The following is a 57,671-nucleotide window of genomic DNA, read 5'->3' as shown; positions in this document are numbered from 1 at the left end:
CCTGAAAGATATAAATAACGTTTACTTGTTGTTTTGTGATGTTTTTTTACTGCAATCATTTTTTGTTGTGCTACGAATCCGTGCCAGCACCCCAATGACTGTGTATAATTAGATGAATCTGCATCGTAAGCCGCCATATCTTCTCTCATAATTGCAGCGGTGTATCTAGCGATATCTAAACCTGTTTTAAAACGGTTTTGTGCTACCATTCTAGCAGCATTCTCTGGAGAAACTGAATTCCAAGTTGCTCCGAACTTTTTCTTTAATTCTTTCACTGTTTGTAAAGCAGAACTATAATTAGCGTGTGCTAAATTTTTCATAATTTTGTAATTGATAAGGTTATTAATTTTTATTGATAGCTTGCCCTCTTAAATGTTGCCGCATTTTTGAGGGCTTTTTTCTCGATAATCGAGATTTAAATATTCAAGTCTAGTTTTTAATTTAAATTGCTTTTCTCTATAAATATTTATATGCCGGTAAGGTTAAGAACTCTACAAATTCTTTGTTTAAAATCAACTTGTCAAATAATTGAATAGCTAACTCAAACTTTCCGTTATTGTATCTGTCTTCACCTACATAACTTTTTATTTTTTTTAATTCTTCTTTTTTAAATTGCTCATACATTCCCTCTGTAAACGTTCTACTATCTTCAAGCATTACGTTTTTATGTAACCATTGCCATACTTGTGTTCGAGATATTTCAGCAGTTGCTGCATCTTCCATTAAATTATACAAGGCAGCTGCTCCTTGTCCCATTAACCACGACTCTACATACAAAATACCAACATTGATATTTTCTCGTATTCCTTGCTCAGTAATAGTACCTTCTGGTAATTCTACTAAATCTTTTTCTGTAATTGTTAGATCTTCTAGCTTTTTATCTATCTGATTCGCATTGGGCATTGTTGTATTAAAAACGTCCATTGCAATTGCTACTAAACCAGGATGCGCCACCCAAGTTCCGTCATGACCATTCCTAACTTCTTGCTCCTTATCTTTCTTAACCTTTGCAAAAGCTTCTTTATTTAACGCTTCGTTATTCTTTACTGGAATTTGTGCTGCCATTCCTCCCATAGCATGTACACCTCGTTTGTGACACGACTGAATAACTCGTAACGAATACGCCTTCATAAATGGGCTACTCATGGTTACTTGTGAACGGTTTGGCACAATAAAACCAGAATGATTTCTGAACTTTTTAATGTATGAAAAGATATAATCCCAACGACCACAGTTTAAACCAGCCATATGATCTTTTAACTCATAAATAATTTCATCCAACTGAAAACTTGCCGTAATTGTTTCTATTAATACTGTTGCTTTAATGGTTTTTTGTGGTACCTCCATATACTCTTGTGCAAACACAAAAACATCATTCCACCAACGCGCTTCTTTGTAATGTTCTAGTTTAGGTAAATAAAAATAGGTTGCACTCCCCTGTTCTCGTAAGGTTTTGATATTATGGAAAAAGTACAATCCAAAATCAACCAAAGAACCTGACATTTCTACACCATCAATCAACAAATGTTTTTCATTTAAATGCAATCCTCTTGGTCTTACTAACAAGGTAGCTACTCTCTCATTTAACTTGTAGCTTTTATCTTTTGCAGTGTTGTAAAATGAAATTGTTTTATTTACTGCATCTCGTAAGTTTACCTGACCATCTAAAATATTTTGAATTGTAGGTGAATTACTATCTTCAAAATCTGCCATAAACGTTTTTGCTCCAGAATTTAATGCATTGATAATCATTTTACGCTCTACTGGCCCTGTAATTTCTACTCTCCTATCTAACAAATCTTCAGGTAACGGAGCACATACCCAATCGCTCTCTCTTATCTCTTTCGTTTCCAAAGGAAAAGAAGGATAGTTTCCTGCATCAAAATAAGCTTGTTCGATTTCTCTTTCAGCTAATAATTGAAGTCTTTGAGGATTAAATTTTTCTTGAAGTTGAATTAAAAATGCTTTGGCTTCATTGGTCAAAACACTTTTATACTCGGTTTGATCAAAACCTACACATTGAATTTCTTTTGCTAAAACATCTTGATTCATATCTATTTATTTTTTACTTATTGATTGACAGTTCAATATTAAAAAAAAGAACTCAAACAAAAAAGCGAACGTTCGCTAAAAATATATAAATTACAAATTTTTATTAATTCGCTAATTTTTATACCTTTGAATTACGAATATTTTAATAAAACACATTGGAAGAAGAATATATCAGATTAGTTTTTGGGTTAAAACTGAAACAAATACGTACAGATAAAAACCTATCACTCTTTGGATTAGCTAAACTAACAGGATTATCAAAATCGTATTTAAACGAAATTGAGAAAGGAAAAAAGTATCCAAAAACTGATAAAATTGTTATTCTTTCTGAGAAGCTAGAAGTACCTTATGATCATTTGGTATCTCTAAAATTAGATAAAAACCTAGCCCCTATTGGTGAAATTTTACAATCGAAAATTTTAAAAGAGATTCCTCTTGACCTATTTGGTATTAAAGAAAATAATCTAATTGACATCATTGCCAATGCTCCTGCAAAGGTTAATGCTTTTATAAGTACCATTATTAAGATTTCTCAAAACTACAATTTAACAAGAGAAAGCTTTTTTCTTGCTGCATTACGTTCGTACCAAGAAGCACACAACAACTATTTTGAGGATATTGAAACAAAGGTTACAGATTTTATTAAGGCTTATCAAATCAATCCAAACAAACCTATTTCTTCAAAAGACTTAGAAGAAATTTTAATTGAAGAATACGGTTATACGATTGATAGCGAAGAACTATCTAAACATCAAAAATTATCTGAATTAAGAAACATCTATATTCCAAAAAACAAAACACTTCTTATATATAACGATATAAACGAAGCACAGAGAACATTCATTTTTGCTAAAGAAATAGCTTATAATTATTTACAAATTGAAAACAGGTTATATACATTTCCATGGATTAAATTTGACAGTTTTGATGAAGTATTAAATAATTTTGTAGCTTCTTACTTTGCAGGTGCTTTAATTATTCCGAAAGATGATTTAATTCAAAAACTAACACAACTTTTTTCTTTAAAAACTTGGCAACCTATACAATTGCACAAAATTATTAGAAGTTATAATTGTTCAGACGAAACGTTTTATCAACGTTTAACGAACATTTTACCAAGACATTTTAATATTAAGAACCTCTTCTTTTTACGTTTTACTCATAAAGAAGGTTCTCTGGCACATAGACTTTCTAAAGAACTACATATTACACAACAACAGTCTCCTCACGCCAATCGTAACAATGAACATTATTGCAGAAGATGGATTGCCATTAAAACAATTCAGGATTTAGAAGTTTCAGAAGAAAAAAAATCTGCTTACGGAATTCAAATTTCTTCGTACGAAAATTCTCAAAAGGAGTATTTAGTTCTTTCTGCAGCTACTGCCGATCCTTTTAAAGAAAAAATTAATCGTAGTGTTAGCATAGGTATGTTGCTTTCTCCACACTTAAAAAGAAAACTTCATTTTTTTAATGAAGATACTTTCACTAAAAAAACAGTAGGTGTTACTTGTGAAACATGCGCAGTACAAAACTGTAATGAACGGGTGGCAGAACCTTATATTTTACTAAAACAATCTAGAAATAAAGAAATAGAAAATACTGTTGAAAACATCATTCAATCGTACACCTAAACACCTTGTTTTGTACGTTGTTTTTCTTATTTTAGCACACGCAAACAAATAACTTACCATGGATCTTAACTTCAACAAAAACGAAGACCACAATAAACTTTTAGTATCAGATTTACGTAGACGCTTAACCAAAGTTAAATTAGGCGGTGGACAAAAACGTATTGACAAACATCATGAGAAAGGAAAATTAACAGCTCGTGAACGTATTGATTATTTATTAGACGATAAGTCTAAGTCTATCGAAATTGCTGCTTTTGCAGGTGAAGACATGTATCAAGAACATGGTGGATGTCCTTCAGGCGGCGTGGTTGTAAAAATGGGATATGTTAGCGGTAAGCAATGTATTGTTGTTGCTAACGATGCTACCGTAAAAGCGGGTGCTTGGTTCCCTATTACAGGAAAGAAAAATTTAAGAGCTCAAGAAATAGCAATTGAAAATAAACTACCTATTATCTATTTGGTAGATTCTGCTGGGGTTTATTTACCAATGCAGGATGAAATTTTTCCTGATAAAGAACATTTCGGAAGAATTTTTAGAAACAATGCGGTAATGAGTAGCATGGGAATTACCCAAATTGCTGCTGTTATGGGAAGTTGTGTTGCTGGTGGTGCTTACTTACCTATTATGAGTGATGAAGCACTTATTGTAGACAAAACAGGAAGTATTTTCTTAGCGGGTAGTTATTTAGTTAAGGCCGCTATTGGTGAAACTATTGATAATGAAACATTAGGTGGAGCAACTACACATTGTGAAGTATCTGGGGTTACCGATTATAAAGCAAAAGATGATAAAGATGCTTTAGATACCATTAAAAACTTAATGGATAAAATTGGAGATTATGACAAAGCTGGATTTAATCGTAAAGAAGCTTTTCCTCCAAAAGAAAATGAAGATGATATTTTCGGAATTTTACCAAAAGCTCGTAATGAGCAATACGACATGATGGAAATCATCAAGCGTTTGGTTGATAATTCTGAATTTGAAGAATACAAGGCAGGCTATGGTCAAACCATTATTACTGGATATGCTCGTATTGATGGATGGGCAGTAGGTATCGTTGCTAACCAACGTAAAATTGTAAAATCAAAAGGAGCAAAAACCAAACCTAGCGAAATGCAATTTGGTGGGGTAATTTATAACGATTCAGCTGATAAAGCTACTCGATTTATTGCCAACTGTAACCAGAAGAAAATCCCGTTAGTTTTCTTACAAGATGTTACTGGGTTTATGGTAGGAAGTAAATCTGAACATAGCGGAATTATCAAAGACGGAGCCAAAATGGTGAACGCTGTTAGTAACTCTGTAGTTCCTAAATTTACGGTAGTTATTGGTAACTCTTACGGTGCAGGAAATTACGCTATGTGTGGTAAAGCCTATGACCCTCGTCTTATTTTTGCATGGCCAAGTGCTGAACTAGCTGTGATGAGTGGAGCCTCTGCTGCCAAAGTATTACTACAAATTGAAACAGCTGCTTTAAAGAAAAAAGGAGAAGAAATTACTCCTGAAAAAGAAGCTGAATTATTTGATAAAATTAAATCGAGATACGATAATCAAATATCTCCTTACTATGCTGCTGCAAGAATTTGGACTGATGCTGTAATTAATCCTCTAGATACCAGAACATGGATTTCTATGGGAATAGAAGCTGCTGACCACGCTCCTATTGAAAAGCCTTTTAATTTAGGAGTTTTACAAGTTTAAAACACAGAAAACAGCATGAAGAGGAAAGTGTTTTGGGGCATTATTGCCCTTGTTATAGGCTTTGTAATCTATCAAGTGTATATTTTCACCTTATCTGAAAATGATAATATCAAGTCTATTTACCTAGTTCCTGATGATGCTGTTTTCATAGTTGATACTGAAAGACCTATTGACACTTGGGATGAAATAAGCTCAAGTGAAATTTGGACGCATCTTCAAAAGAATCAACAAATCAATAAACTATCTGAAGGCCTACATAGTTTAGATGAAACTTTTAAAGCAAAAAAGGAAATTTTTGACTTTATTGGGGAACGTAATCTGGTTATTTCAGTACATGTATTTAGTCCTAGAAAATATGGGTTATTATACGTTGCGGATTTACAAAAATTCTCTAAACTTATTTTTCTAAAAAGAGCTATAAGTAATTTGGCTGGAGAAGACTATAAGGTAACAAAACGAGTATACAAAGAACACGAAATTATAGAACTGTATAATAAGAAGACTAGAGAAACTTTACACCTTTCTTTTATTAAAAACCAAGTTATAGCTTCTTATACTCACCTTTTGGTTGAACAATCAATTGACCAATACTTGAATCCTGTTATTGGACGAGATATAAATTTTATAGAAATAAAAAAAAAAACAGATACTGATGGATTTTTTAATATCTATTTACAACATAAATATCTAAAAGATTATTTAAATTGTTTTACCAGTTCTAGCAATTTAGATTTTTTAAATAAAGAAGCATTCTTCTACTCTGGTTTAGACATATCCATTGTGGAAGGAGTTATCGTTCAAGCTACTGGTTACACAAACGTTGACACTAATTCACAAACTTATTTAAAGGTATTACAAAAGTCTGGGGCTGGTAAGCGTAGCGTTGCTAAAGTAGCTCCAAAGAACACCTCTTTATATCTTAGCTTTGCTTTTGATGATTTTAAAACATTCAATAGTAATCTAGAGAAACTCCAACAAGAAAATCCTGCTGATTTTAAGGTGTATTCTGATCAACTTTCGATGATTGAGGATAAGTTAGACATTAATGTTTTTGAAAACATTTATAGTTGGATTGGTAGTGAAATAGCTTTAATTCATTTTAACACTGAGCTTTCAAAAAACAAGAAAGATATCGCTGCTATTATTAAAGCTGATGATATTGATGATGCTAAAGAAAATCTTCAGCTTGTCCTTTCAAAAATTAAAGAAAATACCCCTTTAAAATACAAGCAAATCGATTACAGAGGTTATCCTATTAACTTTTTTGATTTAAAAGGATTCTTTAAAATGTTAGCAGGAAACATGTTTTCTAAGATGGAGAAACCTTACTTTACCATTATTGATGATTTTGTAGTTTTTAGTACTAGTCCAAATACTATTAAAGAAATTATTAACAACCACTTAATAGGATACACCCTAGAAAACTCTGAAAAATTCGATGATTTTAATTATCATTTTGAGAAAAAATCTAGTGTCTTTGCTTATGTAAACACTCCAAATTCCTACAAAGATCTTTTAAGTTTAGTTGATAACAAAACTCGACGTGAACTTCAAAAAAACAAACCTTATATTACTTGCTTTTCACAAATTGGAATGCAGCTAATTGCTTCTGATGACTTATTTGAAAGTAATATTTCTCTTGTTTTTGAAGATCCTAAAAACATTGATATAAACACTAAAAAAGATAAAGAATTAAGAGAAAAACTACTATTAGAGTTAGCTCCCTACAAAGATTCTACAAGTACTCAAAATTCCACAACATTTTTTAAGCTTCCGCCAATACATCCTTCTGACCTAAGCGCTAAATCATACAAAGAGTTTTATAAAAACGGAAAACTAAAATTTGAAGTTGATTTAGAAGATGGCTTAAAAGGTGGTTCTTATAAGTCCTTTTATGAAAACGGAAACGTAAAAGTTAAAGGGCATTATAAAAATGATAAACAAAGTGGAACTTGGAAAGCTTATGATAAACAAACAGGTGATGTAATTTTCAAAAAACATTTTTAATTGCAATATTTTATAGCATTAGTTACATTTGCCAAGCAAAATTAAAACAGAATACACATGGGAAGAGCATTCGAATTTAGGAAAGCAAGAAAGATGAAACGTTGGTCAGCTATGGCTAAAACCTTTACTCGTATTGGTAAAGATATCGTTATGGCAGTTAAAGAAGGTGGTCCAAACCCCGAAACCAACTCTCGTTTACGTGTTGTAATTCAAAATGCAAAGGCTGCCAACATGCCTAAAGATAATGTTGAGCGCGCTATTAAAAAAGCATCTGATAAAAGTACTGAAAACTATAAAGAAGTATTATTTGAAGGATATGCTCCTCACGGTATTGCTGTTTTAGTAGAAACTGCTACTGATAATAATAACCGTACAGTAGCTAATGTACGTGCTGCTTTTAACAAGTGTAACGGAAATTTAGGAACTTCTGGATCAGTTGCTTTTATGTTTGACCACGTGGTTAACTTTAAAGTAAAAGAAGATTCCTTAGGAATGGATTTAGAAGAGTTTGAAATGGAAATGATCGACTTTGAAGTGGAAGAAGTTTTTGCCGACGAAGAAGATAGTTCGGTAATGCTTTATGCTCCTTTTGAACAATTTGGCGCTATTCAAAAATATTTAGAAGAAAATAATATTGAAATTCTTTCTTCGGAATTTGAACGTATTCCAACAACCACTACTGCGATTTCAGAAGAACAAAAAGAAGAGGTAAACAAGCTTTTAGAAAGACTGGAAGAAGACGATGACGTAAACAATGTCTACCACTCTATGGAAGAATAACAAACATCTTCTTATTCAAAACATATAAATCCAACGATAAAAATCGTTGGATTTTTTTATATATTTATCTCAACCAAACTTCTCACTATTACTATTTTCTACAAAACAAAAGAATCGAATCAATAGAAATAAGCATATAAAGCAAACTTTACAAAACAGATAAAGAAGAAAACTACAATGCTTAACGATTCGGAATGAGTTTAGCTGATTATAAAAAAGCTTTTGACGCTAAAGATTTTTTAGAAAAAACAGGGCATTTAACCCTGTTTTTTTATTCTTAATTATACGTTTTTACTAATCTAACGAACTCTGCTTTGTAACCATCTTTATCCTCTCCTATTTCTCCCTCTGTCAAACTAAGTACATCTTCAATTTTTGTCTTATTTTTAAATTTTGATTTACTTAATTGCATTCCAAATAAAGCTACTGCTGAAATAAAATTCATATCATTCGTTGGTGCCAATACTTCATTTTTAACCGTTTTTACCAACTCTATACTTTTAGTCCCTTTTGGTAATTTATACCTAAACTTCACCGTTAATAATTCATTATTAAAACTATTTAATTGTTTATTTTGAGTATACTTCAATTTGGGTAGTTTCTTCAAAAATTTACTTTTTACTCCTACAGGAATTACTTCATACAATGCTGTTACTGTATGACCACTACCTAACTCACCAGCATCTTTTGTATCATCTACAAAATCTTCATCATTTAACAATCTGTTTTCATATCCTATTAAACGATATGCTTTTACTTTTTCTGGATTAAATTCTACCTGAATTTTCACATCCTTTGCAATGGTATATAAAGTACCCCCAAATTCTTTACCAAATACCTTTTGCGCTTCTTGCATAGTGTCGATATACGCATGATTTCCATTTCCCTTATCTGCTAAAATTTCTAATTTATCATCTTGGTAGTTTCCGTAACCAAAACCTAACACTGATAGAAATACTCCTGATTTTCTTTTTTCTTCTATTAACTCTTCCATTTCAGCATTGGTTGAAGCTCCTACATTAAAATCACCGTCTGTAGCTAAAATAACTCGGTTATTTCCATCTTTTATATAATTTTCCTTTGCTAGTTTGTAAGCTAACTCAATTCCTTCGCCTCCTGCTGTTGAGCCTCCTGCTTCTAATTGATTCAAAGCCTCTAATATTGTTTCTTTTTCATTTCCTGATGTAGGTTTTAAAACTACCCCTGCTGCTCCTGCATATACAACAATTGCTACTTTATCTTTTTCTCTTAACTGATTTACCAATAATTTAAAAGCAGATTTTAATAAAGGTAATTTATTATGATCTGACATAGAGCCTGAAACATCTATCAAAAAAGTTAAGTTTGATGCTGGTAAATTTTCTTGTTTATACTCTTTTCCTTTTAATCCAATTCTTATCAACTGAGTGTCTTTATTCCATGGAGTCCTAACAATTTCTGTAGTGATTGAAAAAGGATGTTTTCCTTTAGGTTGCGGATAGTTATAATCAAAGTAATTAATCATTTCTTCGATCTTAACTGCTTCCTTTGGTACTTTTTGACCGCTATTAATCATTCTTCTTATATTACTGTAAGAAGCTTTATCAACATCAATAGAAAATGTAGACAAGGGAGAGTTTACAGGGCTTCTGAAAATATTTTCACTTCTTCCTGCATAAGAATCTCTATTTTCAATTTGATTATGTCCTCTAATGCTGATAGCTCCAGTAGAAAAAGCCTTTTTACCTTTTAAAGTACCATAACTTGTCACTACAACTTCATCTAATACATTGTCTCCCTTCATTACAACATTTATTACCGGACTTTTTCCTACTGTTTTCATCTCTGTTTTCATTCCTACAAAAGAAAACACTAAAACATCTCCTTGTGTAGCTGAAATAGAGTATTTACCATCAAAATCAGTTTCAATTCCAATAGTAGTTCCTTTTACCACAATAGTAACTCCTGGTAACGGACCTGATTCATCTGAAACTACACCTGTTATTGTTCTTTGTTGTGCTGCAAGTGCTATTGAACTCAACAATATCATTGCATAAAATAGTTTTTTAAACATAGTTTTTCGTTTTAAAGTTTACATAAAACTAGCTAACACTATATTTTTATAAAACTATAAATGAGTAAACAAGTTTATTAGAAAAGTGAACGATACTTTTTAGTGAGGTAAAGTTTTAGCGAGTGTTTTTTTACGTTGGATTTTTTGTGTCTCCGTTTCTATGAATTTATCCACAAAATAAACTGCTTTCGGAATTTCATACTTCGTAAGCCCCAATAGATTTCTAACTTCGTTTGAAATAGCGTCGTTTTCCTCTCCTTCTACTATCAAAACTAGCTTCTCTCCTAGTTTTTTATCGTTGATACCTGCAACAAAAAAGCGATTTGAAATAATTTTAGAGAGTTTTTCTTCTATTTTCTCTGGATGTAGCTTTACTCCTCCAGAGTTAATCACGTTGTCATAACGTCCCAACCATTCAAATTCGGTATCAGAAATCAAACGAATTACATCGTTTGTTATGATTTTTTCTTCAGCTACTTTTGGAGCATCAATCACTAGGCAATTTCGATTGTCTTGAGAGAGTTGTACTTTAGGGAGTGTCTTATAGTGAGATTTCTCACTATCGTTCGAAATAACATTGTTTAACTTTTTAACAGCAATGTGTGTAATTGTTTCTGTCATTCCGTAAGTAGCGTAAATTTCAGTTGATTTATTTTGAATAGCTTCAATTAAATCATTTGCTACAACACCACCTCCTACAATAAGCTTCTTTATTTTATCTATATCTCCTAAAGAGCTTCGTAATTGTAAAGGTACCATCGCTGAAAATTCATACTCTTTTAGAATTTCAACTTTAGATGTTGGAGCAACCACATCCATACTCCACCCTAAGGTTAATGCACGAACTAACATCATTTTCCCAGCAATATAACCAGTTGATAAGCACAATAAAGCTGTAGTATTTTCTTTTAATCCAAAAAAAGTTCCAGTGGCTTTTGCTGAGTTTATCATAAACTCTTTTTTCAACCGAATCGGTTTAGGTTTTCCCGTAGAACCTGATGTTTTTACTACTACAAAATCTTCTGCATTAAACCAATCTGATAAAAATTGATATACGGAATCGTTTATAGTCTTCGAAAAAGTCAATAATTCATCTTCATTAGAAAAAGACTTTCCGTTTAACTGAAAACTATTATGAAAGTTTAGATTGTCCACTTTATTTGGAGTACTATTTTGTTGTTATTACCGGCTTCTCTATGTTACCAAATAGTTTTTCTTTCCAATTTTTCCAGCCATATTTTTTTTGTAATATTATAATATATAGTGGATAAATTAAAAATACTGGAATTATCATTTGAAACACTAAATTAGGTTCTGAATAATCAATAAACAAAGCATCTGTTTGAAAAACAGCCCAATTTGAAGCTACTAAAATAGCCGCTGCAATATTATTTGCTGCATGAATTCCTAAAGCTAATTCTGTTCCTTCATCTAACAACGTAATAATACCAAATAAAAAACCTGTACCAATATAAAACCCCATAATTCCGTAACCTAATTTGGATACCTCAGGATTTAAAATATGCATAAAACCAAACAATACTGAAGTTACGATAAGTGGAACCCATCTAGTATTAGTTAAAATTCCAATTCCTTGCATTAAATAACCTCTAAACAACAATTCTTCTAACGATGTTTGAATTGGAATTAAAATGATACAAATCGTTAATAATAGAAAAAACGGAACTGGTTTAAAATTCCACACAAAATCTTCAGGAGCTAATAAATAACCTATCAAAAGAAAAAACACAGTTATTAAAAACCAAGTAGTAAATCCATAAAAAAAACGGTTCCAATCTACTCTTTTCCTACTCGTTATCAATGAAGTAATTGATCGTTGATGTAAAAGTTTTACAAAAATTAACAATAATATCATTAATACTGCGAATGGTATTAGACTTTCAAGTAAAAAAATATTTTTATTCCCTTGAAAATTAACAGTTTGACCCATTAACTCATTATATACTTCTGGTAATAAAAAATAAATGGAAAAATTTAATATAAATGGTGACATTACTATCAAAACTATTAGCAACCATCTCCACCAGCTATTTTCTCCTTTATATGCTTGTTGTATAAAATTCATTGTTATATATTAAAGTACCATTTTTTGTTTGTATTGTATCCCAAACTTCCATTTGAAACTTCCAACGGACTTTCAAAATTGTTGGTAAACAAACTACCTGTTCCTAAACCTTGCGGCAACGGATTATTTAAGGTATGCGTCCATTGTGCTATTGCATTTAGCCCTATATTGCTTTCCAAAGCACTGGTTATCCAATTACCTGCGTTATGGTTGGATGCTATTTGAATCCATTCGTTACTTCCTTTAAACCCTCCTACCAAACTAGGTTTTAAAATAATGTATTGAGGTTGAATTGTAGCTATACATTTTTCTTTCTCTTTTAAAGAAAATACACCTATTAATTCTTCATCAAGCACAATTGGTAATGGAGTTTTTTCACATAAACTTGCCATTTCTTGCCATTGTCCTTGTTTTATTGGTTGCTCTATAGAGTGTAATTCTAACTCAGATAGTCTTTGTAACTTTTCTAAGGCACTTTGTGGCAAAAATGCTCCATTGGCATCTACACGAAGTTCTATTTCCTTGGCTGAAAATTCTTTTCGTATTGATTGTAACAAAGCTATCTCTGTATCGAAATCAATCGCTCCTATTTTCATTTTTATGGTAGTAAAACCTTGTTGCAACTTATCTTTTATTTGTTGCTGCATAAAGACTTTATCTCCCATCCAAATTAATCCGTTTATAGAAATTTGTTGTTGTCCTTTAGTAAAGTCAGAAGGAAATAATTCAAACGGTGTTTTGCTTTCTAAGGATAAAAATGCTTGTTCTAATCCAAACTGTATCGATGGGAACTCTATGAGTTCAAATAATAATTTCTCTAAGCCAGAATTAATATTGTTACACACCCACTGTAATTTCTCTTCATAATTAGTTTTATCATCAGCACTTAAACCTCTGAACAAACCGCATTCTCCAAAACCTTTCTTTCCTTCTTTTTCTAAAATTATAAACCAAGTTTCTTTAGTTCTTAAAATTCCACGAGAAGTACCACTTGCTTGTTTAAAGTTTAGTAAGTATTTATGGTAGGTAGCTTTTATCAATTGTAAATATTTTAGTTATGAGTTTCAGAAACTTTTTTAAAGTTCTCTAAATATTGTTGACTCATTTTTTTAAGAGCTCCTTTAAAGTACGGGAATAAACAACTCATTATATACGATTCACTAATACAGGTAGTAGTTTGTAATATCTTAGTTGAGTTTCCTTCTGAAGTAAATGTATAATCATCTGTTTTTAGCATATTTTCTGCATCAAAGTGAAGAGTAAGTTTTTCATTTTCTTTATATGCTAATACTTCTTCTGTCATAGTTACCAATTTACCTTGATTTTCAACAACTACTTTATATTTACTACCTATTTTATTAGGTTGTTCTTCTAAAATTTCAATTGACTTCACCTCTGGCATCCATTTTTTCATCAATTCTTCATCTTGAAAATCCGAAAAAACTTCATTCACTGGCTTATTAATTATTACTTCATTGGTATAAACAACTTCTTGTACTACTAGTCCTGTTAAGAAAAATGCAAGAATTAAGACTGTTATTACTCCTAAAATTATTTTGATTTTTTTCATATATATAATATCCCCATAAAAGGGCTACTTAAATAGTTATTGTTTGTCCGATTTCTAAAATCACTAATTCTTTTTTAGCTTGTGAGAACTTTTCTTTAGCTTCTTCTATATCTATTTTTATAGGTGGAAAGGTATTGAAATGACACCCTATCACCTTATCACAAATTACCAAGTCACTCGCTATGATAGCATCATCTACTCCCATGGTAAAATTATCACCAATCGGAAATATTGAAGCTGTTAAGTTTGTTGACATCGGTATTAGCTTCATATCCATAGTTACTGCTGTATCACCAGAAATATACAAGGATTTTTCTCCTGCTGTTACTACAAACCCTCCTGGTTGCCCTCCATAACTTCCATCTGCAAATGAAGAAGTGTGAATAGCATTTACATACTTTGCAGAAAACACATCATTTTTATATGTACCTCCATGATTTACTGGGTGTCCCTTGAATTTTTTCGTTTCATAATACATTACTATTTCGTAATTAGATATTATTGTAGCTCCAGTTCTTTCTGCTATGCGTTCCACATCCAATACATGATCTTGATGCGCATGTGTAAGTAAAATATAATCTGCTTTTACTTTATCTACATCTATATTTGAAGCTAGAGGGTTTCCTGTTATAAAAGGGTCAACTAATACGTGTGTTCCGTTAATTTCAATACCAAAACATGCGTGACCGTAAAAAGTAATTTTCATGTATTTATTCTTTTCGTTTAATTCGTTTCTTTATGAGTATTATTAATAAAACTATTAAAAGTATAAATGGCCAAATGTTTACCAAACCGATAAAAAACCATTTTATATTGTCTATTCCGTTGGCAAAAGCATCTGCTATACGTCTTCCAAAAGTTTTTGAATAAGCTTTACTTACTTCTTCTTTATAAAATCGAATTGTTAGGGTTGAGAAAGACACTTGATTTTGTAAGTATTTCAAACGTCCTTCCATCGATTCAATATCAGACCTTACATTTGTTAATTCTCGCTCAACTTCTAAAATTTCTTTTACTGAACTAGCCTTTTTTAGTATTTCGCTATATCGTTGTTCTAATTCTTTTTTTACCTTCAAACGTGCTTGTACATCCAAAAATTGCTCTGTTACATCGTTAACAGAGATATTCTTATTATCAAACCTTGCTACTTTTGATGAAATCTCATTTAAAAAAGTATCAAAACTTTCTGAAGGAATTCGAACCGTTAAATTTGAAGTAATATTTTGAGAAGATTTGTACTCGTTATCAGCAGAAATGTATCCGTTATATTTTTTTACTGCTTGCTCTATATAATTTCTTGTTTCTAATAAATTATCTGTTTCAAAAGAAATATCTCCTGTTTTAATAAGTTTTCTTTCAATTGTTACTTCTTTGTTCTCTGATGCAACTTCTGATGCTTCTACAATTTCTTTGGTAATGTCAAAATTTCCTGAAGTTTTAAGCTCTCCATAAGAGGTTGGATTCGCTCCTTTACTATTACAGCTAATAAATAATAGAAACGTTCCGAAAAAAACTAAAATAGTTCTCATAGTGTTAAATTTTCTTGGGAAGTTACAAAATTTGACCTAATCCGAATAAAATTGAAAATAAAAAGGTACTAAGAGCTACTTTTTTTAACTCTCCATCTAACAAGGTTTCTTCTTTGTTTTTATAGACAAAAACTAAATGTTTTAGTAGAGGAATATAAGCTATAATAAATAAGAATTGATATGGTGATTTAAACGTAATTACCGTGTACAGTAATGCAACTATAAAAGACGCTACAATTAAAAAGTAATGATACATTTTTGCAGATTCTGCTCCCATTTTTACCACAAGCGTATTTTTTCCTGATACCGCATCATTCTCTCTATCTCGCATATTGTTTAAGTTCAATACCGCTGTACTCAACAATCCAACTGTAATTGCTGGTAAAAAAATGATAAAGTTCAATTGTTTTGTATATAAAAAATAGGTTCCAACGACTGCTAACAATCCGAAAAAGACAAAAACAAAAACATCTCCAAATCCGCTATAACCATAAGCTGATTTCCCAACGGTATATTTTATAGCTGCTACTATTGAGGCGATTCCTAACCCAAAGAAAATTATAGAATATAAAAAATTATCCTTTCCAAAGGAAACATAAATTAGTAGTAGCGCAATAATGGTTGTAATGACTCCCGTAACAATCATTGCATTTTTCATTTGTTTTGGAGTAATCGCTCCTGAAGCGACCATACGTGCTTCTCCTTCTCTTTCATTATCCGTCCCTTTTACACCATCTCCATAATCATTAGCAAAATTAGATAGTACTTGAAAACCAATAGTGGTTAGTATAGCAAGTAAAAATATATATATTGAAGGAAAAACCTCGATATGTTTAACTTTAAAATATGTTTTATCAACAACATCAAGCTCAGCTAATGAAGTTTGTATAGGTTGCCAAACCCCTAAAAAACTTCCTAAAATAATTCCTGAAACCGATAAGGGTAATGTACGTAAACGTGCTGCTTTTATATAGTTTTTCATTGAGATAATATGATTTTCAAAGATAAGTTTTTTAGACATAAAAAAAGGAAAGCTAAGCTTTCCTTTTATCTTCAACTATATGAATCGTTTATTTATTTACTACAGCATCAAAACCTACTTTTGTTCCTGGTTTATCTATAAAATATTCTCTTTTGTCTACCAAAACATTATCTCTAAGAATTTCCATTGTTATTGTATAAACACTAAAATTATCTGTGGCTTTATCTTCATATTCAAAAGCTAAATTAGCTGCAAAATTAATTTCATCTGTATACGATTTCTTATAAGGAAAAACATTAGTTGTTATAGTGTTATCATACTTAAAGAAACCTGATTCTAGAAAAACAGTTTTAATTCTTCCATTGTTGTCATTACTTGTACTTGTAATATTAAATGTTATTGTTGCCAAGTTTCCATTTCCGTCAAGAGATAAATCGGTGTCATCACACGATATTAATAACACTAAGCATAAAAAGGTAAAAAGGTGTCTCATTCTTTTTTGTTTTCGAATTATTTTTCAACAAACTTACTACAAAGAAAAAAGTGTGCTACTCTCGTAACACACTTTTAAGAAAACTTTATATTTCTTTACTAAAGGTTATTTGCTTCTGCAATTAACTCTGCAATGTCTTTTACTTGTATTTGCGATTCTTTTTCTTTGAATTTTACACCGTCAGTCATCATGGTATTACAGTAAGGACAACCGGTAGCAATAATTTGTGGATTTGTTTCTAAAGCATCTTCTGTTCTTAACACGTTAATATCTTTATCTCCTCTTTCAGGTTCTTTAAACATTTGTGCTCCTCCAGCTCCACAACATAATGCTGTTGACTTATGACGTTTCATCTCAGTCATTTTTACTCCTAAACGACGAATTAATTCACGTGGACTTTCATATACATCATTTGCACGTCCTAAATAACATGGATCGTGATACGTTAAACGCTTACCGTTTAAATTTTCATCTTCAATAGTTAAACGTCCTTCTTTGATTAACTTGCTAATATATTGAGTATGATGATATACTTTATACTTTCCTCCTAATTCAGGATATTCATTTTTTAATGTATTAAATGAATGCGGATCGCAAGTTACAATTGTTTTTATTTCGTAAGCGTTTAAAATTTCAATATTAGTAACAGCTTGCATTTGAAATAAAAACTCATTCCCTGCTCGTTTTGCTGCATCTCCTGTTGAACTTTCTTCGGTGCCTAATACTGCAAAGTCAACTCCTGCTTGTTGTAATATTTTTACGAAGGCTCTTGTTATTTTTTTTGCTCTATCATCGTAACTTCCTGCGGCTCCTACCCAAAATAACACTTCAGGTTGTTTTCCTTGAGCCATCATTTCTGCCATTGTTGGTACTACCATAAATTGTGAGTTTTTAAATTATGACTTACGCTTTATTTCTTACTCGTAATTCATAATTAATTATTAAAAAATTATTCTTCGTCTTTCCAGTTTAATCTATCCATTTGACTATACTGCCATGGTGCTCCGTTATTTTCAATATTGGTCATCATCATATTTAACTCTTGCGGAGCTGCAGATTCTTCCATTACTAAATAACGACGCATATCCATAATAATAGATAATGGATCAATACCAATAGGACACTCTTGTACACAGGCATTACAACTTGTACAAGCCCATAATTCTTCTGGTGTTATATAATCATTTAATAATTGTTTTCCATCGTCTTTAAATGTACCTCCATTTGCATCAATATTTTTTCCTACTTCTTCTAAACGGTCACGTGTTTTCATCATAATTGCACGTGGTGATAATTCTTTTCCTGTTAAGTTTGCTGGACAAGATGAAGTACAACGTCCACATTCAGTACATGTGTAAGCATTCATTAACTGTACCCAATTTAGATCAGTCACATCAGAAGCACCAAATTTCTCAGGTTCTCCTTCTTCTTCTCCATCTTCAGGCATAGCATACGGATCAGCATCTGGATCCATCATCATCTTTACCTCTTTTGTTACAGCTTCTAAATTATTAAACTGTCCTTTGGGTTTTAAATTTGCATAGAATGTATTTGGGAAAGCTAGTAATATATGTAAATGCTTAGAATAATATAAATAGTTTAAGAATATTAGAATTCCTATAATGTGTAGCCACCAAGCTGTTTTCTCAATAGTGTGTAAAGATTCATTAGAAAAACCATCAAACCAAGGAGCTATAAATTGAGAAACTACATTTCCTACTCCAGCCTCCTGAAAAGTAACATCTGTAGCATTCATTACTAAGAATAAACTCATTAACACCATTTCAAAATATAGAATAATATTTCCATCATTCTTAGGCCAACCTTCCATTTCTTTATTCCAAAAACGTTTCACTTTTTCTATATTTCTTCGGAACCAAAAAATCGTTACAGATATTAAAACAAGTACTGACAATACTTCAAAGTTTCCTATTAAGAAACCATATAATGTATTTCCTATTATTGGTTGAAAAACACGATGTGTTCCTAATAATCCATCAATAACAATCTCTAACATTTCGATATTGATTAGAATAAACCCAACATATACAACAACATGTAAAATACCTGAAACAGGACGACGTACCATTTTATATTGTCCTAAAGCTATTTTAGCCATATTTTTCCATCGTTCTGGCTTTCTATCAGTTCTATCTACATCTTTTCCTAATTTAATGTTTCGTATTAGCTTACGAACATTCATTACAAAATACCCTATAGCTGCAATTAAAATAATTGCAAAAAAGAGGTTTGGCAAGTAATTCTCCATTGTCTTTAATTAATTTTTTTACTCTATTTATAACTATTTACTTCTTCAGTTTTTAAGAGGTTATAGAATATTTTTTAGTTGTTGTTTTATTTAGTTGTTACTTGTATTGCTTTGATTGTTTTCTTCGTTATATGGTTTTGGCTTTTTTCCGAATAATGAGAAATGTACAAAACGTTTTGGGTTTAATTTCATTTCTCTTAATAGTTCTTCTAATTCTTTTGAGGCATTTGTTAAATTAGTATACATTTTATCATCAGTCATTAACTTTCCTAAAGTTCCTTTTCCTGATTTCATGTTGGCTAACAAGCCATTAACATTTGCAAGAGTTGCTTCAAGCTTTTTTACCGATTCTCCTAAATTAGCTTTCGCTAAATCATCAGATACTTTTGAAAAGTTATCTGTAATTTTTTTAGTATTCTCAAAGGTTTTATTTAAATTTTCTTTATTATTTGCCAGTAATGTATTAACCGAAGCTAAAGTTTTACGTACATCATATATGGTACCTTCTAAGCCTAATATACTTCTATTTAAGCTTTTTCTTGATTTTTCATCTAATACTTGATTAAACCCAATAAGTAAGGAATCTGCTCCTACTAATACGTTTTCTAATTTAGCTTGAATGGGGTTTAATTTCTCTCCAACAGATGAGAATATGTCCGATTCAACTTCTCCGTTTAAGTAATCTCCTGATTTTGCTACTTCTCCGTCATACTTAGGCACAATTGCTAAGTTTTGCCCTCCCATTAAGCTTGCCGAATATATTTTAGCGATACTGTTTTTAGAAAAATTAAAGTCAGTGTCTAATGAAATTTTCACTATTAAATTTCCTTTTTTATCTGGGTTTTGATTGAAACGAATTTCATCAACTTTTCCAACTTTCAATCCATTAATAGTAACTGAACTTGCTTCATTTAGACCATTGATATTATTGTACTCTACAAAAAAGTGCCTTGTGTTTGCACTGAACAAATCTTGTCCTTTTAAGAAATTATAACCCCAAATAAATAGTGCAATAACAACGACAGCAACAATTCCTGTTTTTAGTTCTTTAGACATAGAATATATTTATACGAGCGAAAATAATAATAATTTTGCGAGTATATATATAGAATACCTCTAAATTAACGGTTTTTCAATGCTTCTTTTATTGAAATTCGTTTTCCGTTTTTAAAAGCTACAATCCAAGCATCTTTATAACCTTTACTTCTTACTTTGGGTAAAACTTTTTTTATTTCAGACAAACTTGGTAAGTTTCCATAATAATATTTATAATAATTATCTATAAATAAATACTCTACATTTTCTAATCCTTTAAAACTACTTGTTGAAAGTTTTTTTCTTGATGCTGCTACTTGTATTCTAAACATCACTTTAGCAGATACAGGTTTTGATAGAGATGCTTTTTTTTCTAAAATGTTATCTTTTTTTACAACTTGTATATCTTTTTCTGCAACCTTATTTACTACTTCATTTTCAACTAGCGGTGCGTTTACCGTTATAGTTTCACTAATTGTATTTAATTTTAAACGTTCAAAGTATTTTCTAATTGCCTGCGCTATTGATTTTGCCATCTTTAGCTGCCCTTTTCTAGAGTTTAAAAACTTTCCTTCATTTTTATTTGTTAAAAACCCTAGTTCTATTAAAACACTGGGCATTACTGTTTCTCTTAAAACTAAAAAATTTGCTTGCTTTACTTTTCGATTATTTCTTTTTATTGCTACAAAGTTATTTTGTACCAAACCTGCAATACCTAAACTATTTTCTAAATTTTCTTCTTGAAGTACAGATAATCCAATAACTGATTCTGGTGAATTCGGATCATAATCGTAATTTTGTTTATAATTGTCTTCTAATAATATTACCGAGTTCTCTTTTTTAGCAATCTCTAAGTTTTCTTTGTTTCCACTCAATCCTAAAACAAACGTACTTGCTCCATGCGGATCAGATCTTCTAAAAGCATCACAATGTATAGATACAAATAAATCTGCTTTTTTATCATTTGCAATTTTAGCTCGATTATGTAATTCTACAAAAACATCTTTTTTTCGAGTATAAACTACTTGTATATCTTTTGATGTTGATAGCTCTTTTCCTACATCTAATGCTACTCTTAAAGCTATGTTTTTTTCTCTGTAACCATTCCCTAAGTTTCCAGGATCTTTACCTCCATGACCAGCATCTAAAACAACAGTATACTTTTTTTGAGCTGAAACCGACGCTATACTCCCTAACAAAACTGTTAAAGAAGTAAGAATAATTAAGCATGATTTTGATATATTATATTTACGGAAATTTAAGAATTGCATCAATAAAATTTAACTATTTTTGGTTTTTAAAATATAGGCATTCAAATAACACGCCAAAGTTTTTAAATATAACACAAAAATAGTATTAATAATATTGCGAGCAAATCCAACTTACATACTTTTAGCCCTATCTCTTTTTTGTTTTCAATTAAGTATTGCCCAAGAACCTATTAAGGAGGCTATAAATATTCAAAAAACTAATAAAGATTCTACATATAATACTGCTAAAGATACTTTAATAGGGTTAAAAAATAACGACCTTGTTTATAAGAAAAGAGACACAATTGTTAATGACTCTATTAAGCCTAAAGAAGTTATTGATGGTATTATTACCCACGATGCTGAAGATTACACCATACAAAGTACTAAAAATAAAACAATTACTTTATACAACAAAGCTCATGTAACATACACCGATATTGATTTAAAAGCTGGAATTATTATTTTAGACTATAAGAATAATATGGTATATGCTAAAGGTATAAAAGATAGTACAGGATACCATCAAAGACCTCAGTTTAAACAAGGTGGACAAGAATCGGAACAAGATTCTATTTTATTTAACTTTAAAACTAAAAAAGCTTTAGTTTACGGTGTTAAAACAAATCAAGGTGGAATTATTACTTATGGTGAAAAAACAAAACGAGTAAATGACTCCACTATATACATGAGAAGGTTACGATTTACCACTTCAAAAAAGAAAATACCAGATTATTATATTCAAACAAATAAAGCAAAACTAGTACCTGGTAAGAAAATTATAGTTGGTGGTAGTAATTTAGTATTAGCAGATGTTCCTACTCCTGTATATTTACCCTTTGCTTATTTTCCTTTAACAGACAAAAGAACTTCTGGTTTTATTATTCCTTCTTGGGGGGAAAGTAATAACCAAGGTTTTTTTATGCAAAATGGAGGTTATTACTTTGCACTAAGTGATTACTTTGATTTAACTGTATTAGGAGATTTATACACCAATGGCAGTTGGGGGTTAAATGCTTCCTCTAACTATTATGTGCGCTATAAATTTAGTGGAAGTTTTAGTGCTCGTTTTGAAAACATTATTCAAGGAATACGTGGTCTCAGCGATTATCAAAAATCCACCAATTTTAACCTTAGATGGAGTCATAGTCAAGATTCTAAGGCGAGTCCAAACTCTCGTTTTTCTGCCTCTGTTAACTTAGGTAGCAGTAAGTACTACCGTCAATCTTTAAATGAATTTAATAGTTCTCAGTTCTTAAACAACACATTAAATTCGTCTATTTCTTATTATAAAAATTTTGTAGGCACTCCTTTTAACCTTAGCGTAACTGCTACTCATTCACAAAACACCAATACAGAATCAATTACTATGACGCTTCCTTCTTTACAACTTAATATGGATCGTATTTATCCATTTGCAGGTAAAGGAGGAATTAAAAAGAATCCTATTCAAAAAATGGGATTAAATTATAGTATGCAGGGGCAATATCAAATTAACACCACAGATGACGAGTTTTTCACTTCTAAAATGTTTCAAACGGCAAAAAAAGGGATTCAACATAATTTAAGCACCAATACCAGTTTAAAAGCTTTTAAATATTTTACATTATCACCTAGTGTAAATTATAAAGATGTTTGGTATTTTGACCAAATTAAAAAGAGATATGATCCTACCGCAGTAAACAAAGACGGTAATTTAGGAGCGGCAGTTAACGACACTATTAGTGGTTTTACACGTTATAATGAATATAATTTTGGTGTTTCTTTATCTACCAATATTTATGGTACATTTAACTTTAAAAAAGGACGTTTAAAGGCTATTCGACATACAATTAGACCCTCTATTTCATACGGATATCGTCCAAATTTTGCTGATGATTACGATTTAACAGTACGCCAAAGTTCTGATCCAAGTGACTTACTAACCTACTCTCCCTTTGAAGGCGGTATTTATGGAACACCTGGAAGTGGAGTTTCAAACTCTATTGGTATTTCTGTAAACAATGTTTTAGAAGCTAAAGTAGCCCCAAAAGACCCCGATAGTGATGAAGAAGATAAAAAAATCACCATTCTTAACAACTTAAATTTTAGCACAAGCTATAACATAGCTGCTGACAGTTTACGTTGGTCTCCTGTAAGAGCCAACGCTGGTACACGTCTTTTTAAAGACAAACTAGCTTTAAATATGAATGCTACCTTCGACCCGTATCAAGTAAACAGTAAAGGCCAAAGAATAAATAAAATTAATGGCAATATCTTTAGAATGACTAACTTGGGAGTAACAGCTAATTACTCTATTTCTAGTAAAGATTTTGAAAAAAACAAAGATGGTGGAGATAATGATGATGATAAAAACGGTAATGGAGCACAAGACACTCCTGATGTTTTTGGGGAAGGTATAGGACCTACTAATGGATTTCCTAACAACACTAATAACAAAAATGAAGAAAGCGAAACAAAAGAAACAGAACTATACAAAGCCAAAATACCTTGGACTCTTAATTTAGCTTACAGTATGAGTTATACAAATAACGGGTTAACAAGTCAAATAGGTAATAATACATTAATGTTTAGCGGCGATGTTGAACTTTCGCCTAAATGGAAAGTTGGTTTTTCTTCTGGTTACGATATTAAAGACAACGCTTTCACCTACACTAGATTAAACTTTTCTAGAGATTTAGATAGTTGGCGATTTAATTTTAATTGGACTCCTTTTGGTGTTAATTCTTCATACAATTTCTTTATTGGAGTGAAATCTTCAGTATTGAGCGATTTAAAGTGGGATAAAAATAAACCACCAGATAGAGTTTTATTTTAGAAGTTAGAAAAATCTAACTTTTCCCTTTTAACAAAGCAAACAACTTTATAAACTCAAACTAAAATGAAAAAAATAATCACAACAGACAAAGCTCCAACTCCAATTGGTCCATATAACCAAGCTGTACTTAGTGGAAATACTTTATACACTTCTGGACAAATAGCTATTAACCCTGAAACTGGTGAATTAGTTTTAGATTCTATTGAAGCAGAAACGAAACAGGTAATGCAAAACATGAAAGAAGTATTAGCTGCTGCTGAAATGACTTTTGAAAACGTTATTAAGACTTCTATTTTCATTTCTGATATGCATAACTTTTCAAAAATTAATGCTGTTTATGGTGAATATTTTGATGATGCCACTGCTCCTGCTCGTGAAACTGTAGAAGTTGCTAACTTACCTAAGTTTGTAAATGTAGAAATTAGTATGATTGCTGTTAAATAGCTAAAAAAACTAACCTCATTACGCGGACGGTATCAGCTCATTAAAACAACAGATATTTTAACTATTATAACACATTTGACTAAAATAACGAGATGAAGAAAAACCAATTGAACATTCTTACTTTTTTACTTTTGTTGCCAGTTTTTGCAATTGGACAAATTCCAAAAGGTCATTTTTTAGATGCAGACGATTCTACTAAAAAAGGATATAAAGTCAAGCCCTTTAAACAGAAAAAAGAAGGAATTTATCATTACGCAATTCTAACTGAATTGCCATTCGAAAATGATTGTGAAAAAGACTTATCGAAAAAAGAGCAAATTGACTGTTCCGAAAACAGACTAAACGAATTGATAAATGAAAAACTGACTTCAGAAATTGAATTCAAAGGGAGCGTTTATATCTATTTGACTGTAACTGAAAACGCGGAAATTCAAAACATCAAAGTAAAGTCATATCCACAGACAAATGAAATAGATAAATTATTTACGGAAGCAATTAAAAAAATTGATGTTAGACCTGGGAAATACAAGAAGAAAACTGTCAAATCGAGACTTTGGACGAGTTTCAAATATGAGTAAAACGTGTAACTAAACCGATAACTAATGGTTACACGAACATATAGCCAAACATTTTAATCAATCAAAAAAGAGAAACAATTATATGTTTCTCTTTTTTATTTATAATCTTTTATATCGCTTTTATTAATAATTCCGCTGTCGATGGATTTGTAGCTAACGGTACATCATGTACATCACACAAACGCATTAACATTGAAATATCTGGTTCGTGTGGATGTTTTGCTAATGGATCTCTAAAAAACAACACCATTTGACATTTCCCTTCTGCTACTCTACCTGCAATTTGTGCATCACCCCCAATAGGTCCTGATAAATATTTTGTTACTTCAAAACCTGCTTTTTCTGCTTTCTCCCCTGTTGTTCCCGTTGAAATTAACTGAACACTTTTTTGGCGTAAAACTTCTTTGTGTTCATTTAAAAACTGAACCATTTCAGCTTTCATTCCATCATGTGCTATAATTGCTATTTCCATAAATAGTGTTTAAAAAAGTATTCCCGCAAAAAGCGGGAATACAATATTACAAAATTTTTTATGCTTTTATAAAGAAGCTGAATACTCTAGTAAATCTACAATTTTTGTAGCATATCCAAACTCATTATCGTACCAAGAAATTACCTTGAAAAAGTTTTCGTTTAACTCTAAACAAGCATCAGCATCAATTACTGATGTTCTTGTTTCTGAAACAAAATCTTGTGACACTACCTCATCTTCAGTATACCCTATAATTCCTTTAAATTCACCTTCTGAAGCTTCTTTTAATGTTGCTAAAATTTCTTTTAACGAAGTTGCCTTATCTGTTCTAAATGTTAAATCAACCAAAGAAACATCCGCTACAGGAACTCTAACAGCCATCCCTGTTAATTTACCTTCTAGTTCTGGAATAACCTTTGTTACAGCTTTTGCTGCTCCTGTTGATGTAGGTATAATATTGTTAACTACTGAACGTCCTCTTCTCCATTTTTTGTTAGGTCCGTCAACTGTGTTTTGTGTTGATGTTGCTGCATGAACCGTAGTCATCAAACCTTCTTTTAACCCAAAGTTATCGTGAATTACTTTTGTTAATGGGCCTAAACAATTTGTTGTACATGAAGCATTTGAAAAGATATTTTCATCAGCTGTTAATTCTTTATGGTTTACCCCCATAACATACATATTAGCATCTTTAGAAGGCGCTGAAATAATTACTTTCTTTGCTCCTCCTGTAATATGCATTGCTGCCTTATCTTTATCTGTAAAAAAACCTGTAGATTCAATTACATATTCTGCTCCGGCTTCATTCCATTTTAAATTTTCAGGATTTCTTTCAGCAGTGATTCTTATTGTTTGTCCATTTACAACTAAGTTTCCATTTTTTACTTCAACATCTCCTTCAAAACGTCCATGAACAGAATCATACTTCAATAAATAGGCTAAATAATCTACATCTAACAAATCGTTAATAGCCACAACTTGAATGTTGTCTCTTTTCATTGCAGAACGGAATGCTAATCGACCAATTCTTCCAAATCCGTTAATTCCTATTTTTATCATTATTTAAAATTTTATATTCTTGTTTAAGTGGTCATAATATCTGATACGCGTAATAATTCGGTATCAATATTATGTTGACCTTTGATTGCTTTTTCTAAATCGGTAGAAATTACTTTATTATCTTTTAACCCTACCATCAAGTTTGTCTTTCCATCAAGTAAAAGTTCTACAGCACTTACTCCTAATCTACTTGCTAAAACTCTATCAAAACATGATGGAGAACCTCCTCGCTGCATATGTCCTAACACAGAAACCCTTACTTCATATTCAGGTAAGTTTTCTTCCACATAATCAGCTAATTCAAATACATTTTTACCAGTTTTATCTCCTTCCGAAACTACTACGATACTTGACGATTTCCCTGACCTTCTACTCTTCTTCAAAGATTCCAACATTCTTTCTAACCCTAAGTCTTCTTCAGGAATTAAAATCTCTTCTGCTCCTGCTCCAACACCAGCGTTTAATGCTATAAATCCTGCATCACGCCCCATAACCTCAACAAAGAAAAGTCGATTATGAGAAGATGCAGTATCTCTAATTTTATCAATTGCTTCTACAGCTGTATTCAAAGCTGTATCGTAACCAAGTGTATGACTTGTTCCTGAAATATCATTATCTATGGTTCCAGGAATTCCTATTATAGGAAAATTGAACTCTTGATTAAAAATCACTCCTCCTGTGAAAGAACCATCTCCACCAATCACCACTAAGGCATCTACATTGTTCTTTTTTAGACTTTCGTAGGCTTTTTGACGTCCTTCTTTAGTTCTAAAATCTTTTGAACGAGCCGATTTTAAAATGGTACCTCCCTTGTGAATAATATTATTAACACTTCTAGCGGTCAACGGAATTAAATCTCCTTCAATCAACCCTTGATATCCTCTGTAAATTCCCATACAATCCGTTCGGTAATAAGCACAAGTCCTTACAACAGATCGTATCGCGGCATTCATTCCTGGAGCATCCCCTCCAGAAGTCATCACTGCTATTTTTTTAATTTTTCTCATAAAAACGAATATCAAATTTACTCAATTTTAGTCATTTTTTAATAAAAAACAATAAATTCATTTTGCTTTTTAATTGAAGTTTAACGTTTAATATTATTTGGTTACTTTTAGCCAACAAATAAAACAAACTATGTTATTAACCTCTCTTGATTATATTATTATTTTCGGTTTTTTTATTCTTTCATTACTTATTGGTCTTTGGAGTTCAAAATCAGCAGGAAAGAACAGTTCCGAATTCTTTTTATCAGGAAGAAATATGCCATGGTGGTTGTTAGGGGTTTCTATGGTTGCAACTACATTTGCTGCTGATACTCCTGGATTGGTTACTGAACTAGTTAGAGAAAATGGTGTTTCTGGTAACTGGGTTTGGTGGGCAATGCTTCTTACAGGAATGCTTACCGTATTTTTTTATGCTAAACTATGGAGAAAATCAGGAATAACTACCGATTTAGAGTTTTATGAGCTACGTTACTCTGGTAAGATGGCTAGCTTTTTAAGAGGTTTTAGAGCTATTTATTTAGGTGTTATTTTTAACGTAATTACAATGGCAGGTGTTTGTTTAGCCGGAGCTAAAATTGCTAATATTTTATTAGGCATATCACAAGAAGAAACACTTTTTTATTCTTCAATAGTTATTGTTATTTACTCTTCTTTAGGTGGATTAAAAGGTGTTTTACTTACTGATTTTGTACAGTTTTTAATTGCTATGGTTGGTTCTATTTGGGCTACTATATATATTGTTGGTTTACCAGAAATTGACGGACTTTCAAATTTATTGACACATCCTAACGTAAGTGACAAACTAGCAATGTTTCCTGATTTCTCAGATAAAGAAGCATTAATTACTTTATTTATAATTCCTTTTGCTGTACAATGGTGGAGTACTTGGTATCCTGGAGCTGAACCTGGTGGTGGTGGTTATATTGCGCAACGTATGTTAGCTGCTAAAGATGAAAAAAATGCTACTTGGGCTACTTTATTTTTCAATTTTGCCCATTATGCATTACGACCTTGGCCATGGATTATTGTTGGACTTGCTTCATTAATTATTTTTCCAAGTTTGGATAGTATGAATCAAGCATTTCCTAGTTTAACAACTGAAATGCAAGGACACGATGTGGCTTATGCTGCAATGATGACCTACTTACCTGCTGGATTATTAGGAATCGTATTAACCTCTTTAATAGCTGCTTTTATGAGTACAATTTCTACTCAATTAAATTGGGGAAGTTCATACATTGTAAATGATTTTTACAGTAGGTTTATAAATAAAAATGCTTCTGAAAAGCAAAAGGTAGTAGTTGGAAGAATATCAACTATAGTTTTAATGTTGTGTGCTGCTCTTTTTTCTTTCTATTTACAATCAGCTAAAGGAGTTTTCGATTTGCTGCTACAAATTGGTGCAGGAACTGGACTGTTATTTATTTTACGTTGGTTTTGGAGTAGAATTAACCCATATAGTGAAATTGCTGCAATGGCCATATCTTTTATAATTGCTGTTTTCTTTTTTATCAATGGAAAAATGGAGATTCCATTTACTCAAATTGCGGGATATTGGCAATTAATTATTGGCGTTTTGGTTACTACTGTAGGTTGGGTTATTGTAACTCTTTTAACAAACCCCACCAATACTAAAACCTTAGAAAAATTTGATAGTCTTATTTTTGAGAACGAAAATAAATTTAAAAATGTTGGATATAAAATTTTAGGGTTTATAACTGGAACTATAGGTATTTACAGCTTCTTATTCGCCTCTGGAAATTGGATTTATGGTGAAACAACTCTAGCTGCAACACTTTCAATAATCTCCTTAATTTGTATTTTAATTTTAAGAAAAATATGGAAGTTTGTTTCTTAACACAATTAATACTTACTAGTGTTAAACATGAAAGCCTTTATTGAACAGCTTTATCGTAATTAGATATAATTTTTTTTATTCTTTTATTTTCAAAAACAGAAGGAAATAAGTCCTTAACAATTGTATGATATTCAAAATCGATGGCTAAAGCATTATTCAAATGAGCCACTCCATACTCTTCTTTTCCTAGAATCATAAACAATCCGCAAAGTCTATACTCAATTTCTGCAAATTCTTTATACGTTTTTTTTGCTTGAATTAATATCTTAAGTGCTTGATTAAATTCTCCTAAAAACAATAAAACATCTACTAAAGCAATGTAAATTTCAATCTCTTTATCTCCTAAAGATAAGCAGGTTTTAAAAGCCTTAACTGATTCTTCGTAAAAATTAAGTTTTAAATTAATATCTCCATAACGCCTCCAATATAAAACATTTGATTCATCTATATGAATTGCTTTATTTATATAGTACAATGCTTTTTCATAATTTCCTTGATTATAACAAGCATTTGTTAATAAAACCCAGCCTCTATCTAAAAGAGGGTCTTCATGTACTGCCTTTTTATAAAAGTGTATTGCTGTTTGTGTGTTTTCAAGTTTATCATAACACTCCCCAATCCTTATATAAGCATAAGCCGTTGGGTCATCTAATTCCAGTGTAACCAAATAATTATCTATTGCTTCTTCATAGCGCTTTAATTCTTCTAAGGATTTTGCCTTTTCTAAATACCCCCCTATAAAACTATCATCAATCAATACTGCATAATCAAAAGCTGTTAATGCTTCTTTAAACATTCCTAGTTCAAAATATTGCCTTCCTAATTGATGCCATGCGACTTCACAATATGGATTTTTATCTAAATACGAATTTAAAAATTTTATTGCGTCTTCATGACTACCCTCCATATCAAAACAATAAACTATATTGTACAACGATGAATAATCTTCATAATCTACCTCAATACACTTTGCAAAATTCAAACGTGCATTTTCAAAATCATCAAGATACAAGTACTCCATACCTATCATAGACCAAACATCAGATGGATCTTCTATATACTGTAAAGATTCTTTTAAAATAGCAATTGCTTCTGTGTGCTGTTTCTTTTTAGATAAGATAATTGCTTTTTGGATAAATACTTCATCATTATGAGGTTCTACAGCTTCGATATTAGATAACATCTTAATTGCTTCATGCAATTCATCTTCAAAAATTAAAATTTCTACTTTCATTAATTTTAATTGAATTGAAGACGGATGCTGCTCTAAACCTAACTGTACGGCTTTTTTTGCCAACGACTGCTTACCTATATTTAAATAATGCTCTATAATTGTCTCAAACTCTACAGCATCGAAAAAATATACCTCGTTGGTTTTCAACATAGATTCAAATTTTGATATTGACATGGGCTACAGATTTGAATTTATATAAAGTTACTGCAAGAATAATACCTATTTACTGGTATGTTTATTTCTTTTCAACAATTTAATTAACAATATAAAACATTCGTTTTTATTAAAAATAAGTTATTTGAAAGAGTTAATTATTTTTCTATCTTTGAAAGAACATAAAAATTAATATCTAATTTTAAACAAAAAATCATGAGTAAATTTGACGAAAAAGTGGCGCTTTATAAAAAGTTTATGGACGATAGAGATATTCGTTCTAACACTGATTTATTAACTGCTGTAACAAAAGGACTAGGCCCTTCTATTTATAAAAAAGATGCTGAAACCGTATCAGGAAGTGACCCTAAAGAACTAGAAACTGTTAAGAAAAACTTCTTAATGAAAAAATTAGGTTTAGCTGATGGACCTGAATTAGATAAAGCTATTGGAGAAGTAATGGAAAGAATTGGAAAGTCGGAAAGAAATAAGTATCGTGCAGTTGTATACTACATGTTGGTTAAGAAATTTGATAAAGAGTCTGTTTACGGAATGTAATAACCTCTCTTTCTAAAAAATATAAATCCTGTATTTAAGTTTTAAATACAGGATTTTTTTATTTTAGCCGCCAACAAACAACTTATATTTATGTCGCAATTTATTAGTGTTTTTGACATGCTTAAAATTGGGGTGGGACCATCTAGTTCTCATACTCTAGGCCCTTGGAGATCGGCTCAACAATGGATTCAAAAATTAAAAGATACAAATGAATTTCTTTTAATTGAAGAGATAAAAGTGGACTTATATGGTTCTCTTTCATTAACAGGCAAAGGGCACGCAACAGATTTAGCTGTTTTATTAGGTTTAAGTGGAGCTGATCCTGAATATATTCCAATTGAAACAATTGATGTTATTATCAATGATATTAAAACTAAAGAACTTTTATTTTTTAATAATGAAAGAAATATTGCTTTTGCCAACGGCTCAGTAACATTCAATAAAGAGTTTTTACCTTTTCATGCTAATGGAATGACTTTTAGAGGATATGCTAACGGTGTAGAAATTTCTACAGAAACATACTATTCTATTGGTGGAGGGTTCATTGTGCAAGAAGACGATAATCTTGCTGAAGATATTGAGATAAATAAGCAAAACTTTCCGTTCCCTATCAACAGAGCTACTGAGCTTGAAGCCTATTGCGAAAAGGAAGAATTAAATATTTCTGACATTGTTTACCAAAATGAACTTGTAATTAATTCTGCTGAAGACATCGACAAAGAATTGCATCGCATATGGAACACTATGTTAGAATGTATGTACATAGGTTGTCACACTCAAGGAATTTTACCTGGCGGATTAAATGTAAAACGACGTGCATTTGAAACACACCAAAGACTTATTAAAGAAGCTGAATATACGAACCAACAAGAATGGATTACTGCTATTAGAAGTACAGAAGTAAAATTCCGTGAAATTTTAAAATGGGTAAGCTGCTTAGCTTTATCTGTTAACGAAGTGAATGCTTCTTTGGGTAGAGTTGTTACTGCTCCAACCAACGGAAGTGCTGGAGTTATTCCTGCTGTAATAATGTATTATTTAGTAATAGAAAACCACGATGCTACTTTTGAACATGTTAAAAAATTCTTGCTAGTTGCTGGAGAAATAGGAAGTATTTTTAAGAAAAATGCAACAATTTCTGCTGCTATGGGTGGTTGTCAAGCTGAAATTGGTGTATCCTCTGCCATGGCCGCTGCTGCATTAACAGAATTGTTAGGCGGAACTCCGTCACAATGCTTAGTTGCTGCTGAAATTGCCATGGAACATCATTTAGGACTTACTTGTGATCCTATTGGCGGATTGGTACAAGTACCTTGTATTGAACGTAACGCTATGGGGGCAATTAAAGCTATTAATGCTGCTGAATTAGCCTTAGAAACCAATCCAAAAGAATCTAAAGTTCCTTTAGACAAAGTAGTAGATACTATGTGGGAAACGGCTAAAGACATGAATAGAAACTACAAAGAGACTTCAGAAGGTGGTTTAGCTGTTACTGTTCGTTTAGCTGATTGTTAAGAGTTATTTTATTTCAACAGGTTCTCCTAAAAACTTGGGTTTAACATTTAAGAGAATATCTACAAATACTTTTACCCTTGCTAAATATTCTCTTAATTGAACTTTCATAGCTTTTTTTCCTGAAACTCCTCTGGCGTTATATCCTATTGCTTCAATATCAAAATGGTTTGCCAAATACAATGCTCTTTCATTATGAAATTGTTGAGATATTATTGTTACTGAGGTTTGACCAAAAACTTCTTTTACCCTTACTACTGAATCTAAGGTTCTAAAACCAGCATAATCTAAATAAATTTTACTCTCAGGAATTCCTGATTCAATCAAATCATTTTTAAAATCGGTTGGTTCATCATATCCTTCGGAGCCATTATCGCCACTTACTAAAATAAAATCAATTTTTTCAGCTTTGTATAACTCCACAGCAGCATTCAAACGAAATTGATAATACAGATTTATTCTCCCATCAGACAAATACTTTACCGTACCTAATAACAGCCCTACTTTATTTTTAGATATATTTTCTGTAGAATTAAATAATTTTCCTTCTGCATTATTAATTATTACTTTGTTTGAAACATAAATAGAAGTAACAACTAGTAGACAACCTAAAAGAAAAATAATAGCAACTTTTTTTCGTTTCATCTATCTTGTAAATACTAATTCAGTTTCGGTAGACATTTCTTCAGAAAAACCATATCCTTCCACATCAAAACCTTTTAACTCTTCTAAAATCTCCACGTTATTATCTATAATGTAACGCACCATTAATCCACGAGCTTTTTTAGCAAAGGTCATAATAGTTTTATACTGTCCATTTTTAAAATCTTTAAAAACGGGAGTTATCATAGGTACTTTTAATGCTTTTTTAGGAAGCGCCTTAAAATATTCTGTACTTGCTAAATTAATTAACAACTCTCCATCTCCTAATTCTTCATTTAGCGACTCAGCCAATGTAGTATCCCAAAACTTATATAAGTTTTCTCTTCTACCTACTTTTAACTTAGTTCCCATTTCTAAACGATAAGGTTGAATTAAATCCAACGGTTTTAACAAACCGTATAACCCTGATAAAATTCTTAATTTCTCTTGTAAAATAGAAATCTTATCTTCTGATATAGAACTGGCATCAATACCTCTATACACTTCACCTGTAAATGCAAATACTGCTTGTTTTGCATTATCTAAAGAAAAAGGAGGTTGCCAATCTTGATTTCTATCATAATTTAAACTTGCTAAATCATCAGAAATCTTCATTAACTCGCTTAATTTTTTTCTTGACAATGTTCTTAACTTCTTATTCAGTTTTTCAGATTGCTCTAAAAACCTAGGTTGCGTATATACATCAGTAGTAGCTTTGCTTTCAAAGTCTAACGATTTTGCTGGTGATATTATAATTTTCATGCTATAAAATTTAGAGTAAAAATAAGAAGCTATTTTAAAATCATCAATTACTTCAGGTAATTTAAATTGATTGTAGTATTAATTTTTTTAATACTAAACTTGTAATCCGTCATAAGCTAAAAACACATTCTCTGGTAATTCTTTTTCAACCTCATCATGTAATCCTAAAAGCTCACTAATATGTGTTAAATATGCTTTTTTAGGTTTAATTTCCTCTATAAAACTTAACGATTCTTCTAAGTTAAAATGTGTTTTATGAGGTTCTCTTCGTAAACCTGTCACAATCAAAACATCAAGGTTTTTTAGTTTTTCTTTCTCTCCTTCTGAAATAGTTTTAATATCGGTTATATATGCTACGTTATTAAAACGATATCCGAGAATCGGTAAATTACCGTGCATTACTTCAATTGGAGTAACCTCTACTCCCTCTAACTCAAAACTTTCTTTATGTGAAATAATCGTTGGAGCTACACTTGGTGCACTTGGGTATCGATTTTCTGTTGCAAATATATAATCATATCGCTTTTGTAAAACTCCTAGCACTCTTTTTGTTAAATATATAGGTACTGGTCCTATTTGAAAGCAGTACGGACGAATTTCATCTAAACCAGCTATATGATCTGCATGTTCATGGGTAAATAAAATCCCTTTAATCGAAGCCACCTCTTCACGCATCATTTGCTGACGAAAATCTGGACCACAATCAATCACATAGTTAATATCACCCCATGAAACTAACACCGAAGATCGTAATCTTTTGTCTTTCGGATTTTTAGATAATGCCACAGGATGTTTACTGGTAATCATTGGAACTCCAGTAGAAGTTCCCGTTCCTAAAAAAGTTATTTTTACTTGATTTTTTTTCTTCATTTTCATCACAAAAATACAACAAAAATTGTCTGTTCGTTTGTAATTTCAGTACATTTGTACTACGTAACAAAAAATAACAAAATGGCAATTACGTTAAAAGGAGATCAAAAAATAAACACTGTACCAACTACCAAAATGAAAGCGTTAAAGATTAACTTAAACGCACACATATATGGAACTTTTGCAGAGATTGGAGCTGGTCAAGAAACTGTTCGTAATTTTTTTAGGGCTGGTGGAGCCTCTGGTACAATAGCGAAAGCTATGAGTGCTTATGATAAAGACTTCTCTGATGCCATTTATGGAATTGAAAAAGACAATCGTTATGTTACAGAGCCTCGATTAAAAAAGATGCTAAAGCACGAAATGGATTTAATTGAAGAGCGACTTGATCGTCAAAAACATCCTGATAAATTGTTCTTTAGCTATGCTAATACAGTGGCAACGATTAACTTTACTAAAAAGTTTAAAGGTCATGGATGGGTTGGAATTCGTTTTCAATTAGATCCACTAGAAGATTATAACGAAATTGTTTTACACCTACGTTTTAAAGAAACAGATGCACGTCAACAACAAGAAACATTAGGCGTTTTAGGTGTAAACTTAATTTATGGTGCTTATTATTTAAATGATAATCCGAAAGATTTATTAAAATCTTTTTACGATAATATTGACAAAGATCGTTTAGAAATTGATATGATTAATTTCTCTGGACCTCGTTTTATGTATGTTGACAACCGTTTAATGAGCTTACAACTTGTTAAAAACGGAATGACAAATGCTGTAATGTTTGGTCCTGATGGAAACAACTTATTGCCTGCACAAGTACTTTATAAAAAAAATATATTAGCCCTTAGAGGAAGTTATAGACCTGTAACAAAGGTTAATATGGACATGTTTGAAAGTGCTAAGCAATTGTTTTTTGACGAGAATAAGGTAGACCCTAAAAAAACTAAAATTATTTTTGAAATTACGTTAAGTAATCTTCGTGCTGAAGGAGAAATTAATGAACGTGACTTTTTAGACAGAGCAGAACTATTATGCTCTCTTGGTTTGAATGTTATGATCACCAACTACCAAGAGTACTTTAAGCTTGTAGAGTATTTTAGTGAATATACTAAGGAACGTATGGGGCTTGCAATGGGGGTTTATAATCTTATTCAAATTTTTAACGAGAAATATTACCGTGATTTAAGTGGAGGTATTTTAGAAGCATTTGGAAAACTTTTTTACAGAGATTTAAAAGTTTATATGTATCCTTATAAAAATGAAGAAACTGGTGAATATATTACTAGTGAAAACCTTAAAGTGCACCCTAGAATGAAAGAACTTTATAAGTTCTTCAAAAATAACGGTAGATTAATTGATATTAAAGACTTTAATCCCGATATTTTACATATTTTCTCTAGAAAAGTTTTAAAAATGATTAAAAACGGAGAAGATGGATGGGAAGAAATGCTTCCTAAAGGAGTTTCTGAAACTATCAAAGAAAAACGTTTATTTGGTTGCACAAAAAGAATTAAATAGTATTTTTTTATTACTCTTTTTAAACCTTTAACTATCTTTATAGTCTAACAGCTAAATAGTTTTTAGTTGATTGACGAAATTACACTTATAGATCAATTGCAGCAACCTACCACAAAACAGGTTGCTTTTAAAAACCTAGTATCGCAATATAAAGAGCGATTGTATTGGCATATACGAAAGATTGTAATTTCTCATGAAGATGCTGACGATGTTTTACAAAACACCTTTATAAAGGTTTACAAAAATATTAATCAATTTAAAAGAGATAGCAAACTATTTTCTTGGATGTACCGAATAGCAACCAATGAAGCTATTACCTTCATCAATAAAAAAGCTAAAGAGAAAAACATTCATATTTCTGATTATCAACTACAAATTACTTCCACTCTAGATAGCGATTATTGGTTTTCAGGTGATGAAATTCAACTTATTTTACAAAAAGCAATTGCTACATTACCTCAAAAACAACAATTAGTTTTTAATATGAAGTATTTCGATGAAATGAAATATGAGGAAATCTCTGAAATTCTTAACACATCTATTGGAGCTTTAAAAGCTTCTTATCACATAGCAACAAAAAAAATAGAACATTTTATAAAGAACTATAATTAAACCTTTTACTATAAGAATAGTCTTACTAAAGTATAATGAATAAAAAAAATAAACATACTATAAATTTCTCAAGCCTAAAAGCTGGTAAGAATTGTGGTTTTTCAATTCCTCAAAACTACTTTGAAGAAATTGAAGAAAAAATTAATACTTCCATTTTTATAGATAGTTTACCAAAAAAGAAAACGTTCAATACTCCTGATGATTATTTTGACACAATCGAAACTCAAATTCTATCAAAATTAGTTACAGAACAAACTACAGAAACGAAAGTAATTTCATTACGTAAAAGAATTTTACAGTACATCCCTTTAGCCGCTGCAGCTTCAGTTTTACTTTTCATCGGTTTTAATTATTTTAATACTCAAAAAATTACTTTCGAAGATATAACCATTACCGATATTGAATCTTGGTATGAAAATGGATACGGTGATATTGACAATAATGAGCTTGCAGCAACATTAAACACGTCTGAACTAGATGAAGATATATTAGCCTCTATTAGTGATGAAACACTAGAAGACTACTTAAATTCTGTTGATACAACAACACTCATAAATGAAATAGAACAATAATGAAAAAAAAATTATTTATATTATTCGTAATTTTCACTTCCTTTTTTTCTGTTCAAGCGCAAACAAGAAAAGGAAATTATGAAAAGGTTAAAGCTTTTAAGGTTGCTTTTCTTTCTGAAAAGTTAAACTTAACAGAAGAAGAAGCCAATAAGTTTTGGCCACTATATAATGTATATGACAAAAAAATGATTGAACTTCATAAAGCAGAACGCTACAGTATTAAAAAGAAAATACTTAGTTGTGGAGGAATTGATAGCTTAACTGATAAAGAATCAAAAGAAATTGTTAATAAAATTAAGTCCGTTTCAAAAGAACAATATGAAACTAAAACTAATTTTTATGATAAACTTTCTACCTTTTTATCAGATAAAAAAATCCTCACCTTGGAGGTGGCTGAACATGAATTTCACCGAAAGCTCATAAAAAAGCTAAAGGGTGAAAAAAAGAAACATCGATAAGTAAAAAAAGGAAGCTTTAAAAGCTTCCTTTTTTTACTTATCGACTAAGGCTAAACAAACATTTAAATCTGGTTTATTAGCCGTAAATTGTTTTAGCCAAATAGTTAGTTCATCTATTTCATAAGGTAGTAATCTACCTAAAGCTTTTTCAAGCTCTTTACAAAATAAATCAGCGTTAAAACTAACCTTTTGAAGCACAGTTTTCGTGTACTCATACATAGCTCTTGCCATTTTTATTGGGGTTATCTGTTATTAAATACTGAACGTAATTTACAAATTTTTATTCCAAGTAGAGTGTTAAAGTTTATCCAAAAAAAATGCGAGACTTATTCAAGTCTCGCATTTTTAGTCGTATAATTTACAATACTATAAACTATTCACTTTTTCTATTAAAGCATTTGCTCTAGTCTCTAACTCTGTATTAATTGATTTATAGTAAGCTTTCTTATTTTCAACGTTTTTTGCGTTAACTTTAGCTATTAAATCATCAAAAGTTACAATAACCTCATCTACAATAGCATCTGCCTTTGCTTTATCTGCTTCAGGGTTTAACTCTTTTGTTATTTGACAAATACTAATAATATCTCCTAACGTATAGTTAATATCTTTCTTTAAATTTTTTATGCTTGCCATAATTATAAATTTTGATGCAAAATTAATCGATTTTATTCAATTCTTCTTGAAATTTTTCAAAAAACTGCCCTACATGATATCCATCTACCAAAGCATGATTTACATTAACAGCCACAGGCATTAACATTTTTTTATTTTGCTCCTTTATTTTACCAAAAGCTAATTGAGGCACGCTATCATTTTTATTTCCTGAAAAAGGTTCTTTATGCCCTGTAAAGCTTACCCAAGGAATGGCCGAACAATGTATACATCCTAAAGAGTACTTAGACGGAAACAAATCATTAGAATTTAAAATTCGTTCTTTTTCCTTTTGAAAGTTACAATTGAATTCCTCAAACTTTTCAGAATAATCTATATATGAGAATCCAAAAGTGTTATCAGGCCTTGCAATAGTTGCTGAAGCGTTGATTACTTCGTAAACAGCTATTTTATCACCTTCTAATCTATATTTTAAATTCTCAACTGCATTTATAGCTTTCATGCAAGCATGTAAGTATCGGACAAAAAAGGACTGATTCTTTTCTTTTGCTAATTGATAGATTATAGACACATCTACATCTACAACTAATCCAAAAGTTGGATCTTCTAAAGTTCTAAAATGTTTAAAAAGCTCTTTCCTATTCCAACTTTCAATATCTAGGTATTTCATTTATAAAAATTTTAATACATCTGTAATACTAGATACTGTTTTGTAAGCATCTGATTTTTGCTCTTCTTTAACCTCTTCGTGTGCCCATGTTGTATGAAACGGAACATGAATCGCTGTTGCTCCTATTTCAATTAACGGTAACACATCTGATTTTAATGAGTTTCCTATCATTAAAAACTCTGAAGGATTAATATCTAAGCGTTTTACTAATTTTTTATAATCAGTTTTTTTCTTCTCACTCATCACTTCTGTATGATGAAAATATTTTAAAATTCCTGATTTTGCCAACTTACGTTCTTGATCTAACAAATCTCCTTTGGTTGCTACAATTAACTTATATTTTCCATGTAATTCTTGCAACACCTCTTCTACCCCATCTAGGAGTTCTATTGGTTTTTCTAACATATCTTTTCCTATTTCAAGAATTTCTTCCATTTTTTTAGGACTAATTTTATAGTTAGAAATTTCTAGCGCACATTCAACCATTGACAGCATAAAACCTTTTACTCCGTACCCGTATATTTTAAGATTTTCTATTTCTTTTTTAAATAACTCTTGATGGATTTTATTCTCTGTTTCATAATCGGACAATAATCGAGCAAAATCATCTTCAGCATCACGAAAGTAAGTCTCGTTTACCCAAAGTGTATCATCTGCATCAAAAGATATTATTTTAATATTATTCATTTTCTAGTTGTTTTATAGCTTTCTCTAAATCTTCAGGAGTATCAATACCAATACTCTCCACTGAAGTTTCTATCATCTTTATTTTTTTTCCTACTTCTAAATAACGAATACATTCAATTTTTTCAGCAGCCTCTATTGGTGTCATAGGGGTATGATAAAAATCAATTAACGCTTCTTTTCTGAACGCATAAACTCCTTTGTGCTTATAATAGTTTACAGGAACTTCTTTATCTCGATGATATGGAATTATACTTCTTGAAAAATAAATAGCAAAATCATTTGTATCAGTAATTACCTTAACGTTATTTGGATTTTGAATATCTTCTTTATTCGTCATTTTTACTTTTAGTGATGCTAAATCTATTTCTTTTTGAATATCAGATTTAAAAACACTAATTAGTTTTGATAAGGAAACTGTATCAATAAAAGGTTCGTCTCCTTGTACATTTACCACAATGTCTACATCTAAATTTTCAACTGCTTCTGCAATTCTATCAGAGCCACATTCATGTTCTTTTTGACTCATTAAAACCTTACCTCCTACTTTTTCTATAGAGTTGTAAATTACTTCGGAATCGGTTACCACATATACCTCATCAAAAAGGTTTGCTTTTACAGCTGCTTCATAGGTTCTTACAATTACAGGTTTTCCTCCTAAATCTTTCATCAATTTCCCTGGAAAACGTGATGCACTATAACGTGCAGGTATCATTGCTATTATCTTCATAAATAATCATAAGTATTTACGTATCAAAGATACGTATTTAAACTGCCATCATAAAAACTGATAATACTCACATTGATAAAACTTTAACATTAAATACTTTTTAGTTTTGTTCAATTATTAAAAACTTTTACTACTTTTGAGTCATTATGAAGACGCTTTTAGGTACATACACGTTTATTTTTAACACAATCAATTCGATTATGTGTACTGCCCGCATGCATAAACAATATGTATATGTAACTAAAAGCACCCAAAGAAACAGATTTAAACATCGATTTTAAACAATCAATTTTAATATAAATTTAACCAAAGGTGCTTTTTTAAAAAAGCACCTTTTTTATTTACTAATATTTTAAATTTTAAACATTATGAACACTTTTAAGTATCGAAACTCAATTAGAAAACATGTAGCCTCAACTGTAATGTACTCAGTACAAAATCCATTTTACAGAGATCCGGAATTACTAATACTTAATCCTTAAAATTATCATGAAAACATTAAATATCACATCAAACAGTCAGCCAAATCAATTTATAGTTAACAAAAAGCAGGTTAGCAAAAACAAAGTGTTAAAAACTTCAGTTTTATACGATAAAATTGAATCTAGCGCGAATACTTCTTTAGGCTTTTATCCAGACTCTTCTAATTTTAGTTTTAACAGTATTGAGTTTGATCTGTTAGGCAACGCATACCTTAATGATAAACTTGTTATCAAAAACAATATTAAAAAATTGAGTGATACTGAGATTATTTTCAATATAACAGTATCTAAAAAAGAAGAAAAGAAACGAAATATTATATGTACAGCTACTTTTGGCTATACAATTAAAAAAGCGTCTTAATTATTCCTAAAAATTGATTTTACAATCAATTAAGCAATCGTTAAGTTAGTTTGGTTTGTTTATAAGCTTAGGAGATTCTTTTCTCTTAAGCTTATTTTATATACGTTTCTAATAGTTCTGAAGAGTTTTCTGATAAAATTTCCACTTTATCAATACATGCTGGTACCAAGATTGTTTCTCCTTTTCTTACAACTTCTTGTTGACTTTCATAAAAGAATGTTACCTCCCCTTCTACGCACATATAAATTACGAAGCAATCTTTTTTAGATAAATCTATTTCTTTTTTCCCCTCCACTGGTAATATATTTGTTGTAAAATAAGGGCATGCAACAACTTTATTCGCTATATTTTTTTGTTTCTTATAAGTTGTTTTATAGGAACTTTTAGCTGAGAAATCAATAGCTTCTAATGCTTTTTCAGTATGGAGTTCTCGGTAATTACCGTCTATATCTTTTCTATCCCAATCGTAAATACGGTAAGTTATGTCTGAGGTTTGTTGAATTTCAGCAATCAGTAAACCAGCACCAATAGCGTGTACTCTTCCTGGTGGCACAAAATAAACATCTCCTTTGGACACTTTATCTACATTTAAAATACTTAAGAGCGTCTTGTTATTTAGGTGATATACGTATTCTTCTTTATTAGAGTTTTCTTTAAAACCTATAATAATATTAGCTTCATTATCGGCTTGCATTACATACCACATCTCTGTCTTCCCAAAAGACTCTTGAAGTTCTGCTAATTTATCATCAGGATGTACTTGAATACTTAAAACCTCTTTTGCATCAATAAATTTTATTAATAATGGAAACTGCTCTCCAAAAGTTTCATATACATATTCACCTACTAAATCGTTCTTATACTCTTTTAAAAGACTTCTTAATGTTCTTCCTTTAAGGTTACCATTACTAACAACCGATTCATCTCCATCAACATCTGAAATTTCCCAACTCTCTCCAATATTGGATCCGTCTGAGTTTTTATGAAGTAGTAGGTTTAGTTTTTTTCCTCCCCAAACCTTTTGCTTTAAAATTGGAGTAAATCTTAGTAATTGGTTTATCATAAATTATGTACCTCTATAAGTTACGTAGTTTCTTGGAGTTTCATATAATGTAATTGCTAAGTCTAATTTTTCTGGAATACTTACACGTAACTTATTATAAATTACTACTGATATGTTTTCTACTGTAGGATTAACATTTTTAAACTCCTTTACTTCAATATTTAAGTTTTTATGATCCAATAGATCTTCAACCTTCGACTTAATTAAATCTTTCAGCTTACCTAAATCATATACATATCCTGTTTCTTGATCTATCTCACCAGTTAATGAAACAATTAGCTCATAATTATGACCGTGGTAGTTAGGGTTACTACACTTACCAAAAACCTCGTAATTTTTCTCATCAGACCATTTAGGGTTAAATAACCTATGTGCTGCATTAAAATGTGCTTTTCTGTGAACTGTTACTTTAGGCATAATTAAATATACTTAGATATTTTATCGTACGATTCTTTAAAAATTATTTTAAACCAAGCTGTATACTTTTCTGGATGATTATCTATATCATTTTTCACCTCCTTTAAAGGCATCCATTTATATGACGCCACTTCTTCAGGGTTTACAATAGGTTCGTCGTTAAATCGACCAATCATTACATGATCGTATTCATGCTCTGTTAAGCCATTATCAAACGGAGCTTTATAAATAAAAGAGAATACTTCTTCTAACTCACATGAAAACCCCATTTCTTCTTGTAATCTACGTTTTCCAGCTTCAATGTTCGATTCTCCATCTCTTTGGTGTGAACAACAAGTATTTGTCCATAACAAAGGGGAGTGATATTTTTCAGCAGCACGTTGTTGTAACATCAATTCATTTTTATCATTAAAAACAAATACCGAAAATGCCCTGTGTAGTAAAGCTTTTTCATGTGCTTCAATTTTTTCCATTAATCCTATCGGATTATCTTGCTGATCAACTAAAATTACTTGCTCTTTCATCTAGAAAATTTACGAAAAGCAAACTTACAAAATTGCGACCAGTTCAACAATTAAAACCTTTTGAACAGTTCGCTTTAAAATGTATCTTTGCAACCTTAAAATTTATAGATGAGTTTTTTAGAAGAAATACAGAAGAGACGTACATTCGGAATTATATCACACCCAGATGCAGGTAAAACCACCTTAACTGAAAAATTATTACTTTTTGGTGGAGCGATTCAAGAAGCTGGTGCGGTAAAAAATAATAAAATTAAAAAAGGAGCTACTTCTGATTTTATGGAGATTGAACGCCAACGTGGTATCTCTGTTGCTACCTCTGTATTAGCTTTTATTTATAAAGACAAAAAAATCAATATTCTTGATACCCCTGGTCACAAAGATTTTGCTGAGGACACCTTTAGAACCTTAACTGCGGTAGATAGTGTTATTGTAGTTATTGATGTCGCAAAAGGGGTTGAGGAACAAACCGAAAAGTTAGTAGAGGTTTGTCGTATGCGAAAAATTCCAATGATTGTTTTCATTAACAAGTTGGATCGTGAAGGAAAAGATGCTTTTGATCTATTAGATGAAGTTGAGCAAAAACTAGGTTTAAAAGTAACTCCTTTAAGTTTCCCTATTGGAATGGGATACGATTTTAAAGGAATTTACAACATTTGGGAAAAGAAACTAAACATTTTTTCTGGAGACAATAAACAAACCATCTCAGAAGGTGTTGAATTTGATAATATAGACAACCCTGAACTAGATAAAATTGTTGGAGAAAATTCTGCAAATACACTTCGTGAAGAATTGGAATTAGTAAATGAAGTATATCCAGACTTTAACCAAGAAGCTTACGTTAATGGAGATTTACAGCCTGTCTTCTTTGGTTCTGCTTTAAATAATTTTGGAGTAAAAGAGTTATTAGATTGCTTTATTGATATTGCTCCAAATCCACAGCCAAAAAAAGCTGAGGAACGTTTGGTTGATTCTAAAGAAGAAAAATTGACAGGGTTTGTTTTTAAGATTCATGCAAACATGGATCCTAAACATCGTGATCGTTTAGCTTTTGTAAAGATTGTATCAGGAACTTTTAAAAGAAACACACCCTACTTACATGTTCGTAACGGTAAAAAAGTAAAATTTTCTAGTCCGAATGCCTTTTTTGCTGAGAAAAAAGAAATTGTTGAAGAATCTTTCCCAGGTGACATTGTTGGTTTACACGATACTGGAAACTTTAAAATTGGAGATACATTAACAGAAGGAGAACAATTAAATTTTAAAGGAATTCCTAGTTTCTCTCCAGAACATTTCCGTTATGTAAATAATGCTGACCCAATGAAGGCTAAACAACTTTATAAAGGTTTAGACCAGTTAATGGATGAAGGAGTTGCTCAGTTATTTACCTTAGATATGAACGGACGCAAAATTGTAGGAACTGTAGGAGCACTTCAATACGAAGTAATTCAATACCGTTTAGAGCATGAATATGGTGCTAAATGTTCGTATGAAAATATTGCAGTACACAAAGCTTGTTGGGTTGAACCAGAAGACCCTAAAAATGAAGAATTCAAAGAGTTTAAACGTGTAAAACAACGTTATTTAGCTAAAGACAAACAAGGTCAACTAGTGTTTTTAGCTGATTCTCCGTTTACAATTCAAATGACACAAAGCAAATATCCAACAGTAAAATTACATTTCACTAGTGAGTTTTAACAAACCCTACATATTCTCTTTTCTATTCTCTCTTTTCTCTTTTATAACTTATAGTCAAGAGGGTTTATCGAGTTTACAAGGAAAAGAATTACACAATAAAGTTCGTTTGAATTTTATTCCTGTTGAAATGCCTTCGGATAAGTTTACTGACTTAAAACCAACGATGGGTTTGACTGGCTTGCATTATCAAATCCCTATTAATGATTGGTTATATGGTGGAGCTGGATTTCATTTTGCGGTAACAGGAGACCAAGGAGGATTATTTACCTTAGGTGCAGAATTGGGAATCAATAAACAATTATATAAAAACTTATATATTGATGCTAACTTCCATTTTGGTGGTGGTGGCGGATATCGTTACTTGGTAAATGATGGCGGTTTTATTAATCCCAATATCGGATTGCAGTACAAAAAGAATGATTACTCCTTCGGAATACAATACAGTCACGTTAACTTTTTATCAGGAGAAATTAAAAGTAATTCCGTTTCTTTCTTTGTAGAGATACCAAGTATTTTACGTTTTACTGATTATGATAAAGCGCATCAAAAATTTGTAGCAGACAATCTTTCTCCAGATAGTTTTTGGAGTAAACCAGTGGTTAAAAATGCACAACAAATTCGTTTTGATTTCTTTAAACCTATTGGTAATTCGAAAAAAGATAATGGGGATGACCTAAATGAATTACTATATGTACTTGGATTTGAGTATCAGAAATATTTGAACGAAAATACTTTTCTATTTGCTCACACCGATGCAATTTACAGGGGGCTACGCGCTGGCTTTATGGATTTATTTATTGGTGCGGGGTATCATCCATATCAATCAAAATACGTTAATATCTTCGGAAAATTAGGTATTGGTGCTGCTGGTGGTCGTGTAGCTCCTGAAGGTGGGTTAATGATCTACCCTTCTGCAGGAATTGACTTAAAACTATTTAAAAACATTGCTATTAGTGGTCATGGTGGATATTATCGTGCCATTGCTGGTGATTTAGAAGCCTATACTTTCGGATTTGGTTTAAAGTACTTCGGATTTAACGGCGGAACATCTTCCGAAGAGAGCAGTACTTATCTTACAAAAGGGTTACGTTTTGAAGTTCAAAATCAAAGTTATTTTGATGTTGCTAAAACAGATGATATTTACGACGCTACTGAAATTGACTTACAATTAATTGGCTTTAAAGTTAACTATGATTTAAATCATTCATTATATATTGCTGGAGAAGCTGGTTTTGCATATGACGGTCGTTCAGGTGGATATGCTCACGGATTAGTCGGTGGTGGTATATATAGTCCATATTTTTTTAACAACAAAATGCGTGGATTTATAGAAGTTATGGCAGGTGCTGGTGGAGGTGCTGGTGTAGATACTGACGAAGGAATCATTATTCGTCCTACTCTTGGATTGAGTTATGATATCGTAAATCAGGTTTCTATAATTGCATCTGGAGGTAGATATTACTCTCCTTTTGGAAATGTTAACTCTAACAATATTAACATAGGTTTAAGCTTTAACCTTTCAACTTTATCTGTAAAAAATTAACTTTGTCATTGCTAAGAAAAACAATGATTTAGCTATTTTAATAAAAAGATTCTTTTTTCCCTTAAATTTTGGACACTAGAATCACACATATATAAATAAACAAGAGAAAAATGGATAACGGAATTTATGCAAAGTTCACCACTCCAAAAGGTGAAATTTTAGTAAACTTAGAATACGAAAAAACTCCTGGAACTGTAGGTAACTTTGTTGCTTTAGCAGAAGGAAATTTAGAAAACTCAGCGAAACCACAAGGAACTCCTTATTATAACGGATTAAAATTCCACCGTGTAATTGCTGATTTTATGATTCAAGGAGGATGTCCTCAAGGAACAGGAACAGGAAACCCTGGTTATAAATTTGATGACGAAATTCACCCTGAATTAAAACACGATGCTCCAGGAAAATTATCTATGGCAAATGCAGGTCCTGGAACCAATGGTTCTCAATTTTTTATTACACATGTTGCTACTCCTTGGTTAGACGGTAAACACACTGTTTTTGGTAGTGTTATTGAAGGACAAGACGTTGTTGATGCAATTGCTCAAGACGATACTATGGATGTAGAAATTATTCGTGTTGGTAGTGATGCTGAAGCTTTTAATGCTGTAGAAGCTTTTAGAACTTTTGAAGGAGCTCGTGAAAAACGTGAAGCTGAAGCAAAAGCTAAACAAAAAGAGTTATTAGATCAAGTAGCAGCAGGATATGACGAAACTCCAAGCGGTTTACGTTATAAGATCTTACAAAATGGAGACGGAAAACAAGCTACTAAAGGAGCTATGGTTTCTGTACACTATAAAGGTCAGTTATTAGATGGAACTGTATTTGATTCATCATATAAGCGCAAACAACCTATCGATTTTGCTATTGGTGTTGGTCAGGTAATTCCTGGTTGGGATGAAGGTATTCAGTTGTTAAAAGTGGGCGACAAAGCTCGTTTAGTAATTCCATCTGACTTAGCATATGGTGCACAAGGTGCTGGTGGTGTAATTCCTCCAAACGCTACTTTAATTTTTGATGTTGAGTTAATGAATGTAAAGTAATAGCTTACAATTTATTATACAAGTAAGTAAAGCCTTCATAAATTATGAAGGCTTTTTTTATTATCTCATTTCACTTAATATTTACTTAATATTCATAACATTAAAGAACATATTACTTAATAGATATATCATAATTACTTAAGAACAAAAGAGTAAAAAAGAATGATTTTTACGTCATCAAACAAGCTCTTAAGCCTTATGAAAACAACTTTCCTTTTTTTAACATTTTTTCTTTTCATCTCAATTACACTCGAAGCTCAAGAAGTATGTACTACGCCTGAAGATAATACTATTGATTTAAATATTATTAGTATGGATAAATGTAAAATTGGTAAAGAAAATCAAATTCCTAGAAAAAAAACAACTCAAACACTAACTGCTAGAAACAGAATAAAAAAAGTAAGAAAGATTACTCAAAAAAATCAATCAAGCTTAAATGCTTCTTCAAAAGTTTCTATTATTACTACAAACAATGGCTTATCAATACAAAATTCCTTAAAATCTCAAACTAAAGAAATTTTATTTTCTGTTGTTGAGCAAGTTCCTTTATTTCCTAAGTGTAAAAATAGTTCTAACGAAAATGCAAAAAAATGTTTTAAAGACAATATGCAAAAACATTTTTCTAAAAATTATTATCCTGAAGTCTTTTCAGAAGAAGGTATACGTGGCAGAATTTTGATTCAATTCACAATAGATATATATGGATTACCAAAAAACATTCAAGTAGTAAGCTCTAAACCAAGTGATATTATTACCAACGAAATCAACCGAATTATTAACAAGTTACCTCAGTTAGAATCAGGTAAGGAAAAAGGAATTCCTGTTGATGTCACATACTCTTTTCCTATAAATTTAATCTTAAATTAATATAAAATATTTATCTAGATTTTCAGATAATTTTATTTTCGTGCTCCTTAAAAATTCCTCTTTAACACACACAAATGAAACATATCTTTACCTTTTTTTTATTTTCAATATCATTTTCTTATGCTCAAGAAAAATGTGAAACCCCAAATGAAAATATCCAAGATTTAAATACCATTAGTATTACTAAATGCTCTATAGAAGATGTAAAAGAAGCTCTAGAAACTGAAAAAACTAAAGAAATTTCGACAAGAAAAAGACATCGTAAACTTAGAAAAACAAATACTATTTCAGCAAAATCAAATAAAGTAGAAGAAATAAAAAGTAAAAATTCTCTTGTAGAAAAACTAAACTTAAAAGAAGATATTTTAACTTCTTTAGATAAAATTCCTTTTCATCTAGTTGAACAAATTCCTTTGTTTAATGAGTGTAAAAAGACTCCAATTCTTCAACAATCTAAGTGTTTTGAAAAAGAAATGATTAAACATATTGTTAGAAATTTTGATTATCCAAAAGAGGCCTTGCGAAAAAAAATTGAAGGTAAAATTTTAGTTCAATTTACTATTGATAAGCAAGGAAAAGTAATTGACATAAAAAAGAAAGGACCTAAAAACAGTGCACTTCTAAAAAAAGAAGCAGAAAGATTAATTTCACTGCTCCCTAAATTTATTCCTGGAAGTCATAAAGGTAGCTCGGTTAATGTAAAATATGCTTTACCTATAATTTTTAAAGTTCCATAACTTTATATTTTCTTTTTAAAGGAACTATCTTTTGGTCAAGATTATAAAATAATTTGCTATATTCTATTTTTTACTTATATTTACAGCGTTAGTTAACGTGTTAATAACTAAACCAAACACTTAAAAATAGAGCACACATGATTAAAAAATTCCCCTTAGTAGTAGCTGCTATGCTACTTTCTTTAGCGGCTGTAGGACAAGAAGTATGTACTACTCCAGATGAACAAATCGCTGATCCAAACAGTATCACAAAATGTGCAATTGAAGACACCGAGAGTGGTGCAAAAAAACAACTTTCTATTGAAGTCTCAACCAGAAGACGTGTTGTTCGTAAGAACAAAGAGGCTGTTTCTGCTATAGGTGGAGGTATTAATTCTTCACAAAAAGTAGCTGATATTAAAAAGAAGTCTTTGTTAATTGGTAAACTTGAGTTAGAAGATAATTCTTCAACTATTGAAAAAGTACCTTTTAATTTAGTTGAAGAAATTCCATTGTTTAGTAAGTGTAACAATGTTCCTTTAATAAAGCAAGCAAAGTGTTTTGAAACAAACATGACTAAACATATTATTAAAAATTTCAACTACCCTCAAGACGCCATTGAAGCTGGTATACAAGGAAGAGTTTTAGTTCAATTTACAATCAATGAGCAAGGAAATGTTGAAGATATCTTATTACGTGGGCCAAAAGGTGGAGAGTCTTTAGAAAAAGAAGCTGAAAGAATAATTAATAACCTTCCAAACTTTATTCCTGGTAAACATAATGGTAGGACTGTTAAAGTAAAGTACGGAGTTCCTATCACTTTCAAGGCTCCAGGAGCATCAAATAATTCTTCATCTAGTACAACAAGTAAAGTCGTAGCTAAAAAAAGTTCTAATGTAGTAAAAGAAAAAACTATTACTGATTTTGTAAAATTTGTAGAGGTACAAAGTATTCCTCAATTCAAAGCTTGTACAAAAGTTCCTGATATGCAAAAATTAACCTGTTTCAATGAAAGAATGGTTAGTCATATTCAAAGAAACTTTAACTACCCTGCAGCAGCTGCAGAACAAAATATTGAAGGTAGAGTATGGGTTCGCTTTATCATAGATAAAAAAGGAGAGGTAACTAACATAAAAATGAAAGGACCTAAAGATGGTCACTTATTAGAACAAGAAGCTAAGAGAATGGTTTCTAAGTTACCTAAATTCGTTCCTGGAGAACATAATGGAAAAACAGCTAATGTTGAATATTACATTCCTGTTAACTTTAAACTTCATGAATAAGGTATAAAATAACTCTTAAAAGTGTTTAAAAAAGCTTCTAATTATATAATTAGAAGCTTTTTTTAGTTTTATTCCTTTTAAAGTTTTTAAATTTACTAAAATACTCTCCTCTTTTATTTTTTTTATCTCACTATAACACTTACATACCTTTACTCCTATTAAGGTAGAGTTTTCCTCTTTTAATCCTTTATTAGAAAATTACTTTATATACACCTTTTTCTTTTACCTGTTTTAAAGCATAAATGAAGGTTTTCATACTTTCTCTGATTATCTAAACAATATCAAAATAGAACTTAAATTAGGTAAGTTATTAAAGTAATGAGCATAAAAAAAGCCAGCAATAATGCTGGCTTACTTTTTTGTCTTTTTTTCTTATTAAAGCTTAATGTTTTCTTCTGTTGCTAACAAACCAAAAAACTTATCTAAGTTTGGTAAAATTACAATTCTAGTTCTTCTATTTCTAGCTCTATTGCTAGCCGAGTTATTTTCAACAAGTGGCACAGAACTACCTCTACCAGAAGCTATTAATCTACTTGGATCAACGTTGTATTTTTTCTCTAAAAGCCTAACGATAGATGTTGCTCTTTTAACACTTAAATCCCAGTTATCTTGTACAACTGCATTACTAATAGGTCTTGAGTCTGTATGACCTTCTATCATAACATCCATGCTTGGTTCAGAGTTAATCACATCAGCTAATTTTTTTATTAATTTATGTGCATTTTTTTTAACTCTATAACTAGCTGTATTAAATAACATTTTGTCTGAAACAGAAATCATCACAACTGTTTGATCAATGTCAATATTTACATCTTCATCATTTTCTAACTCTGAAGTATTGATAGATTTTTTTAAGTTGTGAGCAATAGCTACATTCATGGAGTCTTTTAACGTTTTAACATTAGCTAACTCAGCTGGATCAACATTTTTAAGCGTTTCTCTCATTTTTTCTTTTACAGAGTTTGAGATTACAGCTGATTTTCCAACCATATCTAGCTTAATGTTATTTTCTTCATGAAGTGTTTCGTTTACACTCTTTAATGAGTTAATTTTTTCATTGTAATCATCAACTCTCTTTTCTATTTTAGCAAACTTAGCTTCTAATTGCTCTTTTTCTAGAGTTGTCTTTTGTAAATTTCCTCTAGTATCATTATACTTTTGTTCAAGTTCTACATACTTCTTTTTTGATACACAAGACGACATTGTTAAAGCCAATACCGCTAAAGGAATAAATAATTTTTTCATAATTAATAATAAATGATAATAAGTTAATGTAACTCTATAACTTAATTTTCGATATATTATTATGTCAGTATAAATAAAAAGCTCCTTTAAATAAAGGAGTTTTTTATTTGTTGATTTTACAACTATTTAAATAAAACTTTATTTTTTATAGTTTAATTTTACGTTTTTGTTTAACTTTTGACAATCACTATCTTTTTCTTTAAAACATTTATTATCCTCTGGTCTTAAGCTTCTATCAGTTTTTTTTAAGTTTTTGCTTAAAAACTCTAAAAAATTACTTTTTCTTGTCGTAAATCTTCTATTGATCCTTTTCTTTTCTTGTTCCTGTCTTATTTCTATAGATTCACTCCCTTCTACTATATAAAAATATGAACGTCTGTTTAATTGATATTCTTCTTCAGTACACTTTTTTCCGTCTACACAATCATTTAAAGGGTTGTCTTCTCCATAACCTATAGCACTTTCAATTCTATTACTTGCAATTCCTCTTGATAATATGTAATCTCTCGTAGATTTTGCTCTTTTATCTGACAAAAACCTATTGTAATCTCTTCTACCTCGACTATCTGTATGTGACTCTATTTTTATCACTAACTCAGGATGATTAGTCATTACTGTTACAATATTTTCTAACTCATACTCTGCATCCTCCCTAATATCATACTTATCATAATCAAAATAAATAGGTTTTATAACTATTTGGTTTCCTATTATTAATGGTGTTAACTTTAAATTTGCTATAATTTCTTTATTTCTCTTATTATTAGTTCGAACTATACTTCTACTTGGTCTATGATCTAATTTAGTTGCTGTAACTGTATAGGTATTATTACATGGCACATCTTTGAAAGTATAGTTACCTGAACTATCAGAAATTGTTTCTGCTATAACTTCTTTTTCTTTATTAATTAGTTTTACTACAACCGCATCTACCGGAGTATTTGTTTTATTGTTTTCTATTACTCCTTTAACAATTTGTGTACAAACTGGTGAGTCCGTATAGATAAAGAAGCTATAAATATCATCATCTCCTTTTCCTTTTTCTCTATTTGACGAAAAGAAACCTCTTTTTCCATTTTCACTTATAAAAAATGAAAAGTCGTCTTTTTTACTATTGAATGGATACCCTAAGTTTTCAGGTGATAAAAATGTACCATCCTCTTTAATCTTTGCTTGAAAAATATCAAGCAGTCCTAAACCTAAATGCCCGTTAGATGAAAAATATAATACATTATCATTTCCTACATACGGAAAGACTTCTTTCTCTGATGTATTTATGTCACTTCCTAAATTTACTGGTTCTCCATACTCATCATTTCCTTTTATTTCTACTTTATAAATGTCAGACTGCCCATATCCTCCTGGCATATTAGAAACAAAGTATAATGTTTTTTCATCTGGACTTAAAGCTGGATGACCTGTTGAATATTCATCTTTATTAAATGGTAGCTCTTTAACGTTAACCCAATAACCATTAATATAACTGGCTTTATAAATTTTTAAATTAGATATGTTTTTCTTACTTCTCTTTACTTTCTTTCCTTCAGAATTATTTCTTGTAAAGTAAATGGTTTTTCCATCTTTTGTAAAAACAGGGGTCGACTCATGTAATTCAGAAGCTATTGGCTCTCCTAGATTTTGAACGTTTCCTAAAACTAAGATAGTGTCTTGCTTACTACCTTCTAATGTTTGTATACTTTCTTCTGCCTTATAAATATTTAAAAATGGTTGATTATTCCACTTATATAATTTTTGTTTTTTTGAATCATTAGCTACAGATGATGAGAAATATGCTTTTCCATTCAATAAAAACCCTCCAAATTCTGAATAGGGTGTATTTATTGCTAAGTTCCTTACTCCTATTCTTTTCTCTTTATTAGTGTAGTCTAACAAATAGTTTTCTTTTTTAAGTTCCTTATTTAAACTACTTTTTTGAGCTTGAGTTAATCTTAAAAATATAGAATCTGATTTTTTATACTTTCCATTACTCCTCAAAGCTTGAGCATATTTAAACAAATGTTTTTCTTCTACTTTTTCATTAAAATTTGAAATAAGTTTTTGATACCATATTTCTGCTTCTTCTGTATTTGAATTATTATAGTAAGACTCAGCTAACCTAGTTAACACATGTTGAGAGCTATCTCCTTTAATTAATACTAAATCTTTATATAATTTGGCCGATTGGACATAAGAGAATTCTTCAAAATAACGATCTGCTACTTTTCTACTTTGGCTAAATCCAACTGCAGTAAGCATTAACAATATTGTTAATGTTAGTATCTTTTTTAATTTCATTTCTCTCTTTTTAAAAGAATCTCGGTGACCTATATCTAATATCCTTAAAGATTTCATACTGTAGCATAATTTCGTGTGTCCCAGAATTTGTTACATTATAGTTTGATGTTGTTAAATCATATGAATACCCTATAAGTAAAGAGTCTGTTGCTTGAAAACCTAAAAGTGCACTTACAGAATCATCCCATCTCCAAGAAGCTCCAACTCTAAACTTCTCATTAAATAGTAAATTAGCTGAAATATCTAATGATAGAGGTGCCCCTGAAACTCCTTTTAACAAAGCTGCTGGTTTAAACTTTAAGTCTTCATTTATATCGAAAACATATCCTGCGATTAAGAAAAAGTGCATTCTTTCTACTGCTACTTCTCCTGGAGTTTCAGCATCGTAATGTTCCATTCTTAAAATATTAGGTACCGATAATCCAACATACCATTGTGGTTGATGATAATAAATACCTGCTCCAACAGTTGGTAAGAACTTATTAATATTATCTTGAAAAACAACTTCATCATCTTTATAAGTTCCTTTTGACCAATCTATATTTAATAACCTTCCTCCTAAACGTAAACCAAAGGCTAAATTACCTTCTGCACCTGTTTGTATATTGTAAGATACATTAGCGTCTAAATATATTTCACTAGATGGTCCTACTTGGTCATTCATTAAGTTAACCCCTAATCCTAACCCAGAATATCCTAAAGGAGTATCGTATGATAAGTTTTGAGTATTGGGAGCTCCTTCAAAACCTACCCACTGCATTCTGCCTAATGCAGTAATTACTGTATGCCCTCTAGACCCTGCATAAGCAGGGTTTACATTCATTGTATTGTACATATACTGTGTGTACTGAGGATCTTGTTGCGCATGAATATTTGTGGTTATACAAATACTCATTGTACATATTATGATTAAACTTAAATATAATTTCATTTGATTAATACTTTTATTCATCAGTCTTTTTTATAAATCTAGATTATCTATTAATGTAAATCCAGCCTTTTTTAACTTTACTTCCATTTCCAAGGTCTAAAATATAGAAGTATGTTCCAACTGGCAATTTATCGCCTACATTTATATTAGCTCTACCTTCAGAGATTCCTTCAAACCTTTTATTTCTATCCTTATTCGAGTATCCTTCTATTCTGTATACGGTATTACCCCATCTATTAAAAATTTCAAGAGTATTCTTTTGGAAATTTTCAATACAATCAATATGTAAGTAACTGTTTGCTTCATCTCCATTAGGACTCATTAAGTTGTTTACTTTCACACAAGTGTCATCATTGATTGCATCCCCAAACCCATCAAAACCATCTATAATGTCAGGTATTCCATCTCCATCTGTATCTTCTCCATCTATCACTCCGTTACCTCCATCGTTTGGATCTGTAGGGCTAGAGTTATTATCTGGATTATTAGCATCTCCAAAACCATCTAAACCATCAACACTATCAGAAATTCCATCTCCGTCTGAATCATCTAAAGGGTTTTCTACTTGTCCATCTCCATCTTCATCTAAATTCCCTCCTTCTACAACATCATTTACTCCATCATTATCGCTATCTAAATCTTGATAGTTAGGAACACCATCTCCATCTGTATCTAATGGAGTATCATCTCCATTACCTCCCTCACCAAAATTATTTATATCTCCATCAACACTATCAGAAATTCCATCTTCATCAGAATCTGAACCTCCCATATCATTAGAATCTATAACTCCATCACCATTAGTATCGGAACTTTCATTTCCTCCCTCAATAACATCATTAATACCGTCATTATCACTATCTAAATCTTGATAATCTGGAGTACCGTCGCCATCCGTATCTGGCTCTTCATCATCATCTACAGAATCATCAGCTTGTCCATCTCCATTAGCATCTGTATACCCTGAATCGCCAGAGTCTATAACACCGTCTTCGTTGGTATCTAAATCTCCATTTCCTCCTTCTATTACATCATTAATACCATCATTATCAGAATCTAGATCTAATGAATCTGGAATTCCATCACCATCAGTATCTACTAAACCATCTCCCTCTTCAACATCTGGAATCCCATCATTATCATCATCTACATCTACAACATCTGATATGCCATCATTATCCGTGTCTTGTAAATAGTATTTATGAGTATTCAAAGCAGATCCTCTATTCCCATGACTATCAATTGAAATTACATTTGCTTCTACTGTCGTGTCTGTGTCAGCGGCTAAGTCTGATCCTGGAACATTGATGCTGTAGTTTCCACTGGCATCTACGGTACCAGTGTAGCTGTTTCCATTGATTACTAATGTTACCGTGTCGCCGGTATTGAAATCTCCGCCTACTGTTCCGGTTACTGCAATGGTTGTTCCTGCTTCAGTTGCATTTAATACATTATCTGCTGTAATATCATCTATAGTTATTGTTAAAACTGGGGCAGTGGTGTCAATTACTAATTCATCGGTAGTAGTATCTGTACTGGTGTTTCCTCCGGCATCGGTTGCTACTGCCGTTACATCGTAGGTACCGTCTGGACTAATCTCATTTCCTGATGGAATTGTTAATGTCCAAGTATCATCTCCGTTGTCTACTAAGTTGCCGTCGCCTTCGGTATACGTTACTCCATCAACTTCTACTGTTAAGGTGTCTGCACTATCTGCTGTTCCTGTAATTGTTGGTGTTGTATCGTTGGTTGTTTGACTTACAACTGTTGGTACGCTTGGTGCTAACGTGTCTATGATTAACTCTCCTGAGGTAGTATCTGTACTGGTGTTTCCTCCGGCATCGGTTGCTACTGCCGTTACATCGTAGGTACCGTCTGGACTAATCTCATTTCCTGATGGAATTGTTAATGTCCAAGTATCATCTCCGTTGTCTACTA

At 31.1% G+C, this 57,671-nt stretch carries 55 protein-coding genes (1 of these 55 running past the window's edge); 21 read left to right on the top strand and 34 right to left on the bottom strand.

Annotation, left to right across the window (positions count from 1 at the left end; genetic code table 11):
• Both MHM83_RS15810 and aceB read right to left on the bottom strand, forming a co-directional pair.
• Positions 1–320, bottom strand: the start of a protein-coding gene (locus MHM83_RS15810; protein WP_239180819.1) for an isocitrate lyase. 1,312 nt of this gene lie to the left of the window's left edge; only the first 320 of its 1,632 coding nucleotides appear in the window; its start codon is at positions 318–320; its stop codon lies beyond the left edge, outside the window.
• A 136-nt stretch (positions 321–456) separates the two neighbouring features.
• Entirely contained in the window at positions 457–2,052 is a 1,596-nt protein-coding gene (gene aceB, locus MHM83_RS15805; RefSeq protein ID WP_239180817.1) for a malate synthase A, read from the bottom strand.
• Positions 2,053–2,207: 155 nt separating this feature from the next.
• Here aceB and MHM83_RS15800 point away from each other — a divergent pair, with 155 nt between their 5' ends.
• From MHM83_RS15800 to MHM83_RS15785, 4 genes are read left to right on the top strand one after another with little or no spacing between them, the layout of a single operon-like run.
• Positions 2,208–3,686 carry a helix-turn-helix domain-containing protein gene (locus tag MHM83_RS15800; RefSeq protein ID WP_047789106.1) on the top strand — a complete coding sequence of 493 codons (1,479 nt, stop codon included), beginning with the start codon at positions 2,208–2,210 and terminating at the stop codon, positions 3,684–3,686.
• A 58-nt stretch (positions 3,687–3,744) separates the two neighbouring features.
• On the top strand, positions 3,745–5,388 hold the full coding sequence (locus MHM83_RS15795; protein WP_047789107.1) for an acyl-CoA carboxylase subunit beta: 1,644 nt from the start codon (positions 3,745–3,747) through the stop codon (positions 5,386–5,388).
• A 15-nt stretch (positions 5,389–5,403) separates the two neighbouring features.
• Positions 5,404–7,395, top strand: coding sequence for a DUF3352 domain-containing protein (locus MHM83_RS15790; RefSeq protein WP_239180815.1), 1,992 nt, complete (start codon positions 5,404–5,406; stop codon positions 7,393–7,395).
• Positions 7,396–7,452: 57 nt separating this feature from the next.
• Positions 7,453–8,175 carry a YebC/PmpR family DNA-binding transcriptional regulator gene (locus MHM83_RS15785; RefSeq protein WP_047789109.1) on the top strand — a complete coding sequence of 241 codons (723 nt, stop codon included), beginning with the start codon at positions 7,453–7,455 and terminating at the stop codon, positions 8,173–8,175.
• A gap of 277 nt (positions 8,176–8,452) precedes the next feature.
• Here MHM83_RS15785 and MHM83_RS15780 read toward each other — a convergent pair whose 3' ends face one another.
• The 13 genes from MHM83_RS15780 to MHM83_RS15720 all read right to left on the bottom strand — a co-directional run bounded on the left by MHM83_RS15780 (position 8,453) and on the right by MHM83_RS15720 (position 21,463).
• On the bottom strand, positions 8,453–10,228 hold the full coding sequence (locus MHM83_RS15780) for a vWA domain-containing protein (RefSeq protein ID WP_239180813.1): 1,776 nt from the start codon (positions 10,226–10,228) through the stop codon (positions 8,453–8,455).
• Between the two features lie 99 nt (positions 10,229–10,327).
• Entirely contained in the window at positions 10,328–11,383 is a 1,056-nt protein-coding gene (locus MHM83_RS15775) for an AMP-binding protein (RefSeq protein WP_239180812.1), read from the bottom strand.
• A 13-nt stretch (positions 11,384–11,396) separates the two neighbouring features.
• A complete protein-coding gene (locus MHM83_RS15770) occupies positions 11,397–12,314 on the bottom strand; it encodes a CPBP family intramembrane glutamic endopeptidase (RefSeq protein WP_239180810.1) in 918 nt (305 codons plus the stop codon).
• Between the two features lie 2 nt (positions 12,315–12,316).
• Complete coding sequence (locus tag MHM83_RS15765) at positions 12,317–13,354, bottom strand: o-succinylbenzoate synthase (protein ID WP_159491497.1); 1,038 nt, start codon at positions 13,352–13,354, stop codon at positions 12,317–12,319.
• 11 nt (positions 13,355–13,365) lie between these two features.
• A complete protein-coding gene (locus MHM83_RS15760) occupies positions 13,366–13,884 on the bottom strand; it encodes an SRPBCC family protein (protein WP_159491499.1) in 519 nt (172 codons plus the stop codon).
• Between the two features lie 28 nt (positions 13,885–13,912).
• Positions 13,913–14,590, bottom strand: coding sequence for a metal-dependent hydrolase (locus MHM83_RS15755; protein ID WP_159491501.1), 678 nt, complete (start codon positions 14,588–14,590; stop codon positions 13,913–13,915).
• A gap of 4 nt (positions 14,591–14,594) precedes the next feature.
• Complete coding sequence (locus tag MHM83_RS15750; RefSeq protein ID WP_047789116.1) at positions 14,595–15,413, bottom strand: DUF4349 domain-containing protein; 819 nt, start codon at positions 15,411–15,413, stop codon at positions 14,595–14,597.
• 22 nt (positions 15,414–15,435) lie between these two features.
• The gene (menA, locus tag MHM83_RS15745) at positions 15,436–16,395 is read right to left on the bottom strand and encodes a 1,4-dihydroxy-2-naphthoate octaprenyltransferase (protein WP_255724883.1); all 960 of its coding nucleotides are present in this window, start codon (positions 16,393–16,395) and stop codon (positions 15,436–15,438) included.
• Between the two features lie 88 nt (positions 16,396–16,483).
• A complete protein-coding gene (locus MHM83_RS15740; protein ID WP_047789117.1) occupies positions 16,484–16,888 on the bottom strand; it encodes a hypothetical protein in 405 nt (134 codons plus the stop codon).
• A 98-nt stretch (positions 16,889–16,986) separates the two neighbouring features.
• Positions 16,987–17,766, bottom strand: coding sequence for a (Fe-S)-binding protein (locus tag MHM83_RS15735; RefSeq protein WP_073183794.1), 780 nt, complete (start codon positions 17,764–17,766; stop codon positions 16,987–16,989).
• A gap of 71 nt (positions 17,767–17,837) precedes the next feature.
• Positions 17,838–19,157 carry a 4Fe-4S dicluster domain-containing protein gene (locus tag MHM83_RS15730; RefSeq protein WP_047789119.1) on the bottom strand — a complete coding sequence of 440 codons (1,320 nt, stop codon included), beginning with the start codon at positions 19,155–19,157 and terminating at the stop codon, positions 17,838–17,840.
• A gap of 90 nt (positions 19,158–19,247) precedes the next feature.
• Positions 19,248–20,213, bottom strand: a complete 966-nt coding sequence (locus tag MHM83_RS15725) for an MlaD family protein (RefSeq protein WP_047789120.1) — start codon at positions 20,211–20,213, stop codon at positions 19,248–19,250.
• Positions 20,214–20,278: 65 nt separating this feature from the next.
• Complete coding sequence (locus MHM83_RS15720; RefSeq protein ID WP_073183796.1) at positions 20,279–21,463, bottom strand: N-acetylmuramoyl-L-alanine amidase family protein; 1,185 nt, start codon at positions 21,461–21,463, stop codon at positions 20,279–20,281.
• 94 nt (positions 21,464–21,557) lie between these two features.
• Between MHM83_RS15720 and MHM83_RS15715 the strand changes: the two genes are divergently transcribed.
• The 3 genes from MHM83_RS15715 to MHM83_RS15705 all read left to right on the top strand — a co-directional run bounded on the left by MHM83_RS15715 (position 21,558) and on the right by MHM83_RS15705 (position 25,282).
• Positions 21,558–24,260 carry a putative LPS assembly protein LptD gene (locus MHM83_RS15715; protein WP_239180808.1) on the top strand — a complete coding sequence of 901 codons (2,703 nt, stop codon included), beginning with the start codon at positions 21,558–21,560 and terminating at the stop codon, positions 24,258–24,260.
• 63 nt (positions 24,261–24,323) lie between these two features.
• Positions 24,324–24,704 carry a Rid family detoxifying hydrolase gene (locus tag MHM83_RS15710; RefSeq protein ID WP_239180806.1) on the top strand — a complete coding sequence of 127 codons (381 nt, stop codon included), beginning with the start codon at positions 24,324–24,326 and terminating at the stop codon, positions 24,702–24,704.
• A 92-nt stretch (positions 24,705–24,796) separates the two neighbouring features.
• Positions 24,797–25,282, top strand: a complete 486-nt coding sequence (locus MHM83_RS15705; RefSeq protein WP_239180803.1) for a hypothetical protein — start codon at positions 24,797–24,799, stop codon at positions 25,280–25,282.
• 109 nt (positions 25,283–25,391) lie between these two features.
• Here the strand turns inward: MHM83_RS15705 and MHM83_RS15700 are convergent, their stop codons facing one another.
• From MHM83_RS15700 to pfkA, 3 genes are all read right to left on the bottom strand, one after another.
• On the bottom strand, positions 25,392–25,754 hold the full coding sequence (locus MHM83_RS15700; protein ID WP_099216252.1) for a methylglyoxal synthase: 363 nt from the start codon (positions 25,752–25,754) through the stop codon (positions 25,392–25,394).
• Between the two features lie 66 nt (positions 25,755–25,820).
• Positions 25,821–26,813, bottom strand: a complete 993-nt coding sequence (gene gap, locus MHM83_RS15695) for a type I glyceraldehyde-3-phosphate dehydrogenase (protein WP_239180801.1) — start codon at positions 26,811–26,813, stop codon at positions 25,821–25,823.
• 23 nt (positions 26,814–26,836) lie between these two features.
• Positions 26,837–27,820, bottom strand: coding sequence for a 6-phosphofructokinase (gene pfkA, locus MHM83_RS15690; RefSeq protein WP_047789124.1), 984 nt, complete (start codon positions 27,818–27,820; stop codon positions 26,837–26,839).
• A gap of 130 nt (positions 27,821–27,950) precedes the next feature.
• Here pfkA and MHM83_RS15685 point away from each other — a divergent pair, with 130 nt between their 5' ends.
• Positions 27,951–29,678 (top strand): sodium:solute symporter family protein, encoded by a 1,728-nt coding sequence (locus tag MHM83_RS15685; protein ID WP_167713578.1) that lies wholly within the window; start codon positions 27,951–27,953, stop codon positions 29,676–29,678.
• A gap of 37 nt (positions 29,679–29,715) precedes the next feature.
• On the opposite strand, the gene MHM83_RS15680 is transcribed toward MHM83_RS15685, so the two are convergent.
• Positions 29,716–31,086: a tetratricopeptide repeat protein gene (locus MHM83_RS15680; protein ID WP_239180799.1), complete on the bottom strand. Its 1,371-nt coding sequence runs from the start codon at positions 31,084–31,086 to the stop codon at positions 29,716–29,718.
• A 195-nt stretch (positions 31,087–31,281) separates the two neighbouring features.
• Between MHM83_RS15680 and MHM83_RS15675 the strand changes: the two genes are divergently transcribed.
• A complete protein-coding gene (locus MHM83_RS15675; RefSeq protein WP_047789126.1) occupies positions 31,282–31,623 on the top strand; it encodes a DUF2853 family protein in 342 nt (113 codons plus the stop codon).
• Between the two features lie 90 nt (positions 31,624–31,713).
• Positions 31,714–33,138 (top strand): L-serine ammonia-lyase, encoded by a 1,425-nt coding sequence (locus MHM83_RS15670; protein WP_239180797.1) that lies wholly within the window; start codon positions 31,714–31,716, stop codon positions 33,136–33,138.
• A gap of 3 nt (positions 33,139–33,141) precedes the next feature.
• On the opposite strand, the gene MHM83_RS15665 is transcribed toward MHM83_RS15670, so the two are convergent.
• From MHM83_RS15665 to MHM83_RS15655, 3 genes are all read right to left on the bottom strand, one after another.
• Positions 33,142–33,780, bottom strand: coding sequence for a SanA/YdcF family protein (locus MHM83_RS15665; RefSeq protein ID WP_239180795.1), 639 nt, complete (start codon positions 33,778–33,780; stop codon positions 33,142–33,144).
• The gene (gene yaaA / locus MHM83_RS15660; RefSeq protein ID WP_167713577.1) at positions 33,781–34,539 is read right to left on the bottom strand and encodes a peroxide stress protein YaaA; all 759 of its coding nucleotides are present in this window, start codon (positions 34,537–34,539) and stop codon (positions 33,781–33,783) included.
• 93 nt (positions 34,540–34,632) lie between these two features.
• Entirely contained in the window at positions 34,633–35,415 is a 783-nt protein-coding gene (locus MHM83_RS15655; protein ID WP_073183804.1) for an MBL fold metallo-hydrolase, read from the bottom strand.
• A 75-nt stretch (positions 35,416–35,490) separates the two neighbouring features.
• Between MHM83_RS15655 and MHM83_RS15650 the strand changes: the two genes are divergently transcribed.
• The 4 genes from MHM83_RS15650 to MHM83_RS15635 all read left to right on the top strand — a co-directional run bounded on the left by MHM83_RS15650 (position 35,491) and on the right by MHM83_RS15635 (position 38,575).
• Entirely contained in the window at positions 35,491–36,933 is a 1,443-nt protein-coding gene (locus MHM83_RS15650; RefSeq protein WP_047789131.1) for a hypothetical protein, read from the top strand.
• A 66-nt stretch (positions 36,934–36,999) separates the two neighbouring features.
• Positions 37,000–37,545, top strand: a complete 546-nt coding sequence (locus MHM83_RS15645) for an RNA polymerase sigma factor (protein ID WP_047789132.1) — start codon at positions 37,000–37,002, stop codon at positions 37,543–37,545.
• Positions 37,546–37,580: 35 nt separating this feature from the next.
• Complete coding sequence (locus MHM83_RS15640; protein ID WP_047789133.1) at positions 37,581–38,117, top strand: hypothetical protein; 537 nt, start codon at positions 37,581–37,583, stop codon at positions 38,115–38,117.
• A complete protein-coding gene (locus MHM83_RS15635) occupies positions 38,117–38,575 on the top strand; it encodes a hypothetical protein (protein WP_047789134.1) in 459 nt (152 codons plus the stop codon). Before MHM83_RS15640 ends, MHM83_RS15635 begins: the two co-directional genes overlap by 1 nt.
• Before the next feature lie 33 nt (positions 38,576–38,608).
• Here MHM83_RS15635 and MHM83_RS15630 read toward each other — a convergent pair whose 3' ends face one another.
• From MHM83_RS15630 to kdsB, 5 genes are all read right to left on the bottom strand, one after another.
• Complete coding sequence (locus MHM83_RS15630; RefSeq protein ID WP_239180793.1) at positions 38,609–38,806, bottom strand: hypothetical protein; 198 nt, start codon at positions 38,804–38,806, stop codon at positions 38,609–38,611.
• Positions 38,807–38,941: 135 nt separating this feature from the next.
• A complete protein-coding gene (locus tag MHM83_RS15625) occupies positions 38,942–39,208 on the bottom strand; it encodes a hypothetical protein (protein ID WP_239180791.1) in 267 nt (88 codons plus the stop codon).
• Positions 39,209–39,230: 22 nt separating this feature from the next.
• On the bottom strand, positions 39,231–39,857 hold the full coding sequence (locus MHM83_RS15620) for a CatA-like O-acetyltransferase (protein ID WP_239180790.1): 627 nt from the start codon (positions 39,855–39,857) through the stop codon (positions 39,231–39,233).
• On the bottom strand, positions 39,858–40,544 hold the full coding sequence (locus MHM83_RS15615) for an HAD family hydrolase (protein ID WP_047789138.1): 687 nt from the start codon (positions 40,542–40,544) through the stop codon (positions 39,858–39,860).
• Positions 40,537–41,271, bottom strand: a complete 735-nt coding sequence (gene kdsB / locus MHM83_RS15610; protein ID WP_073183808.1) for a 3-deoxy-manno-octulosonate cytidylyltransferase — start codon at positions 41,269–41,271, stop codon at positions 40,537–40,539. The genes MHM83_RS15615 and kdsB overlap by 8 nt, the downstream gene beginning before the upstream one ends.
• 489 nt (positions 41,272–41,760) lie before the next feature.
• Here kdsB and MHM83_RS15605 point away from each other — a divergent pair, with 489 nt between their 5' ends.
• On the top strand, positions 41,761–42,114 hold the full coding sequence (locus MHM83_RS15605; protein ID WP_239180788.1) for a hypothetical protein: 354 nt from the start codon (positions 41,761–41,763) through the stop codon (positions 42,112–42,114).
• A gap of 91 nt (positions 42,115–42,205) precedes the next feature.
• Here the strand turns inward: MHM83_RS15605 and MHM83_RS15600 are convergent, their stop codons facing one another.
• Genes MHM83_RS15600 through idi form a run of 3 tightly spaced genes read right to left on the bottom strand, consistent with a single transcriptional unit; the run spans position 42,206 to position 44,118 of the window.
• Complete coding sequence (locus tag MHM83_RS15600) at positions 42,206–43,177, bottom strand: type I phosphomannose isomerase catalytic subunit (protein WP_239180786.1); 972 nt, start codon at positions 43,175–43,177, stop codon at positions 42,206–42,208.
• 3 nt (positions 43,178–43,180) lie between these two features.
• Positions 43,181–43,594 (bottom strand): 6-pyruvoyl trahydropterin synthase family protein, encoded by a 414-nt coding sequence (locus MHM83_RS15595; RefSeq protein WP_073183816.1) that lies wholly within the window; start codon positions 43,592–43,594, stop codon positions 43,181–43,183.
• 2 nt (positions 43,595–43,596) lie between these two features.
• The gene (gene idi / locus MHM83_RS15590; protein ID WP_167713572.1) at positions 43,597–44,118 is read right to left on the bottom strand and encodes an isopentenyl-diphosphate Delta-isomerase; all 522 of its coding nucleotides are present in this window, start codon (positions 44,116–44,118) and stop codon (positions 43,597–43,599) included.
• A gap of 108 nt (positions 44,119–44,226) precedes the next feature.
• Between idi and MHM83_RS15585 the strand changes: the two genes are divergently transcribed.
• The 6 genes from MHM83_RS15585 (at position 44,227) to MHM83_RS15560 (ending at position 51,262) form a co-directional block, all read left to right on the top strand.
• The gene (locus tag MHM83_RS15585) at positions 44,227–45,813 is read left to right on the top strand and encodes a peptide chain release factor 3 (RefSeq protein ID WP_239180784.1); all 1,587 of its coding nucleotides are present in this window, start codon (positions 44,227–44,229) and stop codon (positions 45,811–45,813) included.
• On the top strand, positions 45,803–47,356 hold the full coding sequence (locus MHM83_RS15580; protein ID WP_239180782.1) for a hypothetical protein: 1,554 nt from the start codon (positions 45,803–45,805) through the stop codon (positions 47,354–47,356). The genes MHM83_RS15585 and MHM83_RS15580 overlap by 11 nt, the downstream gene beginning before the upstream one ends.
• Positions 47,357–47,466: 110 nt before the next feature.
• Positions 47,467–48,396: a peptidylprolyl isomerase gene (locus tag MHM83_RS15575; protein WP_173361048.1), complete on the top strand. Its 930-nt coding sequence runs from the start codon at positions 47,467–47,469 to the stop codon at positions 48,394–48,396.
• 198 nt (positions 48,397–48,594) lie between these two features.
• Entirely contained in the window at positions 48,595–49,263 is a 669-nt protein-coding gene (locus MHM83_RS15570; RefSeq protein WP_173361049.1) for an energy transducer TonB, read from the top strand.
• A gap of 74 nt (positions 49,264–49,337) precedes the next feature.
• Positions 49,338–50,000 (top strand): energy transducer TonB, encoded by a 663-nt coding sequence (locus MHM83_RS15565; protein ID WP_047789146.1) that lies wholly within the window; start codon positions 49,338–49,340, stop codon positions 49,998–50,000.
• 137 nt (positions 50,001–50,137) lie between these two features.
• Positions 50,138–51,262 carry an energy transducer TonB gene (locus tag MHM83_RS15560; protein WP_053056675.1) on the top strand — a complete coding sequence of 375 codons (1,125 nt, stop codon included), beginning with the start codon at positions 50,138–50,140 and terminating at the stop codon, positions 51,260–51,262.
• Positions 51,263–51,637: 375 nt separating this feature from the next.
• Here the strand turns inward: MHM83_RS15560 and MHM83_RS15555 are convergent, their stop codons facing one another.
• The 4 genes from MHM83_RS15555 to MHM83_RS15540 form a co-directional block, all read right to left on the bottom strand.
• A complete protein-coding gene (locus MHM83_RS15555; RefSeq protein ID WP_047789147.1) occupies positions 51,638–52,507 on the bottom strand; it encodes an OmpA family protein in 870 nt (289 codons plus the stop codon).
• Positions 52,508–52,645: 138 nt separating this feature from the next.
• A complete protein-coding gene (locus MHM83_RS15550; RefSeq protein WP_239180780.1) occupies positions 52,646–54,802 on the bottom strand; it encodes an OmpA family protein in 2,157 nt (718 codons plus the stop codon).
• Positions 54,803–54,812: 10 nt separating this feature from the next.
• On the bottom strand, positions 54,813–55,733 hold the full coding sequence (locus MHM83_RS15545; protein WP_159614753.1) for a PorP/SprF family type IX secretion system membrane protein: 921 nt from the start codon (positions 55,731–55,733) through the stop codon (positions 54,813–54,815).
• A 43-nt stretch (positions 55,734–55,776) separates the two neighbouring features.
• A partial coding sequence (locus tag MHM83_RS15540) for a gliding motility-associated C-terminal domain-containing protein (protein ID WP_239180778.1) occupies positions 55,777–57,671 on the bottom strand: 1,895 nt, incomplete at its 5' end.

The organism is Tenacibaculum sp. Mcav3-52 (assembly GCF_022347665.1).
GTDB classification, from domain to species: Bacteria; Bacteroidota; Bacteroidia; order Flavobacteriales; family Flavobacteriaceae; genus Polaribacter; species Polaribacter mesophilus.
This window is presented reverse-complemented; position numbering and strand designations above follow the sequence as displayed.

Excerpts from the sequence above, each read along its gene's own strand:
- aceB (WP_239180817.1), bottom strand. The coding sequence starts at position 2,052 with ATGAATCAAGATGTTTTAGCAAAAGAAATTCAATGTGTAGGTTTTGAT.
- MHM83_RS15795 (WP_047789107.1), top strand. The coding sequence starts at position 3,745 with ATGGATCTTAACTTCAACAAAAACGAAGACCACAATAAACTTTTAGTA.
- MHM83_RS15790 (WP_239180815.1), top strand. The coding sequence starts at position 5,404 with ATGAAGAGGAAAGTGTTTTGGGGCATTATTGCCCTTGTTATAGGCTTT.
- MHM83_RS15785 (WP_047789109.1), top strand. The coding sequence starts at position 7,453 with ATGGGAAGAGCATTCGAATTTAGGAAAGCAAGAAAGATGAAACGTTGG.
- MHM83_RS15780 (WP_239180813.1), bottom strand. The coding sequence starts at position 10,228 with ATGTTTAAAAAACTATTTTATGCAATGATATTGTTGAGTTCAATAGCA.
- MHM83_RS15770 (WP_239180810.1), bottom strand. The coding sequence starts at position 12,314 with ATGAATTTTATACAACAAGCATATAAAGGAGAAAATAGCTGGTGGAGA.
- MHM83_RS15760 (WP_159491499.1), bottom strand. The coding sequence starts at position 13,884 with ATGAAAAAAATCAAAATAATTTTAGGAGTAATAACAGTCTTAATTCTT.
- MHM83_RS15755 (WP_159491501.1), bottom strand. The coding sequence starts at position 14,590 with ATGAAAATTACTTTTTACGGTCACGCATGTTTTGGTATTGAAATTAAC.
- MHM83_RS15750 (WP_047789116.1), bottom strand. The coding sequence starts at position 15,413 with ATGAGAACTATTTTAGTTTTTTTCGGAACGTTTCTATTATTTATTAGC.
- menA (WP_255724883.1), bottom strand. The coding sequence starts at position 16,395 with ATGAAAAACTATATAAAAGCAGCACGTTTACGTACATTACCCTTATCG.
- MHM83_RS15740 (WP_047789117.1), bottom strand. The coding sequence starts at position 16,888 with ATGAGACACCTTTTTACCTTTTTATGCTTAGTGTTATTAATATCGTGT.
- MHM83_RS15735 (WP_073183794.1), bottom strand. The coding sequence starts at position 17,766 with ATGGTAGTACCAACAATGGCAGAAATGATGGCTCAAGGAAAACAACCT.
- MHM83_RS15730 (WP_047789119.1), bottom strand. The coding sequence starts at position 19,157 with ATGGAGAATTACTTGCCAAACCTCTTTTTTGCAATTATTTTAATTGCA.
- MHM83_RS15725 (WP_047789120.1), bottom strand. The coding sequence starts at position 20,213 with ATGTCTAAAGAACTAAAAACAGGAATTGTTGCTGTCGTTGTTATTGCA.
- MHM83_RS15720 (WP_073183796.1), bottom strand. The coding sequence starts at position 21,463 with ATGCAATTCTTAAATTTCCGTAAATATAATATATCAAAATCATGCTTA.
- MHM83_RS15710 (WP_239180806.1), top strand. The coding sequence starts at position 24,324 with ATGAAAAAAATAATCACAACAGACAAAGCTCCAACTCCAATTGGTCCA.
- MHM83_RS15705 (WP_239180803.1), top strand. The coding sequence starts at position 24,797 with ATGAAGAAAAACCAATTGAACATTCTTACTTTTTTACTTTTGTTGCCA.
- MHM83_RS15700 (WP_099216252.1), bottom strand. The coding sequence starts at position 25,754 with ATGGAAATAGCAATTATAGCACATGATGGAATGAAAGCTGAAATGGTT.
- gap (WP_239180801.1), bottom strand. The coding sequence starts at position 26,813 with ATGATAAAAATAGGAATTAACGGATTTGGAAGAATTGGTCGATTAGCA.
- pfkA (WP_047789124.1), bottom strand. The coding sequence starts at position 27,820 with ATGAGAAAAATTAAAAAAATAGCAGTGATGACTTCTGGAGGGGATGCT.
- MHM83_RS15685 (WP_167713578.1), top strand. The coding sequence starts at position 27,951 with ATGTTATTAACCTCTCTTGATTATATTATTATTTTCGGTTTTTTTATT.
- MHM83_RS15680 (WP_239180799.1), bottom strand. The coding sequence starts at position 31,086 with ATGTCAATATCAAAATTTGAATCTATGTTGAAAACCAACGAGGTATAT.
- MHM83_RS15675 (WP_047789126.1), top strand. The coding sequence starts at position 31,282 with ATGAGTAAATTTGACGAAAAAGTGGCGCTTTATAAAAAGTTTATGGAC.
- MHM83_RS15670 (WP_239180797.1), top strand. The coding sequence starts at position 31,714 with ATGTCGCAATTTATTAGTGTTTTTGACATGCTTAAAATTGGGGTGGGA.
- MHM83_RS15665 (WP_239180795.1), bottom strand. The coding sequence starts at position 33,780 with ATGAAACGAAAAAAAGTTGCTATTATTTTTCTTTTAGGTTGTCTACTA.
- yaaA (WP_167713577.1), bottom strand. The coding sequence starts at position 34,539 with ATGAAAATTATAATATCACCAGCAAAATCGTTAGACTTTGAAAGCAAA.
- MHM83_RS15655 (WP_073183804.1), bottom strand. The coding sequence starts at position 35,415 with ATGAAAATGAAGAAAAAAAATCAAGTAAAAATAACTTTTTTAGGAACG.
- MHM83_RS15650 (WP_047789131.1), top strand. The coding sequence starts at position 35,491 with ATGGCAATTACGTTAAAAGGAGATCAAAAAATAAACACTGTACCAACT.
- MHM83_RS15640 (WP_047789133.1), top strand. The coding sequence starts at position 37,581 with ATGAATAAAAAAAATAAACATACTATAAATTTCTCAAGCCTAAAAGCT.
- MHM83_RS15635 (WP_047789134.1), top strand. The coding sequence starts at position 38,117 with ATGAAAAAAAAATTATTTATATTATTCGTAATTTTCACTTCCTTTTTT.
- MHM83_RS15630 (WP_239180793.1), bottom strand. The coding sequence starts at position 38,806 with ATGGCAAGAGCTATGTATGAGTACACGAAAACTGTGCTTCAAAAGGTT.
- MHM83_RS15625 (WP_239180791.1), bottom strand. The coding sequence starts at position 39,208 with ATGGCAAGCATAAAAAATTTAAAGAAAGATATTAACTATACGTTAGGA.
- MHM83_RS15620 (WP_239180790.1), bottom strand. The coding sequence starts at position 39,857 with ATGAAATACCTAGATATTGAAAGTTGGAATAGGAAAGAGCTTTTTAAA.
- MHM83_RS15615 (WP_047789138.1), bottom strand. The coding sequence starts at position 40,544 with ATGAATAATATTAAAATAATATCTTTTGATGCAGATGATACACTTTGG.
- kdsB (WP_073183808.1), bottom strand. The coding sequence starts at position 41,271 with ATGAAGATAATAGCAATGATACCTGCACGTTATAGTGCATCACGTTTT.
- MHM83_RS15605 (WP_239180788.1), top strand. The coding sequence starts at position 41,761 with ATGAAAACATTAAATATCACATCAAACAGTCAGCCAAATCAATTTATA.
- MHM83_RS15600 (WP_239180786.1), bottom strand. The coding sequence starts at position 43,177 with ATGATAAACCAATTACTAAGATTTACTCCAATTTTAAAGCAAAAGGTT.
- MHM83_RS15595 (WP_073183816.1), bottom strand. The coding sequence starts at position 43,594 with ATGCCTAAAGTAACAGTTCACAGAAAAGCACATTTTAATGCAGCACAT.
- idi (WP_167713572.1), bottom strand. The coding sequence starts at position 44,118 with ATGAAAGAGCAAGTAATTTTAGTTGATCAGCAAGATAATCCGATAGGA.
- MHM83_RS15585 (WP_239180784.1), top strand. The coding sequence starts at position 44,227 with ATGAGTTTTTTAGAAGAAATACAGAAGAGACGTACATTCGGAATTATA.
- MHM83_RS15575 (WP_173361048.1), top strand. The coding sequence starts at position 47,467 with ATGGATAACGGAATTTATGCAAAGTTCACCACTCCAAAAGGTGAAATT.
- MHM83_RS15570 (WP_173361049.1), top strand. The coding sequence starts at position 48,595 with ATGAAAACAACTTTCCTTTTTTTAACATTTTTTCTTTTCATCTCAATT.
- MHM83_RS15565 (WP_047789146.1), top strand. The coding sequence starts at position 49,338 with ATGAAACATATCTTTACCTTTTTTTTATTTTCAATATCATTTTCTTAT.
- MHM83_RS15560 (WP_053056675.1), top strand. The coding sequence starts at position 50,138 with ATGATTAAAAAATTCCCCTTAGTAGTAGCTGCTATGCTACTTTCTTTA.
- MHM83_RS15555 (WP_047789147.1), bottom strand. The coding sequence starts at position 52,507 with ATGAAAAAATTATTTATTCCTTTAGCGGTATTGGCTTTAACAATGTCG.
- MHM83_RS15550 (WP_239180780.1), bottom strand. The coding sequence starts at position 54,802 with ATGAAATTAAAAAAGATACTAACATTAACAATATTGTTAATGCTTACT.
- MHM83_RS15545 (WP_159614753.1), bottom strand. The coding sequence starts at position 55,733 with ATGAAATTATATTTAAGTTTAATCATAATATGTACAATGAGTATTTGT.